Here is a 55526-nt window from a genome sequence, read left to right on the forward strand (position 1 = left end):
AAAGCATCGCCGCCCACGCAATAGTCAGAGTAGGAGCCGGGCATGAAGTTCGACACGTCGATCACCGAATAATCCAGCTTCTCCAGAAGCCCCTCTTCGGCGGCACGTGCAGCACTGCCGGTGCCGGACACCACGATATCAAAGCTGACCTGACCCGTGTTCACCTGAAGGCGCACATCAGACATGCCGCCATAGGTCTCTTGCTTCACGTCAAAGCCCATGGCCGCCGCCGCAGGCTCAAACAGAGCGTTGGATTGCGCCTCTTGGTACGAGCCGCCCCACGATGCGATGGTCACCGTCTTGTCTGCGGCCAGCGCGGTGCTGGCCATCAGGCTGGCAGCAAAGCCCATTGCGAGTGTTTTTTTCATATCTCAGATCTCCTCCAGTGTTGATGGTGCCCCCCGGATCGAAGCGCACTCTTTCGCCGATGTCTCGTCCCGGAACACAGCGGCGCTCTGTGCCTCCGGGTATAGGTGTCAGCCGTGTGCCGGCGTAGACGCCCGCTCGTATTGGCGCCGATCGCGCCAACGATACCACGCCACCGCCGCGGGCAAGAACCAAGGCCGCCCGGCGTAAAGCGGGCGGGTGGGAAAGGGCAGATCGTCAAACGCGGTGCGCCCCTCGGCAAGGCCGAGAACCTTCTGGCCCATGCGCATCCCAAGATAGCTGGCCATCGACACGCCCGACCCGCAATAGCCCATGGCGTAATGCATGCCGTCATGAGTGCCGGTATGGGCCAATTCGTCGAATGTGTAGGCCACAGTCCCGGACCAGCTGTGCGAGATACGCGTCCCGCGCAGGGCCGGAAAGATCCGGCACATGTCCTCGTAAAGACGCGGGCCCGAGACGCGCGCGTCGGTTTCCGTGGCCGAGACGCGGCCACCAAAGAGGATGCGTTTGCGGTCCGGCGAGGGGCGATAATAATAGACCACTTTGCAGGTGTCGCTGGCCACGCGGTCTTTCGGGAAAAGGCGGTCCATAAGGTCCGCAGCAAGCTCTTCTGTGGCAATCACATAGCTGCCAATGGGGATAACCCTGCGGCGCATCCAAGGCGTGAGCGCCGTCGTATATCCGTTGGTGGCGATCACCACGTCGCGCGCCCGCACGATGCCCGCCGCCGTGGTCAGCGTGTAGCCATCCGCGCCGCGCGTGATCTGCGTCACCGCCGATTGGCCGCGCACCGTGGCACCCGCCGCCTCCGCCGTCTCCAGAAGGCCGCGATGATAGCGCGCGGGATCAACCGAGGCGTGGGCCTCAAACACCACACCGCCATGATAGACCGGACTTCCCAACTCGCTCAGCTGATCGGTGCGCGGCACGGCGTGCACGTCAATCCCCTCAGAGCGGCGCATCTTTTCGGCGTCGCGGGCAATCTCTTCATAGGCGCTTGGCATATGGGCCGCATGAAACCGCCCGCCGCGATTAAAGGCGCAGTCCAGCCCCTCGCCGGTGATCCGGTCTTCAATCCATTGCAGCGCAGCTGCCCCCTCCCCCCGGATCGCTTGCGCCCGTTCCGCACCATATTTCGCGGTCAGCTTGTCCAGGGATGGTTTGATCGAGGTGCTGATCTGTCCACCATTGCGGGTGGAGCAGCCATAGCCCGGATCGCCTGCCTCCAACACCAGCGTGCTGCGCCCGCCCCGCGCGGTCTCAATCGCGGCGTTGAGGCCTGTGTAGCCCGAGCCGACGATCGCCACATCCACGTTCCGGGGCAGCGGCATTTGGGCGGCGTCGCGAGGCGCGAGGCCGTCCAGCCAGAAAGACGTGCCCTTCCAGTCCGGCGTCCAAATCTGCGCGTCCGCACGTGCCAAAGCCTGCGCCATAGTCCTGATCCCCCAACCCTCAGAAGTTGACGTTAGGAAAGCCAGTTGAATTAAGCAACTTAATATGGATAATACCTTTATTAGATTTACTTATACAAAAATCCAGAGGCCCCATGCGGATCAAACTGCGCCACCTTGAAGTTTTCACAGCGCTTTTCGAGGCGGGGTCAGTGAGCCGCGCGGCAGAACGGCTCAGCCTGTCGCAACCAGCCGTGTCCATCGCGCTCAGCCATATGGAGGGTGAGCTTGGCTTTCGCCTGTTCCACCGGGATCGAGGGTTTTTCGCCCCCACCAGCGAGGCGCTCTTGCTGCATGTCGAGGTGCTGCAAAGCCTCGCTGCGATCGCGCGGGTGGATCAACGCGCCGCCGAAATACGCTCGGGTGCGGCGGGCAGTATCGTGGTCGGCACCAACGGGGCGATGGCTCTGAATTTCTTGCCCCGCATCATTGCGGAGTTTCAGCGCGATTTCCCCGGCACCCATGTGGAGTTGCGCGTGCATAGCTCGCGGCGGATCGCGTCATGGGTCAGCAACGGGCAGGTTGATATCGGCTTGATGGACGCGCCCGTGCCCGTCGGGGGGCTGAGCACGGAAGTGTTTGCGATGGAGTGCATGTGCGTTCTGCCCAAGGCGGACCCGCTGGCCTCCAAAACGGTGATCGCGCCCGCCGATCTCGACCAGCGCCCGGTAATTGCAATCATGGGTGACCATCCCGTGGACCGGCAGCTGGGCCAAGCGATGGCGGATGCGGGGGCGGTGCTTAACCACGTGGGATCAGCCAATTTCTACGCGATTGCGCGCAACATGGTGGCGGCGGGCGCGGGGCTTGCGCTGATTGATCCCGTCAATGCAAAAGCCGCGTTGAAAGATGGGGTGGTCGCACGGCCCTTCGCGCCCAGCGTGCTGCATGAGCAGGCGATGGTGACCGCACGGGGCGTGCCGATGGGCATTGCTGCGGGCAGGTTTCAGGACCGCCTGCGCGATGCTTTGAGCAAGTATGCAAGACGTCACTAGACCGCCAGACCTGCGCCCAGCCCCTCAAGGATCGCCTCCTCCACAGTGCGCGGGCTGAGGCAATCGCCGATCATATACATCTCGACCGGCCAGTCGACCAACGCATCGGCAAGCGCGGTTTGCGACACATGGCCGAGAGACATCACAACCGTATCGACACCCTCTAAGATCATGGCCTCGTCGCTGAGCGTGTGCAGCGGCGCGCAAAGATGGAGCAAATCGGTCATAGACTGACTGTGACCCAAGCGGCGTGCAATGCAAGGGTGGAGACGAAAAAGGCCCCGCAACCTGCGCTGCGGGGCCTTATTGCGGCGTGGAGACAATCAGGCGGCTTGCGCGGCCTTGATGCTTTCCTCAAGGATATCAAGACCTTCGGCAAACACTTCGTCCGGGATAGTGATCGGCGCAAGGAAGCGGATCACGTTGCCATAGACACCGCATGACAGCAGCACGAGCCCGCGCTTGAGACCCTCGGCGCGGATGCGGTTGACCATATCGGAGTTGGGCGCGTCGCCGGAGGGGGTGTTGAACTCCGCCGCGACCATGAAGCCCGGTCCGCGCACATCGACCATCTCGGGCGTGTGGGCGCGGATCTGCTCCAGCCGCTGGCGCAGACGAGAGCCAAGCTCATTGGCGCGGTTGCAAAGGTCCTCTTCCTCGATCACATCCAGCACGGCGTTGGCCGCAGCGATCCCCAGAGGATTGCCGCCATATGTGCCGCCCAGACCGCCTGGCATGGCCGCATCCATCAGATCGGCGCGCCCTGTGAGGGCGGCAAGCGGCAGACCACCGGCCAGGCCCTTGGCCATCGTGGTGATATCCGCGCAGACGTCATAGCCTTCCATCGCAAAAAGATGCCCGGTGCGCGCAAAGCCTGTCTGCACCTCATCCGCGATCAGAACGATCCCATGCGCATCACACAGCTTGCGCAACCCGCGCATCAGCTCCACAGGTGCGGGATAGAAGCCACCCTCGCCCTGCACGGGCTCAATGATGATGGCGGCCACGCGGTCGGGGTCCAGATCGGCCTTGAAGAGCTTCTCCAGCGCGCCCATCGCATGATCGGGCGTCGTGCCATGCAATTCCACCGGGAAGGGCACGTGGTAGACATCCGGCATCATCGCGCCGAAACCCTTTTTATAGGGCGCGACCTTGCCGGTCAGGGACATGCCCATGAAGGTCCGGCCATGGAACGCGCCGCCGAAGGCAATGACAGCAGGGCGGCCCGTGGCCACGCGCGCGACCTTGATCGCGTTCTCCACGGCCTCGGCGCCGGTTGTGACAAACACGGTTTTTTTCTCGAAATCGCCGGGAACCTTCTCGTTCAGACGCTCGGCCAGACGGATGTAATTCTCGTAAGGCATCACCTGATGGCAAGTGTGGGTGAAGCGCGTTGCCTGCTCTGCCACGGCGGCCATCACCTTGGGGTGGCAATGGCCGGTGTTGACCACAGCAATACCGGCGGCAAAATCGATATAGCGATTGCCCTCCACGTCCCACACTTCGGCGTTCTTGGCGTGGTCCACATAGATCTGGGTCATCATGCCAACACCTTGGCTGATAGCGTGGGTGCGGCGTTCTGCGATTTCGGCGTTCAACATATCGGTAATCCTTGTGCGGCAAGCAGGCCGGGGTTTGCTATCCCAGCATACGCCGGAATGCCGAACCTAAAAAGACGATTTCTTGCACAGGGCAAGTTGTTGAAATATCAAGATACTGAACATAAACGTTCAAAGGATTGAACATGGCGAACAAAGATGACGATGACCTGGGCCTGCGCCTGCGCGCTGTGCGCGAGCGGGCAGGCCTGTCGCAACGCGCCCTCGCAAAGCGCTCAGGCGTCCCCAACTCCACGATCTCGCTGATCGAGGCCGGCAAGGTGAACCCGTCGGTGGGGGCGCTCAAACGCATCCTCGAAGGGGTGCCCGTGGGCATGTCGGATTTCTTCGCCTTCTCGCCCGAGCCTGAGCGCAAAGTATTCTACGCCGCGGAGGAACTGACCGAGATCGGGAAGACGGGGCTATCGCTCAAGCAAGTCGGCAACAGCCTTGTGGGCCGCGCGATGATGATTCTCAAGGAGACCTATCAGCCCGGTGCAGACACCGGCCGCGTGATGTATGGCCATGAGGCCGAAGAGGGCGGTATCGTTGTCTCGGGCCGGGTCGAGGTCTGGGTGGGCGACGCGCGCAAAGTGCTTGGCCCCGGCGATGCGTATTATTTCGACAGCCGCCAGCCGCACAGGTTTCGCCAGGTCGGCCCGGAGCCCTGCGAGGTGATCAGCGCCTGCACGCCGCCCACATTTTAGCGCTTGGGTTTAAGAGCGCCGAAAGTAAGCGCTGCGAAAGATTTTTCTGGTGTGGTGTGGTGGGATGTTTTAAATAATCCCGAAAATAGATTTCGGAAAAGGTGAATTTTATGTCCCCACACGCCGCTCTGACCCCCAATACCTATGACGCAGAACCCATCCCCGAAGCGGCCCGCGCCGCCGTTGAGGCAATGCTGCAATCGGGCGACCTTTTCCGTTACACAGCCCCTCAGGACGCGCCTGTGGCCCTTCTGGAGCGGGAATTCGCCGCGATGATGGGCACGCGCTATGCACTGGCGGTCTCCAGCTGCTCGGCGGCTTTGTTCTTGTCGATCAAGGCTTTGGGCCTGCCGCGCGATGCGCGTGTGATGATCCCCGGCTTCACCTTCGCCGCCGTGCCATCATCAATCGTTCATGCCGATTGCATTCCTGTTTTGTGCGAGGTGGGCGAGAATTACCGCATTGATCTGGCAGATTTTGAAGCCAAGCTCGACGATGTGCAGGCGGTGATTATCAGCCACATGCGCGGTCATACCTCGGATATGGACGCTATTATGGCGCTTTGCGAGGCGCGCGGCCTGCCGGTGATCGAGGATGCGGCCCATTCCCTCGGGACCGAATGGCACGGACGCAAGATCGGCACAATCGGCAAGGTCGGCTGTTTCAGCTTTCAATCCTACAAGCTGGTCAATGCCGGTGAGGGCGGGATTTTGATCACTGATGACGCGGATCTGGTGGCGCGCGCGGTGATCATGTCGGGCGCATATGAGCATAACTGGGCCAAGCATATGAGCGGCGCGGATGTGGCGCTTGAGGCAGCCTTTGCCACGCATCAGAACATGCTACCCCTCTATAATTTGCGCCTGAACAACCTCAGCGCGGCGATCATCCGCCCCCAATTGGCCGAGGTGCCACGGCGCGTGGCCGATGGGCGTGCGAACCATGATTACGTGGCCGGGTTGCTCAACGAATGCCCTTGGCTCGATGTGCCTGCGTCCCTCCCCGGTGAGCTGCGCGCGCCCGATTCCATTCAGTTCAACCTTGTGGGCATGAGCGACGCCGACACGCGCGCCTTTGCGGATGCAGCGGCAGAGCGTGGCGTCAAGGTGCAGGTCTTCGGGCTGAGCCAAGACAACGCACGCGCGTTCTGGAACTGGAACTTCCTGCCGGGCGGCATCCCGGAGCTTCCCAAAACGCGCGCGATGCTGCGCATGGCCTGCGACACCCGCCTGCCCGCGCGCCTCAAGCGCGCTGAGCTGGACGTGATTGCGGGGGCCATTCTGGACGCGATCACCGACGTGACCGGACCCAAGCGCGTTTATGGGACCTGAACTGGCCTGACCTGATCAGAGGACCGTGAGGTCCGCCGCTATGAAGGGATGCCGGTCAATCGCCGGGTCCACGATGGCGCTTTGCAGGATGGGTTTGAGCGTGGCCGCCACCTCGGCGGGCATGTCTTGCAAGATGCCTTTGCGCGCCTTGAGGCTGATCGTGCGGCTGAGCGGCGCGCCGGGCAATGGCAGCACATCAATCTGATCGGCAAAACGGCGCGCCCGGCGCAAAGCCAGCGGCGTAAGAATGCTCCACCCTGTGCCTTGGCCAACCAAGGCAAGGATTGCGTGATAGCTGTCAATCTCGAACCGGAAGGGGATCGAGAGGTTTTGCCGCGCCAGATGTGCCGTGAGCATCCGGCCCATATAATGCCGCTGCGTATATTGGATAAGCGGCAGGGTCTTGAGCTGCGTCAGCAGGTCTGAATTGGGGTCAATCTGCCCTTTGGGAGCGGCCACGACAAAGCCCTCGCGCAAAAGAGGGTGCACTTCGGTCCAATCCGCCTCCCCGCCCAGCTCGGCTGCGACAATGACATCGAGCGCGCGGGCGTCCAGCAAATCATAGAGCGTGTGGCTCGCCCCGGTTTCCAGAAGGAACTGGCAGGTCTTGAGACGCCCAGCCATGTGGGTCAGCAATTGGGGCGTCACGTCAGCCTCAAAATCCTCGATCATGCCGAGGCGGAAGCGGGTGAGCACCGACAGGTCCTGCATCGCCATCTCAGCGCGGGCCTGAGCCGCCTCGTTGAGAATGGTCTGCGCGCGGCGGTGCATGATCTCGCCCGCGCGGGTCAGGCGGATGGGGCGGGCACTGCGCTCCAGCAATGTCGCGCCAATAGCGGTCTCCAGATTGGTCAATTGCTGACTGATCGTAGAGGGGCTGGCCCCAAGGCGGCGGGCGGCGGCACTGATCGAGCGTTCATCGGCGGCGGCCATGAACACCTCGATCCCCCACAGGGTGATCCGGCCCGGACTGTCGACCATGGCCTACTTGCCCAGTGTGGACAATTTGCGCTGAAGCTCCGCCAGTTGGGCCTTGATCTCGTCGAGGTTTTCATCGGCGGGCTTCGGTTTTTCAGCCGGCTCGTCGTCGGCTTTCGTGGGCATAATGCCGGGAATGCTGCCCGTCATCGCCTTCATGAACGCCTCTTGTTGCGCGCGCATCGCCTCCATGCCCGGCATGGCCGACATCGGATTGGCCTTTGTCATGTTGTCCAGCATTTTGGATTGCCCATCGCGCAGCATCTCGAAGCTGGCGGCGAGAAATTCGGGTACCACGGACGTGGCTTGGGTCGTGTAGCTGCGCACCAGATCGTTGAGCACATTGGTCGGCAGCACGCTTTCACCACGGCTTTCATGCTCGGCGATGATTTGCAAAAGGTATTGCCGCGTAAGGTCATCGCCGGATTTCAGATCAATGATCTGTACCTCGCGGCCATCGCGGATGAACTGGCTGATATCTTCCAGCGTGACGTAATCGGAGGTCTCGGTATTATACAGACGCCGGCTCGCATAGCGCTTGATCAGCAACGGTTTTATGGGGTCAGCCACGGAGGTCCCTCCTCGGAAATGCAGCGGTGCAGCAAACCCTAGCTGCATGTGCGCCAAAAAGAAAGGGCGCGCGGATGCCATGGCTTGGCGGGCGCAAGGACGAAAAAAGGCGAGCCGCAATGGCTCGCCTTCCGCAGTCTCACGCAGCGCTATCGGGAGGGACAGGCGGTGCTAACTGATCTGCTTATTTCACGCCTGCTTTTTTCGCGGCGGCGGTCAGGTCGTCTGTGGCTTTCTTGACGGCTTTGGATGCGTCTTCTTGCATGTCTTTGCCAGCGGCCATCATCAGCTCAACTGTTTCCATCTGCACTTTTTTCGCCACTTCGGCGAAGGCGGCCATGTTCTCGGCGGCGACTTCGGCGTTGGCGGATGCAAAATCTGTCATCGCTTTGGCGTAATCGGCGGGATCGGCTTTCGCTTTGGCCATGTCCGACATTTTTGCCAATGTGGTTTTGGCCCAGACGCTGGAAATTTCTGCGGATTTCTCAGCAGCGGACAGAGCAACGCCGGAGAGCTTTTCGTTCAGAGCAGCATGGCTCTTGAAAGCGTCTTCCATGGATTTGGTGTCGACGGGGAATGCGCCCATGATGTCTTTCATGACGGCGTTCATATCTTGTGCTTTAGCCATTTTCTTTGCCCTTCCGGATCTGAGCGGGTTGGTCCGCTGTTTCTGCAACTGCAAACAATATGTATGCCGCAGTGCAGAAAATCAAGTCATTTATGCTGCACTGCGGCATAAGCCCAAATCTGGCTTGGAATCAGGTGCTTGCCTTGACCCGCACATAAGATCCGGGCGCAGGCTCAAGGGATTTATACTCCGAATCGCCTGGAATACGCGCCGGAACCATCTTGCCCGAGCGTTTGCGCAACCATACCTCCCAGCGCGGCCACCAGCTTCCGTCGTGCCGCGCAGCACCCTCAAGCCACGCATCTGCGCTGCCCGCTAGATCGGCATTGGTATAGTGGCCGTATTTCTTCTTGGAGGGTGGGTTGACGATGCCCGCGATATGGCCCGATTCCGAGAGGATAAACGTCCGGTCCTTCGCCCCCATCTTTTGCACACCGCGAAAACAATCCTTCCACGCCGCAATATGGTCGGTCTGACAGGTCACCGCCAAGAGCGGCACATCCACATCCGAGAGCTTCAGACACGTGTCCAAAAGCTCAAACCCATCTTCGGCAAAGGCGTTTTGCTGGCAAAGGCCGCGCAAATACTGCGTCGTCATGCGCCCCGGAAGGTTTGCGCCATCGCCGTTCCAATAGAGCAGATCGAAGGCAGGTGGTGCCTCGCCCAGCATATAGCTGCGGATGGCGGGCGAATAGATCAGGTCTTTGGAGCGCAGATAGCTCATCGTGCGGCCCATGATGAAGGAGCGCAGAATGCCCTGCTCGGCCACTTCGGCCTCAATCCCGTCGATGAAATCATTTTGCAGGAAGGGCGTGAACTCTCCCTGCTCGGAAAAATCTGTGAGCGCAGTGAAGAGTGTCGCGGACTTCACGCTCTTGTCGCCACGCGCCTTCATCAGGGCGAGCGTCAGACAAAGCGTCGTGCCCGCGATGCAATAGCCCACGGCGTTGACCTGCTTCTGGCCCGTGATTGCCTTGGTCACCTCAAACGCCTTGAGGTAACCATCTATGATGTAATCTTCCATCCCGACATCTGCATGGGATTTGTCGGGGTTGACCCAAGACACCACAAAGAGCGTATAGCCCTGCTCGGTGATCCACTTGATCATGCTGTTTTGCGCCGTGAGGTCGAGAATGTAGAATTTGTTGATCCAGGGCGGAAACATCACGATGGGGATCGCGTGGACCTCATCGGTGGCCGGGGCGTATTGGATCAGCTCCATCATCTCGTTGCGAAAGACGACATCGCCCGGCGTCGTGGCGATGTTGCCGCCCAGCTCAAACGCCGCCTCATCCGCAAGGCGCACGATCATCTCGCCGTTATTCGCCTCCAGATCCGAGATCAGGTTCTCCAGACCCTTCACCAGCGATTCGCCCTCAGTCTCCACCGCGCGCTCCAACGCATCGGGGTTCGTGCCCAGAAAGTTGGTCGGCGACATCATATCGACGATCTGTTGCGAGAAAAACGCAAGGCGGCGCTTGTCCTTGGCGTTCAGCCCCTCGACCTCATCCGCCGCGGCCCGGATCGCTTCGGCGTTCAGAAAATACTGCTCTTTGACATAGCTGAAATATGGGTTGGTCTCCCAAAGCGGGTTGGAGAACCGTTTGTCGGGCAGTGCGTTCTTGGCCTCAATCGGTGCCTCAGCATGCGATCCGGTCAGCAGCATTTGTTGCGCTTCCATGAAGTGGCGCACCGATTTGCCCCAATACTCAAGCTGCGTTTCGTAAATCTTGCCGGGGTTCTCCAGCGCCTCGTTCCAATACGAAAGGGCTGCCTTGGCAAAAAGGTCCTGCCCCGGCCCGTTCAGGGTGGGGTTGGCGGGGTTATTCTTGGCGGCAAGAGCCTGGATCAGCCGCTGGGATAGCTCTTCAACACGCGCCAGATTGGCGTTCATCTTTTCCAAATTTTCTGGCGCATCATCGTGTTGCGTTGCCATTTTATTGTTTTCCCAATACGTTTTCTGCTATGCAGCATAAAGTCGTGTCGTCGGGAGGGACAGTGCGGCGATAAAGCCGGGCAAATGCCCCAAGGAGACGACAATGCGCTATATGGCCACTTACGACCTGATGGAAAGCCTCCGCAACGCCAATCAATGGATGGGCGCAACCGCCCTCTCCTTTGCATCATACCCGATTTTCAGCCTAACACCCAACCCCGCATTTCAGATGATGGCCGCATGGGGCGAAGTGACGGAGCGCACGTTCCAGCGCATGTCAGCCAAGCCCGATTGGGGCATCCGCACCTTCACCTGCGAAGATGGCCGCGACCATCTGGTAAGCATTGATAAAGTGGTGGAGCGTCCCTTTGGCGATCTCATCCATTTCTCGGTACCGGGCCGCAAGCCCATGAAGCGACGGATTCTCTTGGTAGCGCCCATGTCCGGACACTATGCCACGCTGCTGCGCTCGACTGTCAAAAGCCTGTTGGTACATTGCGAGGTCTATGTGACCGACTGGCACAATGCACGCGACATTCCCGTAAGCGCGGGAAAGTTCGACGTTGAGGATTACACCCTTTATCTGATGGAATTCATGCGCGCGATGGGGCCGGACACCCATGTGATCGCCGTCTGTCAGCCCGCCCCACTGGCGCTGGCCGCAACCGCCTATCTGGCAGAGCTTGAGCCAGAGGCACAACCACGCTCGCTTACCCTCATTGGTGGGCCTGTTGATCCTGACGCCGCGCCCACGGATGTGACTGACTTTGGCCGCCGCGTGACGATGGGACAGCTCGAAGAGACGATGATTCAGCGCGTGGGCTTCAAATATCCCGGCGTGGGTCGCTTGGTCTACCCCGGCCTTTTGCAGCTCAGCTCCTTCATCTCGATGAATTCTGAGATGCACACAAAAGCGTTCATGGATCAGATCGGACGCGTCGCGCGCGGCGAAGCGAGCGATAATGACCGTCACAACCGGTTCTACGACGAATACCTCTCCGTGATGGACATGCCTGCCGAGTTCTACCTCTCCACGGTTGAGCGTATTTTCAAAGGGCGCGAAGTCGCGAAGAACGAATTTGTCGTGAACGGCCATCAGGTTGATATGGGCAAGATCACCAGTGTCGCGGTGAAAACCGTCGAAGGCTCAAAGGATGACATCTCGGCGCCGGGCCAGTGTATTGCGGCGCTTGATCTTTGCACGGGCCTCCCCGATTCCAAAAAGGCGAGCCATGTTGAGGATGGCGCGGGCCATTACGGCATCTTCGCCGGGCGCAGCTGGCGCGAAAATATCCGCCCTCTGGTTCTGGATTTCATGGACGCCAATAGCGGCCCGATATCCGCCAAGAAGGCGAGCAGGAAAAAGCCCGCAAACAAGAACGCAGCTTGATATAATCTTGCAGATATGCACCTAGGCGGCTCGGGAAACTCCGAGCCGCTTTGCGTTATTGCAGCATGAGCGGCTGTTTGAGCCAGATGCGCAAAGCCTCGGTCGTGGCGTCTGGTTGCTCCAGCATCGGTAGATGACCCGCCGCTTCGATCACGCTGAGCTGTGCGTAGGGAATCAGATCAGCCAGAAACGAGTTGCGCTTGATCGGTGCAGGACCGCCATGTTCGCCGCAGAGCACCAAGGCGGGCGTCTTGCAGCGGCGCAGAACCGCCTGATAATCGCGCCTGCGTTGTTGCGCCCGCACCTGCCGGAGCAAAGTGTCAGAGCCCAGATGATCGGCCATATCGGTCACCAATGCGATGATTTCCGCGCGCATCGGGCCGGGGGCAAGATGCTCGGCCGGCAACATGCCTTGCGCAAAACCCTCCACACTGCCCGAGCGAAGCTTGATAATCAGCGGCTCCAGATCCGCCGCGCTGTGCGGGGTCTCGGCAAAGGCATTCGTGTTCATCAACGCGATCCGCCCCACCCGGTCGGGCGCGCGGCGCAGGATTTCCATCGCCACAATCCCCCCGAGCGCATGTCCAACCAGCGCGAAGCGGCGCGGCAGCACATCCAGCAAGCCCGAGGCGATCTCCTCCACCCGCTCGCCTTGGGTGATTGGCGCGATCGTGACGGCGTGATGCGGGCTGAACGCCGCAAGCTGCGGGCCAAACACCCGCGCATCACACATGATGCCCGGCACAAATACCAATGGCTCGTTCATCGCGGCTTTTCCTTCATAACTGCCCGGCGCCACCTTGGCACAGCGCCCCCTCGGGTCAACCGCTCATGGGTAGGCGATGCCCCGGAAAGGCGGAAAATCGGCATATCTTGCGCGCCGCTCCGCCTGTTTTTCAGACGGCTCGGCCCCAGCCACCAACAGCTTGCCCTTGGGCGCGATATAGCTGGAGATCGTGCGCTGAGGACGCACGCGCCATGTCAGGTTCAACGCCGCGAGCTTGGGGAAAAACCACATCTCGGAATAGGGCAGATGGTCATGGATCCACCACGCCAGATCGCGCCAATCGCGCCCCTCGGCATAGCGGTCTGCGAACCACGGGATAGCGATGGACGCGCAAGCACCCTGTACTTCGGGGCCACCCATATCCCAGATATGGTGGCCGTAATTGGCCTCGTTGCGCGCGCAGTTCAGGCCGTTTTCGTTGCCAAACCGGTTGAGGTCTGGGCTGCGATAGGCCGACCGTATGGCGATCCGGCCAAAGGTCTCTTCCAACGGATCAAGCAGGTTTTCACAAAGGCCTCTGCCATTTTTGATTGCTATATCAGGGTTTTCAGGAACGTTTTGAAGGCAATGTATGTTGCCAATCTCGGAATAAAGAAAATCGCGCATGAAGAAGTGTTTGGACAGCCGGACCCGCCCAAGATCTTCGAGCGATCTCATGCTAGCTGGTCGCTTCACGATGCTGCCCCTTTAGTCATTTTTTAATCAACCTTGACATATAGGTGATTGTTTCAGCTATGTTTTTGAAAGCTCCAGAGCCTCTGTCACAGCCGCTTCAATCAACTTAAGGCAGCCCTCATCGGAGAAACGATGGTCCGCCCCGTCAACCAGAGTAAGCCGCATGTCCGCCCCCTCAGAGTGTTCCAAAAGCCGCAAGGCTACCGACTTATCCACATCTGCATCTGCGGTGCCTTGTAGAAATCGAACAGGAAAGGGCAATTGCAGCGGGCTGCGCAGAACCAGGTGATCCCGCCCGTCTTCAATGAGCCGCCGCGTGATAATATAGGGCTCATCATAATCGCTGGGCAGGCTGACCTGCCCGTCCGCCTCAAGGGCTGCACGTTGGGCCACGTCAAAGCCCGCCCACATGCTATCTTCGGTGAAATCAGGGGCCGCCGCGATGGTCACAAGCCCTGCCAACCGTTCAGGCTGTGCGCGCGCCAGCAAGAGGGCGATCCAGCCGCCCATGGAGGACCCCACCAGAAGCTGCGGCCCCTCCAACATATCCAAGACCGCGCCCGCATCCGCGGCCCAATCTCCGATACAACCATCCGTGAAAGCCTCCGAGGACGCGCCGTGCCCGGAATAGTCAAACCGGACAAAACCGCGCCCGGTGCGCCGCGCCCAAGTCTCAAGTGCGACGGCCTTTGTTCCATTCATGTCGGACTTGAAACCGCCCAAAAACATAACGCCGGGCGATGTGCCCGGCGTCTGGTGATAGGCAATCTGCCTACCCGTCTGGGTTTCAAGAAAACTGATCTCGCTCATGCCCTGCCCCTAAATCCCTACGCGCATTACCCTCCCGTAATGCGCGCCGATTGGCAAGACAGCCGGATCAACCACCCACGTAGGTGTTGGACGGACGATAAAAGACCTTTTGATTGTGCAGACGGCCCAGAAGGTTGTGGATCTTGCGCACCCGGCGCTCCGGCTCGATCTCGTTTGTCGGCGCTTCCGCTTGAATAAGCTGGCTGCTCAGTTCCGCTTTGGTTTGGCGCAACGCGGCCTCGATCAGGTCCATGTCCTCGATCGAAAGCTCAATATTTGAATTAAACTTAGGCATATCATCGCTCCTTTTACCCGGTCCGCAGTGAACCGCTCTGATGGGTAGTCCTAGCCTACCCGTTCGCGCTTTCCAAGATAAAAATCGTTGTGCGTCAAATAGTTACATATGCGTTCGCATACAAATGCACACAATGGACCGCATGCAATTGCACACGGTAAGGCAGTTATCGGTCCGTGACGGCTTGACTTGCACCGCCCGCGCAGCCAAACAGAGCGCTCACCCGCAACCGGGCGCACCTGTAGGCGCCAAACCGACGAGGAGCGCCACAAATGGCCCAAATCTCTCTCACCTTTCCCGATGGCAATGCGCGCAGTTTCGCGCCCGGCGTGACCCCTTTTGAGGTTGCCGCCGACATCTCCAAGTCTTTGAGCAAGAAAGCTATTTCCGCCACAGTGGACGGCCAGCACTGGGACCTACAATGGCCCATCAAAGCCGACGCACAGATCGCCATCCACACCATGGCCGACGAAGAGCAGGCCAATGAGCTTGTGCGCCACGATCTGGCCCATGTGATGGCCCGCGCGGTGCAGGAAATCTGGCCCGATGTGAAGGTCACAATCGGCCCCGTGATCAAGGACGGTTGGTATTACGATTTCGACCGCGCAGAGGCGTTTTCTCCCGAGGACCTCGCCACCATCGAGAAGAAAATGCGCGAGATTATCAACCTGCGCGACCCCGTGCGCACCGAAATCTGGGACCGTGCGCGCGCAGTGAAGCATTATGAGGACGCGGGCGAGCCCTTCAAAGTGGAGCTGATCGAGGCGATTCCCGGCGATGAGCCGCTGCGCATGTATTGGCATGGCGAGTGGCAGGATCTCTGCCGTGGTCCGCACCTGCAACATACCGGACAGCTGCCTGCGGACGCGTTCAAGCTGATGAGCATCGCGGGGGCCTATTGGCGCGGTGACAGCAGCCGCCAAATGCTACAACGCATCTATGGCGTGGCGTTTACCTCCAAGGAAAAGTTCAAGGCACATATGAATATGCTGGAGGAGGCCGCGAAACGCGATCACCGCAAGCTGGGCCGCGAGATGGACCTCTTTCACATGCAAGAAGAGGCGCGCGGCCAGATTTTCTGGCACCCCAATGGCTGGACCATCTACACGCTTTTGCAGGATTACGTGCGCCGCAAGCAACGCGCGGGCGGCTATGTCGAGGTGAACACGCCACAAGTGGTGGACCGCCAGCTCTGGGTCGATTCGGGGCATTGGGAGAAGTACCAAGAGAACATGTTCATCGTTGAGGTCGACGAAGATCACGCCCGCGAAAAGGCTGTGAACGCGCTCAAACCCATGAACTGCCCCTGCCATGTGCAGATTTTCAACCAAGGTTTGAAGTCCTATCGCGACCTGCCCCTGCGCATGGCCGAGTTTGGGTCGTGCAACCGCTATGAGCCATCGGGCGCGCTCCACGGGATCATGCGTGTGCGCGGGTTTACCCAAGACGATGGGCATATCTTCTGCCGCGAGGATCAGATTGAGGCGGAGACGGCTGAGTTCATCCGCTTCCTGTCGGAGGTCTACAAGGACCTTGGGTTTGAAAACTTCAACGTGAAATTCTCGGACCGGCCTGAAAAACGCTCGGGCAGTGATGAGGTATGGGACAAGGCCGAGGCGGCGCTCCTGAGTGCCACGCGCGCGGCAGGGATCGAGCCTGAGCTTAATCCCGGTGAGGGCGCGTTTTATGGCCCCAAGCTGGAGTTTGTCCTAACCGACGCGATTGGGCGCGATTGGCAATGCGGCACGCATCAGGTGGATTTCGTCCTGCCTGAGCGTCTGGACGCCAACTATATCGCCGAGGATGGCGCGAAGCACCGCCCCGTGATGCTGCACCGTGCCACGCTTGGGTCATTTGAGCGGTTCATCGGCATCTTGATCGAGGAACACGCGGGCAAGCTGCCGTTCTGGCTGGCCCCGCGCCAGGTTGTCGTCGCCTCCATCATATCGGACGCAGATGATTACGTGAACGAGGTGGTCGCCACCTTGCGTGCCCAAGGCATCCGGGCCGAAGCCGATATCCGCAACGAGAAGATCAACTATAAGGTCCGCGAACACTCGGTTGGCAAAGTGCCCGTGATCCTCGCCTGCGGGATGCGCGAAGTGGAGGACCGCACCGTGTCTGTGCGCCGCCTTGGCGAAAAACAAACCTCAATGGCCAGCCTTGAGGATGTAACAATTGAGCTCGCGCGTTCATCAACACCGCCCGATCTTTTGTAACATTTGCCCGGTTTGCGGCGGAGAAGTGCGCAGGATTGCGTGCAGACCCCTCACAAACCGGGAAATTCCCCCATGTTTTCAATGGCGCAGTCTCAGCACCTCATAACGCGGCCTTGACACACGCGTGTCTAACAGTCCTGTGATTGGCGTTCTACTACCTTTCCCCGCTAAGGTTCCCTCATCGCCACAAAAGGCTGGTCGGGACATCTATAGCCCCACAGTCAAAATAGCAGGCGATCTGAAACAAGAACCCAACGGGAGAAACCCAATATGTCGAATATCATGAAAACCGTCGCAATCGCCGGCGCCGTCACAGCCGCTCTGGCCGCTCAAACCACCACAGCCCAAGCCATGGATCAGGAAAAGTGCTACGGTATCTCGCTTGCTGGCGAAAACGACTGCAAAGCAGGAGCTGGCACCACATGTGCGGGCTCCTCGACCGTCGATTATCAGGGCAACGCCTGGAAGCTTGTTGACGCGGGCACCTGCGTGACCATGTCCAAAGATGGCGACCGCATGGGCTCGCTTGAGCCACTGGACCGTGACCTGCCGTCCTAAATTATGATAAGGGGTGCGCAGGGGTCTCCTTGCGCACCCTTTTTATTTAATCCCGGAGCCTGCCATGTTGGACGCCCGCCACTTTTCCGCCCTGCCCCCCGGCCCGGGCGTTGGATACAAACCCCAACATTATTCGGCCATAATGGACAACCCTGCCCCGGTAGAGTGGCTGGAAATCCATGCCGAGAATTACATGAGCGATGGTGGTCGCTCGATAGCACAGCTACGCCACCTCTCCGAGCGCTTCGCGATCTCGGTGCACGGGGTTGGCCTGAGCATTGGCGGCGAAGGCCCGCTTGACCCCGACCACCTTGCCCGGCTCAAAACGCTCTGCGACTGGGTGAACCCCGCAAGCTTTTCAGAACACCTGGCGTGGTCCAGCCATGATAACGCCTATTTGAATGACCTTTTGCCCCTCCCCTACACCGCCGAAACCCTCACACGCGTGGCGGATCACATCGACGCGCTGCAAGAGGCGATTGGCCGCCCGATGCTCTTGGAGAACCCATCGAGCTATCTCGCGTTTGAGGAAAGCACGTTGGAGGAGACAACATTTCTGGCCGAGCTTTCTGCGCGGACCGGATGCGGCTTGCTGCTTGATGTGAACAACGTCTTTATTTCCGCCACCAATCTCAGGCTCGATCCACGCGCCTATATTGATGCCTTTCCCCTTGATAAGGTGGGGGAAATCCATCTTGGCGGGCATCACGAGGATGACGCAGACCACGGCGCACCACTTTTGATCGACAGCCATGGGTGTGAGGTCGCCGACCCTGTCTGGGCACTGCTTGAATATACGCTCGAACGCTCCGGCCCGCGCCCTTTGCTGATTGAATGGGATGCCGATGTGCCCGAATGGCCCGTCCTTGCCGCTGAGGCGCAGCGCGCCGCAAAAGCGTTGGCGCAGGTCCCGGCGTGAGCGTCACCCAATCCGCCTTTCGCGCGGCCCTTCTGGACAATACCAAAGCCGTGCCCGAAGGCCTCACCGACGGTCAGGGCCGCCCCGCGGGCCCGCGTTTTTCTGTCTACCGCAACAATGTGGCCGTCAGCCTGACCGAGGCGCTGGAGGTCAGCTTTCCAGCAATCCGCAAACTGATCGGGGATGAGAATTTTCGTGGGCTGATGGGCATCTTCTTGCGCCAGCATCCGCCAACCGCCCCGATGATCAGCCAATATGGCGACGCCCTGCCCGGCTTTATCGAGGGTTTCTCGCAGCTCAACCATCTGGGATACCTCCCCGATGTCGCACGGCTGGAACAGGCTTTGCGCGAATCCTATCATTCGGCAGATGCGGACCCGATTGACCCCGCACTTTTGCAAAGCCTTGCACCGGATGCCCTGATGGGTGCGCATCTTACGCTTGCGCCCGCACTTCACCTTATCCGCTCAGAGTGGCCCGTGCATCAGATCTGGGCTTATAATATGGAGGATGGCGCGCCCAAGCCCACGGGCGGCGCGCAAGACGTCCTCGTGACGCGTCCTCAGTTTGATCCCGTCGCCGCCCCCCTGCCCTCGGGCGGGGCTGCGTTCATCGCCGCACTGGCCGAGGGCCAAACCTTTGGCACCGCTTTTGAGGCCGCCAGCGAGGCCCCTGATTTCGACCTGACCCCAACCCTCTCGGCCCTGATCACAGGCCGTGCCATCATCCAGATCACCCCCGGAGACATATAATGAATACGCTGATTTCCCTGCATAACTCCGTCTTCGGGAGACTTCATCAAGCGGATGGCGCGCTCAGCCTGCTGGCGCGTTTCCTGTTTGCCGCGATCTTTCTCATATACTTTTGGGTGTCGGGTCTGACCAAGCTTGGCGACGGATTTTTCGGGCTCTTCAGCCCATCGCTCGGGGCCTATGCGCAGATCTTCCCGCGCGCGATGGAAGCGGCTGGCTATGACGCGAGCCAGCTTACCTTCTTCCACACGATCGTCGTTCTGGCTGGCACATGGGCTGAGTTCATCTTGCCCATTCTGATCATCATCGGGCTTTTCACACGCCTTGCCGCGCTTGGCATGGTCGGCTTTATTGCTGTGCAGACAGCCACCGATCTCATCGGCCACGGTGTGGCGTCCGAGGCGGCAACGGTCGGCGCGTGGTTCGACAAAGCACCGGATTCGATGATCATGGACCAGCGCGTGCTCTGGGTCTTCCTCCTCCTCGTGCTGGTGGTCAAAGGCGCAGGCGCGCTGTCGCTTGATCGCATCCTGAAAGAGCGCGTGGCGACCAAGGACTAGCCCGTGCGTGACTAGGCCGTGAGTGCTGCCTGCACGTCCTTGCCCCACCCCAGATAAAGCGTGCCACCCGCATCGATAAGTGGACGCTTCATCAGCGCCGGATGTGCCGCAATGAGGTCCAACGGCGCGCCGGCGCGCTCCGCCTCGCTGAGGCCCCGCCACGTGGTTGACCGCGTATTCAGCAAATCGTCGCCGAATTGAGCATAGGCCCGCGCAAGAACATCTGCGGGCACGCCATCGGCGCGGACATCGCGCAGCTCCGCGCTCGGCAATGCTTTCAATGCCTTACGGCAGGTGTCGCAGTTTTTCAGACCATAAAGAACCATCAAAACATCCTTCCTCGCGCCCCCTGCACCGCACAAGGCGGCACAAGCTTTCACTTGATTTTTACACACTCCATGCAATCTTTAATAGTGCAGGCTGGGTGTGCAACTCAAGCGCGGCTCCGCCCACGCGCAAACCTAAAACTGCATGACCGGCAATTGGACCGGGACGAAGACAAGAAGGAGAAGCGGCATGCCCAGTGGCACCGTGAAGTGGTTCAATACAACCAAAGGGTACGGATTTATCGCACCCGACCAAGGCGGCAGTGATGTGTTCGTGCATATCTCGGCCGTAGAACGCTCGGGGCTGACCGGCCTCGCGGATAACCAGAAGGTCAGCTACGAGCTTCAGGAAGGCCGTGATGGGCGGGAGATGGCGTCGGATCTGACGCTGCTCTGACAGGGCTCTTTGACGTCGCACGATTGCGGCGCAAGGGTAGGAAGTTTTTCCGGGTCGCAAAACATCGCGGCGCCGGTGGAATGGATTTTACGCATTTTTTCTGGGAAACCCTGCCTCGGTCATGCTTGTGGCGGATACAAAAAGGGCGTGCCCTTTGGCACGCCCTGAAGTCTTTGAAGCGCTGCGCGTTATGAGCAGCCTTTGGTCCCAACGGGGCAATGGGCCCGCGCAGAATAGTGCTTGTGAACTTTTTTCTTGGGCGTGGGATGCTGCATCACCTGTTGATAGGTCTGATGCTGGTTCGGCACGCCGCAGCAGATCACACCCGAGATTGTCACAGGCTGTAGCCCGGTGGGGCAGAAATTCTCATGCGACGGCACGTCATAGATCTTTGCATCACCTGCCGCTGCGGGTGTTGTGCTCAGCATCGCCAAGGCGATCCCGGTGGAAATGGTCGTCAAAATGCGCATTGCGTCCCTCATTATATTGTTACTGTGCCACCAATCATTGACAGATATGCTAAACAAGCCTGCGGACCTGTCAATTTCTTATCCTCTGCGCGCTGTGCAAACCCTTCCCCTGCCGCGTCTACACCGCGATACTCAGCGCAATTTCGTCAGCGTTTTGGCCAACATCACCGACGCCGGGACCGCCAGCACAAACCCTGCGCCCGCCGCGATCAAAAGGTTGGATACGGTATCATATCCCATCACCAGCGCCGCGATGATCGCCGTGCCCGCAAGGGTCGATCCGATGAAAAGATGCAACGTGAATGTGAGCCAGAACATATGTGCCTCCTGTGGTTCGACACACAGCTATCAGGCCCGAGGCGAAGCGGCTTTGATTTAGGTCAGATTGCAGCGAGGAAGCACGTTAGGATAACACACCGCGCCCGAACCGAGGGGTGGGTGCAAAGCGCCCACCCCGTGGGGGCGGTTCGGGCGCTGCCAAATCAGAGATTTGGCACTTGGTAAGATCGCTACAATAACGGTCCAAGAAAAAGACCAGCGCAAAATTCAAAGATGCCGTTAGGAGGCATCCCTAAATCTCGATATCTAATGCTTCTGGCACACTTTTCTTAATCATGGCTACTAAGGCATCCAACCGCTCCCACGCCTTTGATGCCAAGTCATTGGCTTCCAGCGACAACGTAATCAGTTGATCATACTCTTCTTGTGTGACAGTTTCGCAAGGCTTAAATCCTGTTCTCAAAACCCCACCAATCAGTTCTGGCACGGTATGCTGCGCGACAAACAGACCTAATACTTCAAGATCCGCGACAAAGGCTGAGAGCTTTTCATTGAGCTCTTTATGCTGGAATTCTAATTTTCCTGTTTCATGCCGGCGTCGCAAATTGTTGACCTGAGAGTATAGATTCGCGTCAACAAATTGGAACAAATCCGTATCTTTGAGCAAGTATCTAAATTCGTTTGAGTGAAGCCTAATAAAATCTCTTGCCACCCTAATATCATTTGGACTTGATACTCTAAGTTGAACTTCTTCACTGAATTTAAACTCGGTAAAAACCCAGACCACTAAAAGGGTAGAAAAAGCAAAAATAGCCTCGGGATTTGATAAAACCTCTTTTAAATCAGAAGGCCATAACAACCAACATAGCGCAGCTATGGCCGCCGCTCCCGACCCTATTCTGGCCAAAGTTTGCCGAATTCTAGCCATCCACGTTCACCTATACATAACATACAGCCCAAGTGCGGCCGCAATTGGCTACGCCAATCACTTACCCGCACCCGCCCTAAAAATCGAACAGCTTAGCTGTCCATCTTCAGCGCACTAATAAACGCCTCCTGCGGGATATCCACTTTGCCAAACTGGCGCATTTTCTTCTTCCCGGCCTTCTGCTTATCCAGCAGTTTGCGCTTGCGGGTCGCGTCCCCGCCATAGCATTTCGCCGTCACGTCTTTGCGCATCGCCGACAATGTCTCGCGTGCAATGACTTTCCCGCCGATTGCCGCCTGAATGGGGATCTTGAACATGTGGCGCGGGATGAGGTCTTTGAGCTTTTCGACCATCGCCCGCCCGCGCAGCTCGGCCCGGTCGCGGTGCACCATCATCGACAGCGCGTCCACCGGCTCATCATTCACCAGAACAGACATTTTCACGAGGTGATCCTCGCGGTAGCCCACCATCTGATAATCGAACGATGCATAGCCCTTGGTCACCGATTTCAGCCGGTCGTAGAAATCAAACACCACCTCGTTGAGCGGCAGATCATAGACCACCATCGCGCGGCTGCCTGCATAGGTCAGATCCTCTTGAATCCCGCGCCGGTCCTGGCAGAGCTTCAACACATCGCCCAGATACTCATCTGGCACCAGGATCGTCGCCCTGATCCGCGGCTCCTCCAGATGGTCCACCGTGCTCATGTCGGGCATGTCGGCGGGGTTATGGAGCGGCTCCATCGTGCCGTCTTTCAGGTAGATATGATAGATGACCGAGGGCGCGGTCGTGATGAGTTCGATATCGTATTCACGCTCGATCCGGTCGCGGATCACTTCAAGGTGCAAAAGACCCAAGAAACCACACCGAAAGCCAAACCCGAGCGCCGCAGATGTTTCCATCTCCGAGCTGAAGGACGCATCATTGAGCGCGAGTTTCTCAATCGCGTCGCGCAGGTCCTCGAATTGCGAGCTGTCCACCGGGAAAAGCCCACAGAACACCACCGGCACCGAAGGCTGGAACCCCGGCAGGGGCGCTTCGCAGGAGCGTTTGTCATGTGTGATCGTATCGCCCACCTTGGTGTCGCGCACCTGCTTTATCGAGGCTGTGATGAAGCCGATCTCGCCGGGGCCAAGCTCGTCGATCACCGTCATCGCAGGGCGGAAGACGCCGATACGGTCCACCTGATGGACGGACCCGTTTTGCATCATCCGCACCCGGTCGCCCTTTTTCAGAACGCCGTCCATGATCCGCACAAGGACAATCACGCCGAGATAGGAATCGTACCAGCTATCAACCAGCATCGCCTTGAGCGGCGCGTCGCGATCCCCCTTGGGGGCGGGCAGGTTGGCGATGATCGATTCCAGCGTCTCGGTGATGCCTTCCCCGGTCTTGGCGCTCACCCGGATGGCACCGCTTGCGTCAATGCCGATCACATCCTCGATCTGCTCGGCCACGCGGTCACATTCGCTGGCGGGCAGGTCAATCTTGTTCAGCACCGGCACGATCTCATGATCCGCATCAATCGCATGATATACATTGGCCAGCGTCTGCGCCTCCACGCCTTGCGTGCTGTCGACCACCAGAAGAGAGCCCTCAACCGCGCGCATCGAGCGGCTAACCTCATAGGCGAAATCCACATGGCCGGGCGTGTCGATCAGGTTGAGCACATACTCCTCGCCATTATGGGCGGTATAGTTGATGCGCACCGTCTGGGCCTTGATCGTGATGCCACGCTCACGCTCAATGTCCATACTGTCCAGCATTTGCTCCTTCATGTCCCGTTCCGCGACCGTGTTGGTCTGCTGGATCAGGCGATCGGCAAGCGTGGATTTACCGTGGTCAATATGCGCCACGATGGAGAAGTTCCGGATATGTGCGAGGTCTGTCATGGGCTTGGATATGATGCGCTTTGGGGGGTTGGTCAAGCGCGATAGAGTGCCGGGACGCATGGCCGCGGGATGGCCCTTTCGGTGTGGCCACACACATGTTCTGAATTGAAAAACCTCCACGGCTGGGGCACTATTGGCAAAATGGCGCGGGCAAGGGGGATATCACCCCATCAAAAGACCCGTCGATATGAGGCAAGAGCGATGAAAAACCTTCTGATTGCGGGATTGATCCTGACGCTGGCGGGCTGCGGTGGCGGCGACCGTTTCAAAATGACTGACCGGGGCGCGTCCTCGAACACATCCTCCATTCCGCGCTCTGCGCCGCGGGCCACAGGGCCGATCAGCACGGCCTGCCTCACCTCGGATCGCAAGGCACGCAGCCGCCCACTCTGCCGCTGCATTCAGGCCGTGGCCGATCAGACGCTGACCAGCTCGCAGCAACGCCGCGCCGTGAAGTTCTACTCCGACCCGCATCTAGCGCAGCAAATCCGGCAATCGGACCGCAACAGCGACGAAGTGTTCTGGGACGCGTATGTGGAATACGGCAGACGCGCCAGCGCCACCTGCAGCTAAGCGCGCAACCTACGGGGTAGCGGCGGTGAGGCCATCAAGGCTGTTGGTGGCACACCAATTAGATTGAGAAACAGCGGCTTGGCGGTCTGCTCGACAGCGCGTGTAGAGTGATATGCCGTGCTGCAAGGCAGCGCGAACGTTTTCGCACCCGCCTGAAGCGCGCTCCGGCACGGCAAGACAACAAAACGACCACGCAGGATCGCGTATATCAGTCGTGAGATCTAGCGCGCCTCGCAAAATCGCAAAACACCCATCAGTGCCGCAGACGCCGCCTTAGCTTCCGTCACTCGCGCCATGATCAGAGCCGTGGTCCATCGAATGGCCACCTTGGCGCTCAAGATCCACTGGCACTTCGATCTTGATCTCGCCCGCCTGCTCGAAGGTCAGCGTGATCTCCACCATGTCATCCTGCGCCAGAGGCCCGGTCAGCCCCATCAGCATCACATGCTTGCCCCCGCGCTCCAACATCAACGTCTCTCCCGCCGGAAGGACAAAACCCTCCTCGACATGTATCATCCGCATCACGCCATTCGCGTCTTCTTCATGAGTGTGAAGCTCCACCTTCTCCGCCGCAGGCGAGGCGGCTGCGATGAGACGGTCTTCCTCCGCACCAGTATTCATAACATGCATGAACGCAGCGCCAGTCACGGCACCCGGCGACGCGCTGCGCGCATAGGCATCCATCACTTTGATATCTGCAGCAAAGGCTGGCACGGCGATAAAAGCGGCCAAGAGGCCAGCCATAAGGTTACGTGTAGAAATCATTGGGGGGCTCCTCATCTGCCAAATTCTCTGGGACTTATATGGGATGGCAGGGCCTCATTGCCCAGCCCCAAAACGTAAAACAGCCCCGCCGAGAAACCGGCAGGGCTGCTAATCTGTCCCGTAAGGGCCGGATGATCAGGCGTCGGCGCTCAGAGCAGCAGCATTACCGATCTTGGATATCGCTTTTTTGACCTTCAGCGCGTTAGCCGACAGCTCCGTATCCTTGGATTTTGCGAGAAACGCATCAAGGCCACCACGGTGATCCACAGTGCGCAAGGCCGCCGCAGTGATCCGCAGCTTCACACCACGCCCCAAAGCTTCCGATTGCAGCGTCACATCGTTCAGGTTCGGCAGATACCGACGCTTGGTTTTATTGTTGGCGTGGCTCGAGTTGTTCCCGACCATCGGGCCAACTCCCGTAAGTTCACAGCGGCGCGACATGGCGTTATCCTCGTCTTTTCATGCAAGGCCTAAAAGGCCCGTCTAAAAACAAATGGGCACCGCCAAAGGCGCCGCCCCAAAATCCGTTGAGTGTGACTAGGCGGAATCGCTTGGCCCGTCAAGAGCCCGGCACGTCTTTTGCCCCTGTAAGACCAAAAGAGATTTGTGCCTTCGGCGAGGATATTTGAAGCAAGAAGATGATTGCCTCGCCTTTCATTCTTCTTGCCTAAAATAGGCTGGGGGCGGTGAAAGCTGGCACAGCTTTTGCCGGGGGCAGCGCCCCCTAATCCGCCTCATCCCCCAGAAAGCCGCCCGATTGTCGCGACCAGAGCCCGGCATAAACCCCGCCAAGCGCCAGCAATTCGTCATGCGTGCCATCCTCGACCACGCGGCCTTGATCCATCACCACGATACGGTCCATCTGCGCGATGGTGCTGAGACGGTGGGCGATGGCGATCACGGTCTTACCTTCCATAAGGCCAAAAAGCGTGTCTTGAATGGCGGCCTCTACTTCCGAGTCCAGAGCAGAGGTGGCCTCGTCCAGCACCAGAATGGGTGCGTCCTTGAGGATCACCCGCGCGATGGACACGCGTTGTCGCTGCCCCCCGCTCAGCTTCACGCCGCGTTCGCCCACTTGGGCGGCGTAACCCTTGCGGCCCTCGGGGTCTTGCAGATCAAGTATGAAGTCATGCGCTTCGGCCCGTTTGGCGGCTGCAATCATTTGCTCTTTCGTGGCGTCCATGCGCCCGTAGAGCAGGTTGGCGCGGATCGAGCGGTGCAGGAGCGAGCTGTCCTGGCTGACCATTCCGATGGCTTGACGCAGCGAGGTTTGTGTGACACCTCCCACATCCTGCCCGTCGATCTCGATCACGCCTTTTTCCGCGTCGCGGAACCGCAAAAGCAGGTTCACGAGGCTCGACTTGCCCGCGCCTGAGCGGCCCACAAGGCCCACACGCTGGCCCGCCTTGATGCTCAGATCCACCCCGTTCAGGCCGCCATGGCCTTTGCCATAATGATGTGTCACGCCCTTGAAGGCGATGGCTGCTTCGCGCACCTGCAATTGCACTGCGCCGGGCGCGTCCACCACCCCGTGCGGCACAGAGACCGAGCGCAGCCCTTCGCGGATCACGCCTGCATGCTCAAACAGCCGGATGATCACCCACATGATCCACCCCGACATCCCGTTGAGCCGGATGGTCAGCGCCGTGGCCGCCGCCACCTCGCCCACGCTCACGCGGCCTTCGGTCCAGAGCCATATCGCCGGCACCAGCATGCCGAGGATCAGGATGCCGTTGATGATGTTCAGCCCAAAGCTCAGCTCCGTCATCAGCCGCAGGAACCTCTGGAACCGCAGGCGCAGGCGTTTGAACGCAGACAGGACATAGCGCTCCTCCGTGCCCTCATCGGCGAAGAGTTTGATCGTCTCGATGTTGGAATAAGCATCAACGATCCGCGCCGTGGTGGTGGAGCGCGCATCGGACCATTTCTCCGATGCCTCCCCCACCCGCCGCGCGATATAGCGCACGTAAAGCCCATAGATCACCGCCCACGCGATCAGCGGCAGCGCGAGCAAAGGCTCGACACTGGCCAGGATCAGCGACGCGCCCACCACATAGGTGATCGAATACCAGACCCCTTCAAAGGCCATATACGTGGCGTCTTGCACCGCATCGCCCAGCTGCATCACCCGGTTGGTCAGCCTGCCAGCAAAATCGTTCTGAAAGAACGCCGAAGATTGCCCCAGAAGGTGTCTGTGCGCGCGCCAGCGGACTTGTTCTTGCAGGTTTGAGGCCAGCATCTGCTCCAGCAGGAGGTGATTAAGCAGAAACGCAAAAGGGCGCAGCGTGAGGATGAAAATCCCTACCAGGATCAACTCAGCCCCATGATTGGCCATCAGCGTCTCAGGCGTGTTGGCCCCCAGAAGGTCAATCACCCGGCCCGTGTAGAAAATCAGCCCGGTCTCGATCATCGCAACGAGGATGCCGCTACAGGCAAGTGCCACCATCCATTTGCGGAATGGGCCATAATGGGATTTGAGATAAGCCCAAAGTGTCGCTGGAGGCGTCTCGCCCGAGGTCGGTGCGAATGGGTCAATCAGATCTTCGAACTTTTTATACATCACAAATTATACATCATGGGCGCCTTTGGAAAAGCGGTTCAATTGGCCCCAACTCGCTTAGAATGGCGCGCAGAGCGGCCTGCGAAATGTCTTTGGGACAAGGAATATGCGTAGCGCGCGGGCACGAGATGCAGCCCTTAAGCTTGGTAGCGCAGGCGGCGCGGGGTGTCACCTTATTGATTGGCGGCGTCTATAGCTCTTGTATGGAAAGGCACTGCGGGGTGGCAGCTTGGTTTTGATCCTTTTCAGTTGTGGGCGTATTGCGGTAAAGCTGGACTAAAACCAAATGTGCTATTCACAACATTTTTGGAGTAATAATGATGGCAAATTGCTTTCGTTGCGCGTAATGCACATTTCATTACAAAGGGAATGTGGAAATGAAAAAACCATCGAAAATGTCTACGGCGGACCTGAATGCGATGTCGCTGAGCGAGCTCAGATCGCTAGAGAAGAAAGTTGCCAAGGCAATTGGCAAATTTGAGCAGCGCGAGAAAAAGAAAGCGCTGGCGGAATTGAAAGAGCATGCCAAGAAGCTGGGCTTTTCGCTGAACGAATTGACCGGTGGCACGATGCCCGCGAAAGCTCCGAAGAAACCAACCCAGAAAGCCGCGCCGAAATACGCCAACCCCGCAGATACCTCCCAAACATGGACAGGCCGTGGACGTCGCCCGGCTTGGGTTATTGCCGCGCTTGAGGCTGGAAAATCGCTGGATGATATGGCGATTTGAGGGCCCAAGGATTAGGCGTGACGTTCTGAAATTGTTGGGGAAACGTCACTGAGGTAGCTTCAGAAAATGTCACAGGGTGGTTGGTCGCATCAGGCGAAGAGATGATCTGATCATGCATCCTGTCGAAAAACGGTTCGCCGGCTTCACGCCTCTTGGGGTATCCACACCCCGGATCGCGGCGCAAAGGTGATCTCAGACGAATGTGGCTTTGAAGATATCGCGCGTGGCGAAAAGCTGGTCGGGAAAGCAGCGTATAAGGCGGATTATTATCGCTTGCGCGAAGCCTTCCCCGACCAGCTTTGCGAGGTCGAGAACGTAACGGTCAGTTAATGCCGGAACTGGGCAATAGTAGAGTTTTGCAATACAGGCAGACATACTGAAGTCCTGCGTTCAAGCCTTGGGGATTTCGCATCAACCGGAAAGCGGGCCGAAGTCCGCCCTTGTTCGGTTATGAAAGTTAAGGACGCAATAGTGATTAAGGTCGCGACTATTACGACAACGCCCTAATTGTACGGCAATTTGGGTTGGTGCATTAAACTGATTTGCCAGCGCTCATTAGATTAGATCAGCGAAACCGCCCGCACCGAGTTAAAGCTCAGCCCTTACCAATCTCCCGCAGCAGCGCCTCTGCCGCCACGTTCGGGATCATTTCGCCCGCCGCCACCTGCGCGCCCAACCGTTTCATCGCGGCGCGCGCGGGGCCCGTGTCCAATTGCGCCAGAAGTGCGCGGCGCACTTCCTCGCCGAACCAGTATTCGGCCTGTGCTGCGCGGCGCCCGTCAAAATGTCCATGCGTGCGCCGCCAGTCGATCAGGGCACACATCTCGTCCCATGCCGTCTTGAGCCCGGTTTCCTCCAAGGCTGACACCATCAGCGCCTTGGGGAACCCCTCGGGGTCCTGCGGGCGTTTGCGCAAAAGCCTGAGCGCGCCTGCGTAATCCGCGCAGGTGCGTGTGGCCGCTGCTTTCAGATCGCCATCCGCCTTGTTCACGAGAATGATATCGGCAATCTCCATGATGCCGCGCTTGACGCCTTGAAGCTCGTCACCGCCCGCAGGGGCCAGAAGCAGCAGGAAGAGATCCGACATCTCCGCCACCACCGTCTCGGATTGTCCGACGCCCACCGTCTCGATCAGCACCGCGTCAAAACCCGCCGCCTCGCACAGCGCCACCGCCTCGCGCGTACGCCGCGCCACACCGCCCAGATGGGTCTGGCTGGGCGAGGGGCGGATGAAGGCCGCAGGGTTGCGGCTCAAAAGTTCCATCCGCGTTTTGTCGCCAAGGATCGAGCCACCCGAACGGGTGGAGCTGGGATCAACCGCCAGAACCGCCACACGCTGATCCATCTGGGTCAGCATGGTGCCAAACCCTTCGATAAACGTGGATTTTCCGACACCCGGCGTGCCGGACAGACCGATGCGCAAGGCCTGCCGTCCATTCCCCTTCAGACGCTCCAGCAATTGGGAAGCGGCGGCGCGATGATCGGCCCGGCTGCTCTCGACCAAGGTGATGCCCCGGCTCAGCGCACGCCGATCCCCTTTGACAATTCCCGCTTCGAGTTGTGCAATGTCCATGGGGCGCCCCAGTTGGCAAAAGGTTGCGCACCTTGATGCCTTTTGAGGCGGGCTAAGTCCAGCCCGACGGAAGGGTTTTGAAAAAGGGGGGCGCAGGATGCGCAGGACGATACTCATCGCAGCACTTCTGGGCCTCATGGCCTTCGCCCCAAACGCCCGCGCCGAAGGCGACACGGCGGCTGTATTCGACGTGCGGCTTTTGGGCCTCAAGATGGGGCGGATGACGCTGGCCGGGCGCATCGCGGATGGTGCCTATGTGGTGCGCTCAGAATTTGCGACGACGGGCGTGGGCTCCATCGCGCGGGTCTCATTTGACCTTGCGGCGCGCGGCGGGCTGGCCCAGCGCCTCTTCCGCCCCATCAGCTATTCCGAGCGGATTGACACGGGCCGCCGCCAATCCTCGGCCGAATTGCGCTATTCAGGCGGGGTGCCCCGTGTGGTGGGCGGCACGCTCGCGGCCAAGGAAAACCTGCTCGATCCAAGCACCCAGGGCGGCACGCTCGATCCGCTGAGCGCACTTTTTGCGGCCTTGCATGACCGGGCCGATGTGGCGCTTTGCGATGTGGATGTGGTCCTTTTCGACGGCGCGCGCCGGTCGCGCCTCGCTATGACCAATCGTAGCCAAGACGGCACGACGGTCACATGCTCCGGTGCCTATACCCGGCTCGATGGCTTTTCCGCGCGCGAGCTTGAGCGACAGACCGTCTATCCATTCTCGGTCACCTTTGCGCCCAACGGCACGCGGATGCAGGCGCAACGTGTCACGGTGCGCTCCAGCTATGGCACCGCCGAGCTTTTGCGCCGATAAGCAGCCCCCATGGCCCAAACACTCCCCATCCACGCCGCCCTGCCCGCGCTTCTGGCCGCGCTCAGCGCCAAGGGCCGCGCCGTGCTGCAAGCCCCCCCCGGCGCGGGCAAGACGACCGTGGTGCCGCTGGCCCTGCTGGAGCACGGCATATCGGGCCGTATCGTGATGCTGGAGCCGCGCCGCCTTGCCGCCCGCGCCGCCGCTGAGCGGATGGCCGAGACACTGGGCGAGCCTGTGGGCCAGACTGTGGGCTACCGCGTGCGCGGCGAGGCCAAAGTGAGTGCCGCCACCCGTATTGAGGTGGTCACGACAGGCATCCTTACGCGCCGCATACAGTCCGATCCAGGGCTGGAGGGGATAGGCGCGGTTCTCTTTGATGAATTTCACGAGCGCAGCCTCGACAGCGATCTCGGTCTTGCCCTCTGCCTTGAGATCCGCGCCGCCCTGCGCCCGGATCTGCACCTCTTGGTAATGTCTGCCACGTTGGACGCGGCACCCGTTGCAGCCCTCATGGACGACGCCCCCGTGATCACATCGGAGGGTCGCACCTATCCCGTCACCACGGTCCATCTGGATCGCCCGCGCCCAAAGGCGCAAAGGCGCGAGGCGGCACTGGCCGATCTCACCTGCCGCGCGTTGGACGAAACCACAGGCGGCGTGCTCGTCTTTTTGCCCGGCGCGGGCCAGATCACCCGGCTGGCCGCCCTCCTAAAAGACCGCATGCCGGGGGGCACCCATATCCGCCCCCTCTTCGGCGCTATGGAATTTGCAGCCCAGCGCGCGGCCATGGCCCCCGCGCCGTCTGGCCGCAAGGTGGTGCTCGCAACCTCCATCGCGGAGACGTCCCTCACGATCGAAGATATCCGAGCCGTGGTCGATGGCGGCCTCGCCCGGCGCGCGCGCATGACGGGCGCGGGCATGTCGCGGCTGGTGACGGAGCCTGTGAGCCGGGCCGAGGCCACGCAGCGGCAGGGGCGCGCGGGCCGCGTGGCCCCCGGCACGTGCTATCGCCTGTGGACCCGCGCCGAGGAAGGCGCGCTTCCGGCCTTCCCACCCGCCGAGATCGAGACGGCGGATCTGGCCCCGCTCGCGCTCGAGCTGGCCCTTTGGGGCGCGCGCCCGGAGGCGATGCCCTTTCTCACGCAGCCGCCGCAGGGCCCCTATGCCGAGGCCAAGGCGCTGCTGGAGATGCTAGGAGCGTTGGATGCGCGTGGGCAGATCACAGACCATGGTCGCGCTTTGGCGGGTCTGCCGCTGCACCCTCGGCTGGCCCATATGCTGGCCCTCGCAGGGCCGGACGGGGCGCTTCTTGCGGCGCTCCTCGCCGAGCGTGATCCGCTGCCGCACAGTGCGCCCTCGGACCTCGCGCTGCGCCTGAAAGCGCTGCGGCGGCCCAAGGCCGATCACCCATATACCCCCAACCGCGCCACGCTCCAACGCATCACGGCAGAGGCCAAACGCCTGAGCAGCAGTGCGAAGACCACACGCACAGGGCCTAAACCCGCGCCCCTCTCGGACGCCGCCATGGCCGCCCTCGCCTATCCCGACCGTATCAGCCTGCGCCGCCCCGGCGACGATCCGCGCTATCTTCTGTCGGGTGGCAAAGGCGCACATCTGGCCTCTGACGATACCCTCGCAAACACCCGCCTGCTGGTCGCCACGGAGCTTGACGGCAACCCCCGCGAGGCCCGCATCCGGCAGGCCATCCCCCTGCCCGAGACCGATCTGCGTGCGCTTTTTGGAGACAAGATCGCGTGGCATGATATCTGCGACTGGTCCGCACGCGACCGCCGCATCCGCGCGCGCAGCCAAGAGCGTTTCGGCGCGATCACCCTGCAAGACCGCCACTGGAAAGACGCGCCCGACGCGGCCCATAGACGCGCCATGCTGGACGGTATCCGCAGCCTCGGCCTCAGTTGGAGCGCGCCTGCCCGCCTCTTTGCCGCCCGCGTGCGTCTCCTGCGCGCGCAACATCCGGACCTGCCCGATCTGTCCGACGCAGCCCTGATGGAGAGCGCCGCCGACTGGCTGCTGCCGTATCTGGGCGGGCTGCGCTCGGCGGAGGATTGGAAACGGTTTGATATGACGAACGCGCTGCGCGCCCGGCTCGATTATGACCAGATGCGGCGCGTCGATGTGGGCGCGCCTGCGTATTTCACCACGCCGCTGGGCCGCAAGATCCCCATCGACTACGCAACAGAGCCGCCCGAAATCCAGCTGCGCCTGCAAGAGATGTTCGGCCAGACCCGCCACCCGGATGTGGGCGGCACGCCACTGCGCGTCACGCTTTTGTCGCCCGCCGGGCGGCCTGTGCAGACCACACTCGATATTCCGGGGTTCTGGAACAGCTCCTACAGCGATGTGCGCAAGGATATGCGCGGGCGCTATCCGCGCCATCCGTGGCCCGAAAACCCGCGTGAGGCCGACCCGACCCTGCGGGCCAAACCGCGCAAGTAACGCGGCCCGGCTTTAAAGCGTTTCGCCTTAAACTTGAGGCACTCAATTGAGGCAAAACGCGCGGAACGCTCAAATGATGTGCGCATTTTATAAAAACCAGTGATTCAGGTTTTCGCGAAACGCTTTAATCCCACCAAGGCCCATGATGTTTGCCAGGCCTGTCGCGCCGCTCAAACCCATGCCGCCCGAAGAAATCACGCTGCGCCTGAATGATGTTCGCCGTACCGCACCCCTGTCGCATCGTGTCATACCAACTGAGCGCCGCCGCCATCGCAGGCACCGCATGGCCTTGGGTCACGGCCCCCGCCACCACGGCCCGAAGCGCGGGTATCGTCTGCCCCAGACGCGCCGCCATGGCGGGCGCAAGGATCAGCTGACCGCCCGGAAGCTCGCCGCGAAACGCCTCCGAGATATCATCGAGCAGCGCCGAGCGGATGATACACCCCGCGCGCCAAATCTCTGCAATTCTTGCGAAATCGAGTTGCCAGTCATATTCCTCAGACGCCGCCGAGAGAATACGGAACCCCTGCGCATAGCTTAAGATACGCGCCGCCAAAAATGCCTCTGAAAGCTGCGCTTCCGTCAGGCCAAGCGCGCCTCTGTCGCCGCCCAAAACCTCTTGCGCCACGGCGCGCACGGACAGCTCAGACGACCAACTGCGCGCGCCCACAGCGGCCTCGATCATATTGGCTGATTGGCCCAACCGCACGGCCTCCACCACGCTCCAGCGGCCTGTGCCTTTCTGGCCTGCCGCATCGCGGATCACGTCCACTATGGGGCCTCCCGTGATGACGTCATCATAGCCCAGCGCACGCCCTGTGATCTCCACCAGATAGGAGCGGAGCGGCCCCTCATTCCAGCGGGTGAACATCGCACCTATTTCTTTGGGGCTGCGTCCTGCGCCATTGCGCTCAAGCCCGTAAACCTCTGCAATCGCTTGCATATCGGCGTATTCGATGCCGTTGTGAACGGTCTTGACGAAATGCCCGGCGCCATCGGAGCCAAGGTGATCGACGCACGCGTCGCCCTCATAGCGCGCCGCGATCGCGGTCAAAACGGGCTCCAGCTGCGCCCAGCTATGCGGGCTGCCGCCCACCATCATAGAAGGGCCGTGCCGCGCGCCTGCCTCACCGCCAGATACGCCCATGCCGACGAAATGCAGCCCCTGCGCCTCAAGCGCTGCTGCGCGCCGCCGTGTGTCGTGAAAATTGGCATTGCCGCCGTCAATCACCGTGTCGCCCTCAGCGAGCAAGGGCGCGACCGTCTCCAGCATCGCATCCATCGGCGCGCCGGAGGGGATCATGAACAAGATGACACGCGGGGTTTTAAGCGCTGCGACAAACGCTTCCAGCGCCTCGAACCCTTGGAGCTTTTGGGTCAACGCCCCCGCCTCAGCCAGAAACGGCGCCACCCAGCCTGCCTCGCGATTGGTCACGGCCACGTCAAAGCCTTGCTCGGCCATGTTGAGCGCCAAGGCGCTGCCCATCGTGCCAAGCCCGTATACGCCGATCTGCGCCTTGCCCAAACGGCCATCCTCCCCGCTATGTGAGCCGTAGCCTAAGGCGCATCGCGCCGTTTGCAAAGCGTGTGTCGGCGGAATGTCCCGCAGGGATTGGAACGTGCTGTTCTCAGAGGCCCAGACACCAGCGCATAACCGCCTTTTGCGCATGCAGACGGTTCTCAGCCTCATCAAAGACAACCGAGTTGGGTCCGTCCATAACCGCGCTTGTCGCTTCCTCCTCGCGGTGCGCGGGCAAGCAATGCATGAAGAGCGCATCCGGTTTGGCCGAGGCCATCAGCGCCTCGTTCACCTGATAGGGGCGCAGCATGTTGTGACGCCGTTCCTTGGCCGATTGACTGTCATGCATGCTGACCCAGGTATCCGTCACGACCAGATCCGCACCCTCGACCGCCTTGTGAGGATCACGCTCAATCTTGATCGCGCTGCCGGCCTTGCGCGCAAGACCGATGAACTCTTCCTCCGGGTCGAGCTGTTTGGGGCCGGTGAAAGTGAGGTCGAACCCAAATTGCCCCGCTGCATGCAGAAAGGACGCGCAGACATTGTTGCCATCCCCGGACCAGACCACCTTCTTGCCTTTGATCGGACCGCGATGTTCCTCAAACGTCAGGATATCGGCCATGATCTGACAAGGATGCGTGCGATCGGTGAGACCGTTGATCACGGGCACATCGGCATATTCGGACATCTCAATCAGCACGGATTCGTCAAAGGTGCGGATCATGATGAGATCCACATAGCGGCTGAGCACGCGGGCCGTGTCGGCAATCGTCTCGCCATGCCCAAGCTGCATATCGGTGCCCGACAGCAACATCGTCTGCCCGCCCATCTGCCGCACCCCCACATCAAAGCTGACGCGGGTGCGGGTGGAGGGCTTCTCGAAGATCAACGCGACCATCTGGCCCTCAAGCGCACGGTCATCATCGGGCGCGCCGCGCGCGCGGCCTTGGCGCGCAGATTTCATGGCAGCAGCAGTGTCGATGATGCCGCGCAAGGCCGTGGGATCGGTTTTGTGGATGTCGAGAAAATGGTTCATGGCGATATGCCTTTTGCAAGCGATGGCGCGGGGGCTGTCTGCCCCCGGACCCCCGAGGATATTTCTAGCAAGAAGATGAGAGGGCGCGGGCCACAGTGTCCAGACGGTTCAGCGCCTCGGCAATTTCATCCGCGTCGATGGTCAGCGGGGGCAAGAGGCGCACCACATTGTCTGCGGCGGGCACGGTGCACAGGTGTGCATCATAAGCCGCACTCACCACATCGGTGTTGGGCAGTTTGCATTTGAGGCCCAGCATGAAGCCGCTGCCGCGCACGGCCTCGAACACATCCGGATGCGTGGCCACCAGACCTTCAAGCCCTTGGCGAAACAGGCCCGCGCGGGCGCGCACATCCGCGAGGAAAGCAGGATCGGCAATGTGGCGCATCACGGCGTTGCCCACGGCACAGGCCAGCGGGTTGCCACCATATGTCGAGCCATGTGTTCCGGCGGTCATGGCGCTGGCCGCGTTTTCAGTCGCGAGAACAGCGCCCAGAGGGAAGCCCCCGCCGATGCCTTTGGCGACCATCATAATGTCTGGCTCCACCCCCGCCCATTCATGCGCAAAGAGCCGCCCCGTACGGCCCATGCCACATTGCACCTCATCGAGGATCAGCAGGATGCCGTGGCTGTCGCACAGATCGCGCAAGCCCTTGAGGCACGGGTCAGGCAGTGGGCGGATGCCGCCCTCGCCTTGAACGGGCTCGATCAGGATGGCGGCGGTCGTGTCTGTGATCGCGGCGTTCAACGCGTCGTGATCGCCCCAAGGCAGGTGTTTGAAACCCGGCAGAAGCGGCCCGAACCCGTGGGTCATCTTCTCAGAGCCTGCGGCGGCGATCCCTGCGGCGGAGCGGCCATGGAACGCGCCCTCAAAGGCGATGATGTCCGTGCGCTCCGGCTGCCCTTTGTCGAAGAAATGCCGCCGGGCCATTTTGACGGCCAATTCGCAGGCCTCGGTGCCGGAATTGGTGAAGAACACCGTGTCGGCGAAACTCACCTCCGTCAGGCGGTCGGCCAGCTCTTGTTGCGCGGGGATTTTATAGAGGTTGGACGTGTGCCAAAGCGCGCCCGCCTGCTCGGTCAGCGCCTCGACAAGTGCGGAATGGGCGTGGCCCAGCGCGTTCACCGCGATCCCTGCGCCCAGATCGAGAAAGCGACGGCCATCCTGCTCAAAGAGCCAGCTTCCGGCGCCGCGCACGAAGGTGAGCGGCGCGCGATTATAGGTGGGCAGGATGGAGGGGATCATGGCGGCTCTCACTTCGGGATCAAGGGCATTGACCTGCCCGAGCGGCGCTAGCCTGTCAACGAAAATGTCCCTCCGCAGGCGGGGCCCGTAGGCTCAGGCCTTGAGCCGTGTGCCCCGCGTGAACATCCAAAACGCCAAGGTGCAAACCGCCAGTGTTGTTGCAATCGCGATCACGGCACCGAGTGCGGGCGGGCTGTCGGAGACGCCGATCACGGCAAAGCGCAGCCCGTCGATCAGATAAAACATCGGGTTGAAATGGGTAATATACCACAGCACGGGCGGCAGCGCCTCGACCGAGTAGAACGTGCCCGACAGAAACGCGAGCGGGGTCACAACGAAATTGGTGACAGCCGCCATTTGGTCGAACTTGTTGGCATAGATGCCTGCCAAGATCCCCAACGCCCCCAGAAGGGCCGCGCCAAGCACCACATAGCCCAGCGCCATGAGAGGGTATTGCGGCAAGATCCCCAGGCTCAGCCAGAGCCCCGCCGAGAGGCCCAAAGCCACCACAAGCCCACGCCCAATGGCCCCGGCAAGATAGCCCAGAACCAGCTCCAGCGGCGACAAGGGCGGCATGAGCGTATCGACGATATTGCCCTGTACCTTACCGATCACGATGGACGAGGAAGTGTTGGCAAAGGCGTTCTGGATCACCGTCATCATCAGGATGCCCGGTGCGATGAAGGTGGTGAAATCCACACCCATCACATCGCCCCGGCGTGGCCCGATGGCGATGGTGAAAATTATCAGGAACAGCCCCGCCGTCACCAAAGGGGCCAGAAGGGTTTGCGTCCAGACCGACAAAAACCGCTGCCATTCGCGGATGCAGAGAGTGTAGAGCCCCAGCCAATTGACGGCCCCGAACCGCCGCGTGCCCATTTGCGAGATGTCGTGCATATGTGTGGCCTTTGCTTCAGTGATTCGAAGCCTTGTAACTCAGGCTTGAGTGATTAGAATAGGTCCTGACTGAAATTGACAGGGTGGCACGCGGGTCGGGCCACCTTTTTGGATTGGAATGACGGATGTCCTGGAGTGATGAGCGCGTAGAGCTTCTCAAGAAAATGTGGGGCGAAGGTCAGTCGGCCAGCCAGATCGCCAAAGAATTGGGCGGGGTGACGCGCAATGCCGTGATCGGCAAAGTGCACCGCTTGGGCCTGTCGAACCGCAATGGCGGGGGAGGCAGCAGCACAGCCTCAGCAAGCACCGAGGCGAAGGCCAAGCCCGCGCCCAAAGCGGCCAAGCCCGCCAAGCCCAAAGCAGCGCCCAAGGCCGAGGCCGCTCCTGCCGCCTCAGAGGCACCCGTACCTGTTCCGGCGCCCGTCACGCGGATCAAACCGATCATTCCAGCGGGGCAACCTTTGCCGCCGCAGCCCTCCACCAACGAGATCGATCCCAAAGCGCTCGCCAAGGTGACGGAGGTTGAGAAGAAGGCTAAGCGTCTGAATCTGATGGAGCTGACCTCGCGGACATGCAAATGGCCTGTCGGTGATCCAGCGACGGATGATTTTTGGTTCTGCGGCCTGCCTACACAGGCTGGAAAACCATATTGTGAGGCGCATGTGGGCGTGGCGTTCCAACCCATGAGCGCGCGGCGCGACCGGCGGCGATAACCCCGCCAGGTTAACAACCGGGCAAGGTCAGTCAAAGAGCTTGAAGAGCTCTCTGACGACCGTATCCTCCACCTCTTTGCGGATCGCGTCCTCGACGGATTCGCCCTCTTGGCGGGTCACGCCAAGTTCCTTTTCGACAAAGCGGTCCACTTCCCTGTCCACCTCGTCCTTGACCTGTTGCTCAAGCTTTTCCGCCTCTTCCTTGAAATTGAGGTCCAAAGCGCCTTCAAGATCAGGCCAGATGCGCGGATCAGCCCATGGCCCGCGGATTTTCACCGGAATGGCGAGCCCCCTACGGCTTTCGCCCTGAAGCAGGACGGGCGTAAAGACATAATCAATATCCTGCGCGCCAAGCCCGATGCGCCCCTTGCCGGTGGCGGTGGCCAAAGGCAGTGACATACTGAGATCGTCACCCAGCATATTGCCACCCGCAATCGCAAAACTCGCACTCATCGCATCGAACACCGTGGTGCCACCTGTGCCATCGCCCGACCGCATGAGCTTGTCCAGATCAAAGCCCGAGATAACGCCCCGGCCCGTGCTGAGGCTGAGATTGCCTTGGAGGCTTTTCATGATCTGATCTATCGAACCGCCAACACCCAGAAAATCAAGGCTGGCAGCCCCCGTGGTGGCAAAGCGGGTGATCCCGGCGGCATCCGTCAAAAGCCGCTCCATGTCCATGCCTGTAGCGCTGAGATCCCCGCCGACGGAGAGGCCCGCGCGGTTGTTGGCCACAAACTGCCCCGTGATGCGCCCGCCATAGCCCTGAAGCTCTTGAAACTGGAACACACCGCGCGCACGGTCCAACGTGACAAGGATGCGCGTGGCGCCAAATTGCAGCGTGCCAAGGTCGAGGCTATCGGCGCTCAGCGACATCTCCGCATCGACAAGTCCCAGCGCGCTGGCGTCAATCGGGGTCTTGGACCAACCGTCGCTTACCGCTGTGCCGCCGCCGCCCGAGGCCTCGGCGCTGGAGCCGCTTTCGAGCGACGAAAGGTCCAGCGCCCCTGCGTTGAGCTGCGCCGTGATGCGCGGGCGGTCCCCGGCCAAATTGATATCTATGGCTCCGGTCAGGCGGTTCTGGTCCAGCGTCACGCCAAGGTCGCGCAGGGCGATGCGATCGCCACCCGTTACGGTGATCTGCGTTTGCGCATCAATGGACTGCCCGAAGCCGCGCGGGATATCCGCAGCCGCCACGCCAAGGCTTGCGAAGAAGGCCTTTGTATCGCTCAGCTTTGCGATGAGCCGCCCGTCAAGCTGCGGCGCCGAGCTGCCGCGCCCGACAAATTCTACTGTGCCACCATTGGTACTGATGGTGGCCGACAGGCCCGAGACACCACCCTCGATCATCGTCCCCACCTTCTCGATGCTGCCGTCTATTGAGACCGCGCTGCCCTTGGGGCGCAAAGTCGCCTCAAACGTCGCCTCGCCCTCGTAATCGGGCCAGCGCAGGTCAAGATCCATGCCCGATTGCTCTGTCCGCGTCCCCGCTGCGCGATCCACGAAAATGAGTGAGGCCTCACGGATAACGGCACGGTCCAGCGTCAGGGCAAGCCGCTCGTTGGTCGCAGAGACCGCGCCCTCCGACTGCCCCGAAGGCGCTACGCCCTCCACGCCGATCTCCCAGTTCACACGCCCATCGGCACCGCGTTCGAGGTAGATCGCAGGCTCCACCACCTCCAGCCCCGTGATACGGATATCCCCGCGCAAGAGCGCCAGCGGGTCCACACCCACTTTGAGGCTTTGCGCCGCCAACATCGCAGGCCCATCGGACCACTCCGCCCCGGCGATGGTGGTGGGGCCGGTGCTGATCCCGAGGACGGGATAGAAGCTGATCTCGGTGTCGCCGGTCATTGTCACATCGCGGCCCGTGATGCTGCTGATTTGATCAGCGGCGATGCGGGCAATCCTGTCCCCTGGCAAGAAGAACAGCGCGCCGACCATGATCAAGACAATCACGAGGGCGAAACCGATGAGTTTGGCGAGAAATTTCATGCGTAGCTTGCCTTTCGACGTTTGAGACTAGTGTAAGCGCGCAGGGCCCGCGCGCAACATGCGTTTGGCCTTTTCGGGCGCCGCGCGGGGCGTTATAGGAGCGCAATGAGCACAAATCCCCCTGAGCTACGCCCCGATCTCGCCCGCGCCTCATTGCAAACGCAGGTGGGTGCATCCGGTTCCCTGCGGCGCAAGGGGCAGCCTTTGATCGGCATGGTCAGCCTCGGCTGTCCCAAGGCGCTGGTGGATAGCGAGCGTATCCTGACGCGGCTGCGCGCCGAAGGCTATGGGATTTCGCCCGATTATGCGGGTGCGGATGCGGTGATTGTCAACACATGCGGATTTCTCGATAGCGCCAAGGCCGAAAGCCTTGAGGCCATTGGCGAGGCGATTGAGGAAAACGGTCGGGTGATCGTTACTGGCTGCCTTGGGGCGGATGCGGACTACATCACCGGCGCGCATCCCCGCGTTCTGGCCGTCACCGGCCCGCACCAATATGAGCAGGTGCTCGATGCGGTCCATGCCGCCGTCCCACCCAGCCCTGATCCCTTCATTGATCTGCTGCCCGCATCGGGCGTGCGCCTGACCCCTCGGCACTATTCTTATCTCAAGGTTTCCGAGGGTTGTAATCACAAGTGCAAGTTCTGCATCATCCCTGATATGCGCGGCAAACTGGCTTCGCGCCCGGCCCATGCGGTGATGCGTGAGGCCGAGAAGCTGGTCGAGAGCGGCGTGCGGGAGCTGTTGGTGATTTCGCAGGATACCTCTGCCTACGGGGTCGATATCCGCCATGCCGAGGCCAAAGGGCACCGAGCCCATATCACGGACCTCGCGGGCGATCTGGGGTCGCTCGGCGCATGGGTGCGGCTGCATTATGTTTATCCGTACCCGCATGTCCGGCAGCTTATTCCGCTTATGGCCGAGGGGCTTGTGCTGCCTTATCTGGACATCCCGTTCCAACATGCGCATCCGGACGTGCTGCGCCGCATGGCACGGCCTGCGGCGGCGGCCAAAACCCTTGATGAGATTGCGGCCTGGCGTGAAGTCTGCCCGGATATCACCCTGCGCAGCACGTTTATCGTGGGCTATCCCGGCGAGACGGAGGCGGAGTTCCAGACGCTTCTGGATTGGATGGACGAGGCGCAGCTCGACCGCGTGGGCTGTTTTCAGTATGAGAACGTGGATGGCGCGCGCTCCAACGCGTTGCCGGATCACGTGCCAGCGGAGGTCAAGCAAGAGCGCTGGGATCGCTTTATGGAAAAGGCACAATCCATTTCTGTGGATAAGCTCTCAGCCAAGGTTGGCTCTGTGCAAGACGTTCTCATCGACGATATTGACGAAGATGGCATTGCCACCTGTCGCACCAAGGCCGATGCGCCCGAAATCGACGGCAACCTCTTTATCGACGAAGGCACCGAGGGGCTTGCCGTGGGTGATCTGGTCCGCGTGACGGTGGACGAGGCAGGCGAATACGACCTATGGGGCGCGCGCCTTACCTGAGATTGATCGCCTAATTCACCGAAGTTAAAATCTTTTTCCACCCTATCGCCTTTGGGGTGCCATATCTTCGTGCTCGCCGCTTCCGCGTGTTTCTTCTTTGGGATCAGCACCGCCGTGACGGCGGGCGTGGCGCTTTAGGCCGATTGCCCGGATTTGAGCGTCTCGAAAAGATCGCCATTGCGGCAATAGCTTGGCGCGTGATCAACGGTGTGCTCCTGCGCTGCCAACCATTTCTCACAAGCCCCCGGTGCGGTGCATCCGGTGCAGCTCAAAACCGCATCGCCAAGCGTACTGACCTGAAGCTGTGCCCGCAGGATCATCTCCTCCAAATCGACACCGACGGTATCGGCCATGCGATCAACAAGATCAGCGTGACGGCGAAGTTGGGTCGTATGTGGCATTAGGGGACTCCTTAGCTGGATCACATCTGGGGCGTGGCGCGTTTAACTGTATTCAATTGAACGCGACACGCTCTAAAGTGCATCCCAACCTAGAGGCGTGAGCGACCCATGCCTTGATCCAGATCAAACCGGGAAAGCGGCGAGATAGGCGTGCACGCAGTCCTGCACATGGCGGAACCTGTCACCGCCCAGGTGCTTACCCCCATACCAGCGGGTGACGATGATCAGATGATCCATGCGCCCCTCCCGCTCCAGCATGCGCAGGATCACCATACCCGCACCCGCCTCGCCGTCATCGCCCTTGAGTGGCGCGCCCTCCGACGGAAGCACCGCCCATGTATTATGCGTGGCCTTGGCGAATTTCTTGTCTTTTTTGAGGGATTTAAGGGCTGCCTCCACTGCCACGCGCGATGTGGCAGGACCTCCCGATACCGCGTATTTCGATCCGCGATCAGTGATCACACCGGTCAACTGGTTCAGGCGCAGGGGCATCAGTGCGCGCGCAGATCAGAGCCCGGCATTGACGCGGCGCACCGTTTCGATCCGCTGCGCGTTGGGCGGGTGCGTGCCCAGAAACCGATCACCAGGATCGGCGGCGCGATCAAAATAGGCGACGCCACGTACCGGGTCATAGCCAGCCTTATGGGTGATCACCGCGCCCAGCGCATCCGCCTCAAGCTCAAACTCTTTGGAATAGGTGCGCGCGCCCACGGACGCGCCCATGTTGATAGCCTGATCCACGGCCAGTTGCCCGCCGCCTGCAATCGCCGCGAGGCCGCCCATCAAAATCGCGCCAGCCGCCGCACTTTGCTGCTTGCGCGCGAGGTGTCCGCGAATGTGGTGCGCCGCCTCGTGGCCCAGAACAAAAGCGATCTCGTCACGGTTCTGCATCTCGGCAATAAGCGCCACGTTAAAGCCGATAATGGGCCGCCCGTCCCGGTCCAGTGTCTGAAATGCGTTGGCGGGCTGATTCGGGCGATCATCTACGACGATTTTGAAATCACAGTTGAGCCCTTGGGTGCGGGCCATGCATTCACGCTCGGCCACGGGCTCGACCCCTGCGACGACCGCTTGAAATTGCGAAATGGAGGCAGAGGAAAGCTGCGTGGGCTTTGGCGCCGCTTGGGCGGCAGGGCGGGGCTGGCTCGGGGGCTGGGTCGTGGTGACGCAGCCCGCAAGCGAGAGCGCACAGGCCAGCGCGATCAAAGGGGAGCGAAGGGGGGCAAAAGAGCGCATGACGCAGCCTCATTGGAACCTACCAAGATATGCTAACCCGTCTTGCGGGTAAGGGCCAGACGCATCGCGCATGGCTTGCAAAGAGCTGCCAATCGGCTAGGGTTTGGCTCATGTTTTCCATTGAGCATGAATTTGATGCGACAGTTGTGACCCTTGTGGATGAGGGCGCTGAGCCGTTGCAGGAAGACGTCGTGATCAACGCGTTCTCAGAATGTATCACGGTAGAGCAATTTGATGCGCGCACAGGACGCGTGCAGAAGATTACGCTGTCGATTGGGCAGATGCGTGATCTGGCAGCCGCACTCGATCTGCCCGAGGGGGTCTATGCGCGGGTCGCCCCCGGCTAAGGTTGCTTTGGTCGATCCCTCTAGGGTCTTTGCGCGGTCTTTAAGCCACCCATCTTCAAGCCCCCAACTTCGCGGTGCACGGCCCTTGACCCTTGCAGCGTTCATGCAGACATAGAAGGCCAGCGCAGCATCCCGGAGGCCCTATGCCCGATCCCAATCCCGCCGTCCTTGATTTCCTCGCCACACGCCGCTCGCGCCCGGCCAAGACGCTGAGCCTGCCTGTGCCGGACCGGGCCGCGCTGAAGCCGATGCTGGAGATGGCCGCGCGCAGCCCCGATCATGGAAAGCTGGAGCCGTGGCGGTTTATCGTGCTGGAGCGTGCCGCGTTGGAGCGGTTGGGCGCTTTGGTGGCACCTTGCGGAGCCGCGTTGGGGCGCACGCCCGAGGATATCGAGAAGGCAGATAGGCAATATTCGCAGGCGCATCTGGCCGTGGCGGTGATCGCGGTAGAACGCGCCTCAGAGAAGATCCCCGCAATCGAGCAGACCTATTCCGCCGGGGCCGTGTGTCTGGCACTTTTGAATGCGGCGCTGGCCAGCGGTTGGGGCGCAAATTGGCTCAGCGGCTGGCCCAGCCATGACCGCGGCTTCGTGGAAGCCGGGCTTGACCTCGCGCCGCATGAGCGTGTCGCGGGAATGATCCATATCGGCACGCAAACCGCCCAGCCGCCCGAGCGTCCACGCCCAGACATGGACGCGATCACAACATGGCTCTCCGCATGATCTTCACCTCGTTTTTCAAGGCCTTGGCGCAGATGACCGACCCGCGCTTTCGCCGGGTTTTGGTGATGGGTGTTGGGCTGACGATCGCGCTCTTGGTGGCGGCCACAGCGGGCGTGCTGGGCCTGATTGGTTGGCTCACGGGCGAGACGAGTACCCTGCCCCTGATCGGGGAGGTGACATGGGTCAACGACGTGCTGGGCTGGGGCGGGCTGGCCTTGATGCTGGTGCTGTCGGTCTTTTTGATGGTGCCCGTGGCCTCAGCGATCATATCGCTTTTCTTGGAGGATGTGGCGCAAGCGGTGGAGGATAGGCACTATCCCGGCTTGCCGCCCGCACCGAGCGTTCCCTGGAGCGAAGCGCTCCGCGATACGGTGGGCTTCCTCGGCATCTTGATCGCAGCCAATATCGCGGCCTTGCTGCTCTATGTTCTGCTGCCCTTCGCCGCGATTGTGATCTTCTGGGGCCTCAACGGCTATCTTCTGGGCCGCGAGTATTTTCAGTTGGCCGCGATGCGCCGGATCGGGCGGGCAAATGCCAAGGCGCTGGCCAAGCGCAACCGTGGCAAAATCTGGCTCGCCGGGGTGCTGATGGCAATGCCGCTTTCTATTCCGCTCGTAAATCTCGTGATCCCCATTTTAGGGGCCGCGACGTTTACTCACCTGTTCCATTCGGTTCAAACGGGCCGGGGCCAAAACGCGCATAAAGATCAATATCATCAAGGCTGATCACGCCGCCAAGGATGATCCACGCAAGGATCGCCCAAAGCACGCAGGATATGCCCGTTGTGATCCACGCCTTTTTCTTCAGATCATGCCGCTGCGGTGAGCCATGATGCGTGCCGGGCACGGTGGTCCCAGCCTCACCTTGGGTCTGAAGCTTGATCGGGATCGCGATGAGATATGTCATCGACCAGATGATTGCATAAAGAACGATGCCAGAGACGGGACCCATCAGACTTGCTCCAACTCGACAAGGCACCCGTTGAAATCCTTGGGATGCAGGAAAAGAACAGGCTTGCCATGGGCCCCGATCTTGGGCTCACCGCCGCCCAGAACGCGCGCGCCCTCGCTCAGCAGATGGTCGCGCGCGGCGAGGATATCGTCCACCTCGTAGCAGACATGGTGGATGCCGCCCGAGGGGTTTTTGTCCAAAAACCCTTGGATGGGAGAGGCCTCGCCCAGCGGGTAGAGCAATTCGATCTTGGTATTGGGCAGTTCGATGAAAATCACGGTCACGCCATGGTCCGGCTCATCCTGCGGCGCGCCCACATTTGCACCCAAAGCGCTGCGGTATTGGTTCGCCGCCGCCTCTAGGTCTGGCACGGCGATGGCAACGTGGTTCAGGCGTCCGATCATGGCTGTCTCCTTCATATCTGTGTCACGTTATGGGGCGACAGGGGGGCCAAGACAAGGACAGGGGGTGCGCGCCAAACAATTCGTTTCAAATTTAGTCGTGCGCGTTAACCGCTCGTTAGCCAACGAGACGTAACGATTGGGACCTATGTAGCGACAGGAGACAGACATGGACGATCTTGCCGGATTTGCCCCGACACTCAGCCCCACTGCGGCGCGCCCCCTTTTGGGCATGACGATTCTGGTGGTCGAGGATAGCCTTTATGCGTGCGATGCGATGCGGCTGATGTGCCTTCATAGCGGGGCGCGTATCCGGCGGGCCGATTGTCTGCGCTCCGCGCGGCGTCACCTTCAGGTCTATCGCCCCTCTGCGGTGGTGATTGACGTGGGCCTGCCCGATGGCTCAGGTGTGGAGCTTATCCGCGAATTGGCCAATGCGCGGCCCCGTGTCATCTCCATTCTGGCCACCAGCGGCGAAGATACAGCCCGTGTGGCCGCTCTGGCGGCGGGGGCCGATGGTTTCCTGCCCAAGCCTGTTCTCAATCTCGGGACGTTTCAACAGGCCGTTCTGGCCACCCTGCCCGAGGATCGCCGCCCGTCCGGGCCGCGCGTGGTTCGTGATGAGTTGATCTCGCCCGACCCGATGGCCTACCGCGACGACATGATTCACGTCTCAAACCTGCTCGATGCCTCCCCGGACAAGCGCGTGGTGCGCTATCTCGCGCAATTCATCTGCGGCGTTGCACGCTCAGCCGAAGACGCGCAACTCGCCGCCGCCGCCACCGCACTCAGCGAGGCCGGCAGTGACGGATCAGGGCTCGACACGCGGCTGGCACGGGTTGCGGGCCTCGTGCAGGAGCGGCTGAATGATCGCGCTGTGATGTAGGCGCGCACCCTTTCGCGAATAGGTGCAATCGCGCGGCCCCCTGCCTATATTGCGTTTGGGTGGGTGAGAGGAGCGGTGCGGTGTTTGACCCTGAGCGCGCGGAAAAGCGGTTTGGCTGCGGCTTGGCACCCGGCATTGCGGGGCCAGCAAGCGCGGCCGAGATCATGGAGCGCCTGCGCGCGCCCGACGAGGCGGCAGCGGCCTTTCCCATCCCCACCTTTTCCCAAGTGCTGCCCCGCCTGCGGGGTCTACAACTGGCACGTCAGGCCCGTAGGACCACCGCCACGGACACGGCGCGCGCCGAGACGCTTGAGAGCTACCGGGCGCTCCGCAAAGCGCTCCGCCTTGATGCCACGCGCTGGGGCGGGCATGTGCTTTTGCGCCGCGCACTGACCCGCGACGGATTGCGCGAACGGCTCACCGCCTTCTGGGCCGATCATTTCACCGCGCGCGGCGATGGGCAGCTTTGGGGGCTTGTGCAGCTGCCATACGTGGAGGAGGCCGTGCGCCCCCACGTGACGGGCCGTTTCGGGGACATGCTGCGCGCCGTGATGACCCAGCCGTTGATGCTCAGCTATCTCGATCAGCATCGCTCCGCCGGGGCAAACAGCCCCATCGGGCAGGCGCGTGGGCGCGGGCTGAACGAGAACCTCGCGCGCGAAATGCTGGAGCTGCATACGCTGGGCGCAGATGGTCCGTATACTCAGGCTGATGTGACCGAGCTTGCCAAGCTGCTGACCGGCCTCACCTTTCATATGGAGCGCGGGTTCGAGTTTCGGCCCAATCTGGCAGAGCCGGGGGCAGAGACGGTGCTTGGCATAAGCTATGGCGGTGAAACCGCGCGGCTGGCCGATATCTATGCCGCGCTTGACGCACTTGCCGCACACCCGGCAACGGCTGCGCATGTTGCGCGCAAACTGGCCGTGCATTTTATCTCGGACAGGCCAGATGCGGCGTTGGTGGATGCTTTGAGTGGTGTATTTCAATCGACGGATGGCGATCTGGCCGCGCTGACCGAAGCGCTGCTCACCCACCCGGCCGCGTGGCAGCCCGAGGCACGTAACGTGAAACGCCCGGTCGATTTCATCGGCAGCGCGCTGCGCGCCCTCGATCTGGTGCCGCGCCACATCCCCCTCACTGCCCCGCGCAAGATGGACGCCCTTTTTACCGCACCCATGACGCTTATGGGCCAGCCGCCGGGCCAGCCCCCCGGCCCCGATGGCTTTGCGGAGGACGATCTCGACTGGATCACACCACAGCGTCTGGCCGCGCGGATCAGCTGGGCCATGACAGCGCCCTTCCAGATCCGCCGCGCCCTGCCCCGGCCCGAGGAGTTTGCCCGCGCGGCCCTTGGCATAGATATCCCCGCCCCCGTCCGCTCCGCCGCCTTGGGGGCCGAGACGCGCGCCGAGGGGATCGGCCTTATCCTCGCGTCCCCAGCATTTCAGAGGGTCTGAGCCATGCCCAAACTTACCCGCCGCCACATGCTCGCCCTTGGATGCTCCGCCGCCGCAAGCCCCCTGATGACGCCCGTCACCTTCGCGAGCACACCGGGAGAGAACCGCCTTGTGGTGATCATCCTGCGCGGGGCGATGGACGGCCTTGATGCGGTGCGTCCCATAGGTGATCCCGGCCTTGCCACCTTACGGGGCGGTATGGGAAAAGACGCTGATCTTGATGGCTTTTTCGGCCTGCACCCTGCACTCAGCCCGCTCCTCCCGCTCTGGACCAAGGGCCAATTGAGCGCCGTGCATGCCGTCTCCACCCCCTACCGCGACAGGCGCAGCCATTTCGACGGGCAGGATCTTTTGGAGGCGGGCATGGGGATGGACGCGCTGGGGCAAACCCGCGATGGCTGGCTAAACCGCTTGCTCAGCCTGATGCCCGGCGCCGAGGCCGAGACGGCCTATGCGATTGGCCGCGCAGACATGTTGCTCACGCGCGGCGCGTCCCCGGTGGCCAATTGGGCCCCCGATGCGGCCCTCACGCTCAGCCCGCAGGCCAAGATGTTGCTGGAGCGCGTGCTGCATGACGACCCGCTCTTTCGCATCGCGGCGCTGGAGGCAATTTCGCTGTCCCAAGCGGGTCTGCCCGAAGGCGAGGAGATCACCGAGGGCGATATGATGAACGCGATGGCGCAAAGCAGCCGCCGCGCGCAGCGCGCAGCCGCCCCCACGGAGATCGCCCGTTTCGCGGCCTCCCGGCTTCGCGGCGACACGCGGATCGCGGCCTTCTCGCTAGCCGGGTTTGACACTCATGCGCGACAGGATCGCAACCTGCCCCGCGCGCTGGAGCGGCTGACCGAGGCGGTGCTTACCCTCCAAGAGACCCTCGGCACGGTCTGGGAAAAAACCGCGATTGTCGCGGTGACGGAGTTTGGCCGCACCGCGCGGCTCAACGGCTCGGGCGGGACGGATCACGGCACGGCGGGCGCGATGATCCTTGCAGGTGGTGCGCTGAATGGCGGGCGCGTTATCACCGATTGGCCGGGCCTGAGCGAGGCGGATCTCTACCAACGCCGCGATCTGCGGCCCACGCGAGACCTGCGCGCGCATCTTGCTTGGATACTACGCCCGATGTTTGACGTATCCGAGGCCGATCTCACCCGCACCGTGTTCCCGGGCCTTGATATGGGGGCGGACCCTCGGATTATCTTTTGAAAATCCGCTTTTATTCTCAGCCCTGCCCTGCCTATCATCACCCAGCATACTGAGGATATCGTAATGACAGATCCCCGCCCCGTTGGCCCCCTCCTCCCCAGGTGGACGCCGCCACCCGCGCCGACCGGGGCCATGATGGACGGGCGCTATGTCCGGCTGGAGCGGCTGGATGCGGACACCCATGCCGCCCTGCTGTTTCGGGCCTTTGATGGGCATGACTGGGTTTGGGATTACATGCCTGCCGGGCCGTTTGCCTCCTCGGCGCAGTTTCACCGCTGGATGAAGGAGGTCACGGGTTCGCAGGATTTCGTGTTTCATGCGATATTCGACAAGGAAAGCGGCGCTTTCAGCGGCTTTGCCTCTTACCTGCGCATACAACCTGCGGCGGGCTCCATCGAGGTGGGCTGGATCGCCATGGCCCCCGGCTTGCAGCGGACGCGGGCCGCGACCGAGGCGATGTATCTGATGATGAAATGGGCTTTTGAGGCGGGATACAGGCGGTATGAGTGGAAATGCGATGCGCTCAACCGGCCCTCGCGGCGCGCGGCGCAGCGGCTTGGGCTGACCTATGAGGGGGTGTTTCGGCAGGCCACCGTGGTCAAGGGGCGCAACCGCGACACGGCGTGGTTTGCGGCGATTGACGGCGAATGGCCCGCGCTGGACGAGGCGTTTCGGCTCTGGCTTGATCCGTCGAATTTCGGGCCGGACGGGCAGCAGCGCGAGCGGCTGAGCGATCTCACCCGCCTTGTGCGCGGCGGGGAAGATCCTCTTCTTTCAACGCGTTAGTCTTTCGGGATGACGCGCAGATTCAGGTCCATCAGCTGATCCGCTGCAGGCTCTGACGGTGCGTTCATCATCAGATCCTCGGCGCGCTGGTTCATCGGGAACATGATGACCTCGCGGATATTCGCCTCATCGGCCAGAAGCATCACGATCCGGTCGATCCCGGCGGCGCAGCCCCCATGCGGCGGCGCGCCGTATTGGAACGCGTTGACCATCCCGCCGAAGCGTTTTTCGACCTCGTCCTTGCCGTATCCGGCAATCTCGAAGGCTTTGAACATGATCTCGGGGCGGTGGTTCCGAATGGCACCTGACACAAGCTCATAGCCGTTGCACGCCAGATCATATTGATATCCCAGCACTTTCAGTGGATCTCCCTCAAGCGCCTCCATCCCGCCTTGCGGCATGGAAAACGGGTTATGCTCAAAATCAATCCGGCCTGTTTCCTCGTCACGCTCGTAAATCGGGAAGTCCACGATCCACGCAAAGGCAAAGCGGTTCTCGTCGGTCAGGCCAAGCTCATTGCCAATCTCCACGCGCGCCTTGCCCGCGACGGTCTCAAACGCTTTGGGCTTGCCACCAAGGAAGAACGCCGCGTCGCCCACGCCAAGGCCAAGCTGTTGGCGGATGGCTTCCGTGCGCTCTGAGCCGATGTTTTTGGCGAGGGGGCCTGCGGCTTCCATCCCTTCGCCCTGATCGCGCCAGAAAATATACCCCATCCCCGGCAGCCCTTCTTTTTGCGCAAAGGCGTTCATGCGGTCGCAGAACTTGCGCGACCCTCCGCCCGGCGCTGGGATGGCGCGGATTTCCGTCCCCTCCTGCTCCAGCAATTTAGCAAAGATCGCAAAGCCGGAGCCTGCGAAATGCTCGGAGACGACCTGCATCTTGATCGGGTTGCGCAGGTCGGGCTTGTCGGTGCCATACCAGAGGGCTGCGTCGGCGTAGGAAATCTCCGGCCACTCCTGATCGACTGTGCGCCCGCCGCCGAACTCCTCGAAAATGCCGGTGAGCACCGGCTGGATCGTGTCGAACACGTCTTGTTGCTCGACAAAGGACATCTCAAGATCAAGCTGGTAGAAATCCGTGGGCGAGCGGTCGGCGCGGGGGTCTTCGTCGCGGAAACACGGCGCGATCTGGAAATATTTGTCAAAGCCCGAGACCATGATCAGCTGTTTGAACTGCTGCGGGGCCTGCGGCAGGGCGTAGAATTTGCCGGGATGCAACCGCGAGGGCACCAGAAAATCGCGCGCGCCTTCGGGGCTGGAGGCGGTGATGATCGGCGTCTGGTATTCCCGGAACGCTTGGTCCCACATGCGGCGACGCATGGAGGCGACCACGTCCGAGCGCAGCGTCATGTTGCGCTGCATCACCTCGCGGCGCAGGTCGAGATAGCGATATTTGAGGCGCGTTTCCTCAGGATATTCCTGATCGCCAAACACGATCAAAGGCAGCTCCTTGGCGGAACCCAGAACCTCAACCGCGCGAACAAACACCTCGATCTCGCCGGTGGGAATTTTTCCGTTCACGAGAGACGCATCGCGCGCCTTCACCTCACCATCAATGCGGATGCACCATTCGGAACGGAGCTTTTCCACATCGCCAAACGCCGCGCTATCAGGATCGCAGAGCAGTTGCGTCATACCGTAATGATCGCGCAGATCGACGAAGAGAACCCCGCCATGGTCGCGGATCCGGTGGACCCAACCCGACAGGCGGACCGTCTCGCCCACGTTGGATTTGCTCAAGGCCGCGCAGGTATGGCTGCGATATGCGTGCATCGTTTTCCCCTTTTTGCGTCCTTCGGGGACACGGAATTCGGTAGGGGCCGATACACATTGCCCGACGCGTAAAGTCAAGGGGCGCTCAGGCAGGCGCAGGCGCGAGGGCCGCCGCAAACCGCGCTTTCCAGAGGGCTTCTTCATATTCCGCCGCGGCCGTGCTGTCATAGACCACGCCGCCGCCCACGTTGAGCGTGGCGCGCCCTTGCTCCAGCAAAAGCGTGCGAATGGCCACGTTGAACTCGGCCCGCCCGTCGGGAGCGGCCCAGCCGATGGTGCCGCAGTAGATCTCACGTGGGGCAGGCTCCAGCTCGGCCAGGATCTGCATCGCGCGGAGCTTGGGTGCGCCGGTGATGGAGCCGCAGGGGAAGAGAGCCTGGAAGATATCCGTGAGGCTTGCGCCCGGCATCAGCGCGCCAGTGATGCGCGAGGTCATCTGGTGCAGCGTCTCATAGGTCTCGACGGTGAACAGATCGGGCACCTTCACGCTACCCGGCTGGCACACGCGCGAGATATCATTGCGCAGAAGGTCCACGATCATCAGGTTCTCGGCGCGGTTTTTCTCATCTGCCGAGAGAAACGCGCGGCGGCGTGCATCCTCGGCGGGATCGGCGCTGCGCGGTTGGGTGCCTTTCATCGGGCGGGTCTCGATACCGCCCTGCCCATCGGTGCGGAAAAAAAGCTCGGGCGAGCGGGACAGAAGGGCGGGGCCATCCCCTTCGACCAACGCGCCAAAGCGCACAGGCTGCACGGCGGCAAGAGCGGCGTAGAGCGCGGACGCGGTGCCCGTGGCCGTCATATGGAGTGGGAAGGTCAGGTTCGCCTGATAGATATCGCCCGCACAGATCAGCTTGTGCGCGACCTCAAACGCCTCGGCGTAGCGCGCGGCATTCCATTCTGGCGTGATCTTGCCCAAAGAGGCGGGGCCAGTGGCCAAAGCGGGTGCCTCCACGGGCGCCTCGTAAGCCCCAAACCGCATCAGCGGCAGGCGACGGCGCGCAGGCATCAAAGGCGCGAGGCGCGGCTCCAGAGCATAGCCAAGCTCATAGCTCGCAAACCCCGCAAGCCATAGCCCCTCGGCTCGCGCGGCCTCCAAATCGGCAAAGGCGGCAGGCACATCGGCAGGCTCCCACGCCTCGATAATCCGCGTGGGCGCGGCAAAGCTGCGGGGGCCGCCACCGGGGCCATGATCAAAGCGAATCTGCAACCGCGCGCTCCTTCTCAAGCTTGCGCCGCTTAGGTAGTGCGCGGGGGCACAGAAAAACAGGGAAAATTCGCATGAGCCTCCGCCCTGCCCCCTTGCGCGTGCGGCCCTTGAGGATATAACCGCCTCCAATTTGCGCCCATCTGCGCGCGCGCTGCCCCAGGGACCCTGACATGCCGAAGCGAAACGATATTTCCTCCATCATGATCATCGGGGCGGGCCCCATCATCATCGGACAGGCCTGTGAGTTTGACTATTCCGGCGCACAAGCCTGCAAGGCGCTGCGCGAAGAGGGATACCGGGTCATTCTGGTAAATTCCAACCCAGCAACCATTATGACAGATCCCGGCCTCGCCGATGCCACCTATATCGAGCCGATCACACCCGAGATCGTGGCCAAGATTATCGAGAAAGAGCGCCCCGATGCCTTGCTGCCCACGATGGGCGGGCAGACCGGGCTGAACACAGCGCTCGCGGTGGCCGATATGGGCGTTTTGGAGAAATTCGGCGTGGAGCTTATCGGGGCCAACCGCAAGGCCATCGAGATGGCAGAGGACCGCAAGCTTTTCCGTGAAGCGATGGACCGTCTGGGCATTGAGAACCCCAAAGCAACCATCGCCAACACGATGGAAGAATGCATGGCCGCGATTGATTACGTGGGCCTGCCTGCGATCATCCGGCCTGCCTTTACACTGGGCGGCACGGGCGGCGGCGTGGCTTACAACCGCGACGACTATGAGCATTTTTGCAAAACGGGGCTTGATGCTTCGCCCGTCAGCCAGATCCTGATCGACGAGTCGCTCTTGGGCTGGAAAGAGTTTGAAATGGAGGTGGTCCGCGACACCGCCGACAACGCGATCATCGTCTGTGCGATTGAAAACGTCGACCCGATGGGCGTGCATACCGGCGACAGCATCACAGTGGCTCCGGCCCTGACGCTCACCGACAAAGAATATCAGATCATGCGCAATCAAAGCATCGCCGTGCTGCGCGAGATCGGCGTCGAGACGGGCGGATCGAACGTGCAATGGGCGATCAACCCCGCCGACGGGCGCATGGTGGTGATCGAGATGAACCCGCGGGTCTCACGCTCCTCGGCGCTGGCGTCCAAGGCCACGGGTTTCCCGATTGCCAAGATCGCGGCGAAGCTCGCCGTGGGCTATACGCTGGACGAGTTGGACAACGATATCACGCGCGTGACGCCTGCGTCCTTTGAGCCGACAATCGACTATGTCGTCACCAAAATCCCGCGCTTCGCGTTCGAGAAATTCCCCGGCTCCGAGCCACATCTCACCACGGCCATGAAATCCGTGGGCGAGGCGATGGCGATTGGCCGGACGATCCACGAGTCTCTGCAAAAGGCGCTTGCGTCGATGGAGACAGACCTCACGGGGTTTGACGAGATCGAGATTGAAGGCATAGACACCTTCCCGTTTAATGGGGTTGCTGTCCTGAGCGAAGACGGATTTCGCGAAATCAGCACCGAATATGAAACGTGGCTCGCAAAAAACAGGCCAGCAATTAATCGTGCACTTGCGCAACAAACTCCCGACCGAATTCGCGTGATCGCGCAGGCAATGCGATACGGCTTCGGCTATGACGACATCCACGCGGTCACCATGTTCGATCCGTGGTTCCTCGCCCGCATCCGCGAGATTGTGGAGGCCGAGGAGGTGGTCCGCGCAAGCGGCCTGCCGAGCGACGAGGCCGGGCTGCGCCGTCTCAAGATGATGGGCTTCACCGATGCGCGTCTGGCCAAGCTGACCGGCCAGTCAGAGACTGACGTGCGCCGCGCCCGCCGCGCCGCAGGTGTGACAGCCGTGTTCAAACGGATCGACACATGCGCCGCCGAGTTCGAGGCGCAAACGCCCTATATGTACTCCACCTACGAGGCCCCGATGATGGGCGATGTCGAGTGCGAGGCACGGCCCTCAGACCGCAAGAAAGTCGTG

At 61.1% G+C, this 55526-nt stretch carries 58 protein-coding genes (2 of these 58 only partly in view); 25 read left to right on the forward strand and 33 right to left on the reverse strand.

Annotated features, from left to right (window positions below; genetic code table 11):
- Positions 1-368, reverse strand: partial view of an ABC transporter substrate-binding protein gene (locus KUD11_RS00305; RefSeq protein ID WP_109387622.1) — the beginning only. It extends 673 nt beyond the left edge of the window; only the first 368 of its 1041 coding nucleotides appear in the window; its start codon is at positions 366-368; its stop codon lies off the left edge, out of view.
- 108 nt (positions 369-476) lie between these two features.
- Entirely contained in the window at positions 477-1823 is a 1347-nt protein-coding gene (locus KUD11_RS00310; protein ID WP_224380118.1) for an NAD(P)/FAD-dependent oxidoreductase, read from the reverse strand.
- Between the two features lie 113 nt (positions 1824-1936).
- On the opposite strand from KUD11_RS00310, the gene KUD11_RS00315 reads away from it, so the two are divergent.
- Positions 1937-2836: a LysR family transcriptional regulator gene (locus tag KUD11_RS00315; protein WP_109387620.1), complete on the forward strand. Its 900-nt coding sequence runs from the start codon at positions 1937-1939 to the stop codon at positions 2834-2836.
- On the opposite strand, the gene KUD11_RS00320 is transcribed toward KUD11_RS00315, so the two are convergent.
- A complete protein-coding gene (locus KUD11_RS00320; RefSeq protein ID WP_109387618.1) occupies positions 2833-3063 on the reverse strand; it encodes a hypothetical protein in 231 nt (76 codons plus the stop codon). The two genes, KUD11_RS00315 and KUD11_RS00320, sit on opposite strands and share 4 nt — an antisense overlap.
- A 96-nt stretch (positions 3064-3159) precedes the next feature.
- Positions 3160-4437: a 4-aminobutyrate--2-oxoglutarate transaminase gene (locus tag KUD11_RS00325; RefSeq protein WP_109387616.1), complete on the reverse strand. Its 1278-nt coding sequence runs from the start codon at positions 4435-4437 to the stop codon at positions 3160-3162.
- A gap of 143 nt (positions 4438-4580) precedes the next feature.
- Between KUD11_RS00325 and KUD11_RS00330 the strand changes: the two genes are divergently transcribed.
- Positions 4581-5141 carry a cupin domain-containing protein gene (locus tag KUD11_RS00330; RefSeq protein WP_109387614.1) on the forward strand — a complete coding sequence of 187 codons (561 nt, stop codon included), beginning with the start codon at positions 4581-4583 and terminating at the stop codon, positions 5139-5141.
- A 110-nt stretch (positions 5142-5251) separates the two neighbouring features.
- Positions 5252-6472: a DegT/DnrJ/EryC1/StrS family aminotransferase gene (locus tag KUD11_RS00335; protein ID WP_109387612.1), complete on the forward strand. Its 1221-nt coding sequence runs from the start codon at positions 5252-5254 to the stop codon at positions 6470-6472.
- A gap of 15 nt (positions 6473-6487) precedes the next feature.
- Here KUD11_RS00335 and KUD11_RS00340 read toward each other — a convergent pair whose 3' ends face one another.
- The 4 genes from KUD11_RS00340 to KUD11_RS00355 form a co-directional block, all read right to left on the reverse strand.
- A complete protein-coding gene (locus KUD11_RS00340) occupies positions 6488-7453 on the reverse strand; it encodes a LysR family transcriptional regulator (protein ID WP_109387610.1) in 966 nt (321 codons plus the stop codon).
- A gap of 3 nt (positions 7454-7456) precedes the next feature.
- The gene (phaR, locus tag KUD11_RS00345; RefSeq protein ID WP_109388436.1) at positions 7457-8020 is read right to left on the reverse strand and encodes a polyhydroxyalkanoate synthesis repressor PhaR; all 564 of its coding nucleotides are present in this window, start codon (positions 8018-8020) and stop codon (positions 7457-7459) included.
- Positions 8021-8204: 184 nt separating this feature from the next.
- Entirely contained in the window at positions 8205-8648 is a 444-nt protein-coding gene (locus KUD11_RS00350) for a phasin, PhaP (protein WP_109387608.1), read from the reverse strand.
- Between the two features lie 130 nt (positions 8649-8778).
- Positions 8779-10584: a PHA/PHB synthase family protein gene (locus tag KUD11_RS00355; protein WP_109387606.1), complete on the reverse strand. Its 1806-nt coding sequence runs from the start codon at positions 10582-10584 to the stop codon at positions 8779-8781.
- A gap of 103 nt (positions 10585-10687) precedes the next feature.
- On the opposite strand from KUD11_RS00355, the gene phaZ reads away from it, so the two are divergent.
- Positions 10688-11974: a polyhydroxyalkanoate depolymerase gene (gene phaZ, locus KUD11_RS00360; protein ID WP_109387604.1), complete on the forward strand. Its 1287-nt coding sequence runs from the start codon at positions 10688-10690 to the stop codon at positions 11972-11974.
- A 55-nt stretch (positions 11975-12029) separates the two neighbouring features.
- On the opposite strand, the gene KUD11_RS00365 is transcribed toward phaZ, so the two are convergent.
- The 4 genes from KUD11_RS00365 to KUD11_RS00380 form a co-directional block, all read right to left on the reverse strand.
- Positions 12030-12740, reverse strand: coding sequence for an alpha/beta fold hydrolase (locus KUD11_RS00365; RefSeq protein ID WP_109387602.1), 711 nt, complete (start codon positions 12738-12740; stop codon positions 12030-12032).
- A gap of 63 nt (positions 12741-12803) precedes the next feature.
- Complete coding sequence (locus KUD11_RS00370; protein WP_109387600.1) at positions 12804-13418, reverse strand: hypothetical protein; 615 nt, start codon at positions 13416-13418, stop codon at positions 12804-12806.
- A gap of 75 nt (positions 13419-13493) precedes the next feature.
- Complete coding sequence (locus KUD11_RS00375; protein ID WP_109387598.1) at positions 13494-14246, reverse strand: alpha/beta fold hydrolase; 753 nt, start codon at positions 14244-14246, stop codon at positions 13494-13496.
- A 67-nt stretch (positions 14247-14313) separates the two neighbouring features.
- Positions 14314-14541, reverse strand: a complete 228-nt coding sequence (locus KUD11_RS00380) for a hypothetical protein (protein WP_109387596.1) — start codon at positions 14539-14541, stop codon at positions 14314-14316.
- Positions 14542-14813: 272 nt separating this feature from the next.
- Between KUD11_RS00380 and thrS the strand changes: the two genes are divergently transcribed.
- From thrS to KUD11_RS00405, 5 genes are all read left to right on the forward strand, one after another.
- The gene (gene thrS / locus KUD11_RS00385; RefSeq protein ID WP_109387594.1) at positions 14814-16760 is read left to right on the forward strand and encodes a threonine--tRNA ligase; all 1947 of its coding nucleotides are present in this window, start codon (positions 14814-14816) and stop codon (positions 16758-16760) included.
- A gap of 270 nt (positions 16761-17030) precedes the next feature.
- Positions 17031-17318: a BufA1 family periplasmic bufferin-type metallophore gene (locus KUD11_RS00390; protein WP_109387592.1), complete on the forward strand. Its 288-nt coding sequence runs from the start codon at positions 17031-17033 to the stop codon at positions 17316-17318.
- A gap of 64 nt (positions 17319-17382) precedes the next feature.
- Complete coding sequence (gene bufB / locus KUD11_RS00395; protein ID WP_109387590.1) at positions 17383-18237, forward strand: MNIO family bufferin maturase; 855 nt, start codon at positions 17383-17385, stop codon at positions 18235-18237.
- Positions 18234-18989: an HvfC/BufC N-terminal domain-containing protein gene (locus KUD11_RS00400; protein WP_109387589.1), complete on the forward strand. Its 756-nt coding sequence runs from the start codon at positions 18234-18236 to the stop codon at positions 18987-18989. The genes bufB and KUD11_RS00400 overlap by 4 nt, the downstream gene beginning before the upstream one ends.
- A complete protein-coding gene (locus KUD11_RS00405; protein ID WP_109387587.1) occupies positions 18989-19549 on the forward strand; it encodes a DoxX family membrane protein in 561 nt (186 codons plus the stop codon). The genes KUD11_RS00400 and KUD11_RS00405 overlap by 1 nt, the downstream gene beginning before the upstream one ends.
- Positions 19550-19560: 11 nt before the next feature.
- Here the strand turns inward: KUD11_RS00405 and KUD11_RS00410 are convergent, their stop codons facing one another.
- Positions 19561-19875: an arsenate reductase family protein gene (locus tag KUD11_RS00410; protein WP_109387585.1), complete on the reverse strand. Its 315-nt coding sequence runs from the start codon at positions 19873-19875 to the stop codon at positions 19561-19563.
- A 190-nt stretch (positions 19876-20065) separates the two neighbouring features.
- On the opposite strand from KUD11_RS00410, the gene KUD11_RS00415 reads away from it, so the two are divergent.
- Positions 20066-20272 (forward strand): cold-shock protein, encoded by a 207-nt coding sequence (locus KUD11_RS00415; protein ID WP_109387583.1) that lies wholly within the window; start codon positions 20066-20068, stop codon positions 20270-20272.
- Between the two features lie 188 nt (positions 20273-20460).
- On the opposite strand, the gene KUD11_RS00420 is transcribed toward KUD11_RS00415, so the two are convergent.
- From KUD11_RS00420 to lepA, 4 genes are all read right to left on the reverse strand, one after another.
- Positions 20461-20742 (reverse strand): hypothetical protein, encoded by a 282-nt coding sequence (locus KUD11_RS00420; protein WP_181375334.1) that lies wholly within the window; start codon positions 20740-20742, stop codon positions 20461-20463.
- A gap of 132 nt (positions 20743-20874) precedes the next feature.
- The gene (locus tag KUD11_RS00425) at positions 20875-21060 is read right to left on the reverse strand and encodes a CTP synthetase (RefSeq protein WP_109387581.1); all 186 of its coding nucleotides are present in this window, start codon (positions 21058-21060) and stop codon (positions 20875-20877) included.
- A gap of 253 nt (positions 21061-21313) precedes the next feature.
- Positions 21314-21949, reverse strand: coding sequence for a hypothetical protein (locus tag KUD11_RS00430; RefSeq protein ID WP_146190874.1), 636 nt, complete (start codon positions 21947-21949; stop codon positions 21314-21316).
- A gap of 92 nt (positions 21950-22041) precedes the next feature.
- Complete coding sequence (lepA, locus tag KUD11_RS00435; protein ID WP_109387577.1) at positions 22042-23841, reverse strand: translation elongation factor 4; 1800 nt, start codon at positions 23839-23841, stop codon at positions 22042-22044.
- A 201-nt stretch (positions 23842-24042) separates the two neighbouring features.
- On the opposite strand from lepA, the gene KUD11_RS00440 reads away from it, so the two are divergent.
- On the forward strand, positions 24043-24414 hold the full coding sequence (locus KUD11_RS00440; RefSeq protein ID WP_109387575.1) for a hypothetical protein: 372 nt from the start codon (positions 24043-24045) through the stop codon (positions 24412-24414).
- A gap of 273 nt (positions 24415-24687) precedes the next feature.
- Here KUD11_RS00440 and KUD11_RS00445 read toward each other — a convergent pair whose 3' ends face one another.
- From KUD11_RS00445 to KUD11_RS00455, 3 genes are all read right to left on the reverse strand, one after another.
- On the reverse strand, positions 24688-25179 hold the full coding sequence (locus KUD11_RS00445; protein ID WP_109387573.1) for a copper chaperone PCu(A)C: 492 nt from the start codon (positions 25177-25179) through the stop codon (positions 24688-24690).
- 135 nt (positions 25180-25314) lie between these two features.
- Positions 25315-25620, reverse strand: a complete 306-nt coding sequence (gene rpmB / locus KUD11_RS00450; protein WP_109387571.1) for a 50S ribosomal protein L28 — start codon at positions 25618-25620, stop codon at positions 25315-25317.
- 283 nt (positions 25621-25903) lie between these two features.
- Positions 25904-27739 (reverse strand): ABC transporter ATP-binding protein, encoded by a 1836-nt coding sequence (locus tag KUD11_RS00455; RefSeq protein ID WP_109387569.1) that lies wholly within the window; start codon positions 27737-27739, stop codon positions 25904-25906.
- Positions 27740-28116: 377 nt separating this feature from the next.
- On the opposite strand from KUD11_RS00455, the gene KUD11_RS00460 reads away from it, so the two are divergent.
- Both KUD11_RS00460 and KUD11_RS00465 read left to right on the forward strand, forming a co-directional pair.
- A complete protein-coding gene (locus tag KUD11_RS00460) occupies positions 28117-28467 on the forward strand; it encodes an H-NS histone family protein (protein ID WP_224380119.1) in 351 nt (116 codons plus the stop codon).
- A gap of 186 nt (positions 28468-28653) precedes the next feature.
- Complete coding sequence (locus KUD11_RS00465) at positions 28654-28797, forward strand: nuclear transport factor 2 family protein (RefSeq protein ID WP_181375333.1); 144 nt, start codon at positions 28654-28656, stop codon at positions 28795-28797.
- A gap of 265 nt (positions 28798-29062) precedes the next feature.
- Here KUD11_RS00465 and meaB read toward each other — a convergent pair whose 3' ends face one another.
- Positions 29063-30040, reverse strand: a complete 978-nt coding sequence (gene meaB / locus KUD11_RS00470; protein ID WP_109387567.1) for a methylmalonyl Co-A mutase-associated GTPase MeaB — start codon at positions 30038-30040, stop codon at positions 29063-29065.
- A gap of 97 nt (positions 30041-30137) precedes the next feature.
- Between meaB and KUD11_RS00475 the strand changes: the two genes are divergently transcribed.
- Together KUD11_RS00475 and hrpB are read left to right on the forward strand one after the other, a co-directional pair.
- Positions 30138-30848, forward strand: a complete 711-nt coding sequence (locus KUD11_RS00475) for a DUF3108 domain-containing protein (protein ID WP_109387565.1) — start codon at positions 30138-30140, stop codon at positions 30846-30848.
- Positions 30849-30857: 9 nt separating this feature from the next.
- Complete coding sequence (gene hrpB, locus KUD11_RS00480; RefSeq protein WP_109387563.1) at positions 30858-33305, forward strand: ATP-dependent helicase HrpB; 2448 nt, start codon at positions 30858-30860, stop codon at positions 33303-33305.
- 124 nt (positions 33306-33429) lie between these two features.
- On the opposite strand, the gene gndA is transcribed toward hrpB, so the two are convergent.
- The 4 genes from gndA to KUD11_RS00500 form a co-directional block, all read right to left on the reverse strand.
- Positions 33430-34830, reverse strand: coding sequence for an NADP-dependent phosphogluconate dehydrogenase (gndA, locus tag KUD11_RS00485; protein ID WP_224380120.1), 1401 nt, complete (start codon positions 34828-34830; stop codon positions 33430-33432).
- 103 nt (positions 34831-34933) lie between these two features.
- Positions 34934-35860, reverse strand: coding sequence for an ornithine carbamoyltransferase (gene argF / locus KUD11_RS00490; protein WP_109387559.1), 927 nt, complete (start codon positions 35858-35860; stop codon positions 34934-34936).
- A gap of 64 nt (positions 35861-35924) precedes the next feature.
- Positions 35925-37103 (reverse strand): aspartate aminotransferase family protein, encoded by a 1179-nt coding sequence (locus KUD11_RS00495; RefSeq protein WP_109387557.1) that lies wholly within the window; start codon positions 37101-37103, stop codon positions 35925-35927.
- 93 nt (positions 37104-37196) lie between these two features.
- A complete protein-coding gene (locus KUD11_RS00500; RefSeq protein WP_109387555.1) occupies positions 37197-38000 on the reverse strand; it encodes an ABC transporter permease in 804 nt (267 codons plus the stop codon).
- Positions 38001-38125: 125 nt separating this feature from the next.
- On the opposite strand from KUD11_RS00500, the gene KUD11_RS00505 reads away from it, so the two are divergent.
- The gene (locus tag KUD11_RS00505) at positions 38126-38713 is read left to right on the forward strand and encodes a GcrA family cell cycle regulator (RefSeq protein ID WP_109387553.1); all 588 of its coding nucleotides are present in this window, start codon (positions 38126-38128) and stop codon (positions 38711-38713) included.
- Positions 38714-38740: 27 nt separating this feature from the next.
- Here the strand turns inward: KUD11_RS00505 and KUD11_RS00510 are convergent, their stop codons facing one another.
- On the reverse strand, positions 38741-40708 hold the full coding sequence (locus KUD11_RS00510; protein ID WP_109387551.1) for an AsmA family protein: 1968 nt from the start codon (positions 40706-40708) through the stop codon (positions 38741-38743).
- A gap of 105 nt (positions 40709-40813) precedes the next feature.
- Here KUD11_RS00510 and rimO point away from each other — a divergent pair, with 105 nt between their 5' ends.
- Positions 40814-42208, forward strand: a complete 1395-nt coding sequence (gene rimO / locus KUD11_RS00515) for a 30S ribosomal protein S12 methylthiotransferase RimO (RefSeq protein WP_109387549.1) — start codon at positions 40814-40816, stop codon at positions 42206-42208.
- Positions 42209-42342: 134 nt separating this feature from the next.
- Here the strand turns inward: rimO and KUD11_RS00520 are convergent, their stop codons facing one another.
- From KUD11_RS00520 to KUD11_RS00530, 3 genes are all read right to left on the reverse strand, one after another.
- Positions 42343-42609, reverse strand: coding sequence for a DUF6455 family protein (locus KUD11_RS00520; protein ID WP_109387547.1), 267 nt, complete (start codon positions 42607-42609; stop codon positions 42343-42345).
- Positions 42610-42732: 123 nt separating this feature from the next.
- Positions 42733-43101 carry a YigZ family protein gene (locus KUD11_RS00525; RefSeq protein WP_397545196.1) on the reverse strand — a complete coding sequence of 123 codons (369 nt, stop codon included), beginning with the start codon at positions 43099-43101 and terminating at the stop codon, positions 42733-42735.
- Positions 43102-43116: 15 nt separating this feature from the next.
- Positions 43117-43845, reverse strand: a complete 729-nt coding sequence (locus KUD11_RS00530; RefSeq protein WP_109387545.1) for a M48 family metallopeptidase — start codon at positions 43843-43845, stop codon at positions 43117-43119.
- A 110-nt stretch (positions 43846-43955) separates the two neighbouring features.
- On the opposite strand from KUD11_RS00530, the gene KUD11_RS00535 reads away from it, so the two are divergent.
- The 3 genes from KUD11_RS00535 to KUD11_RS00545 all read left to right on the forward strand — a co-directional run bounded on the left by KUD11_RS00535 (position 43956) and on the right by KUD11_RS00545 (position 45639).
- Positions 43956-44192 carry a hypothetical protein gene (locus tag KUD11_RS00535; protein ID WP_109387543.1) on the forward strand — a complete coding sequence of 79 codons (237 nt, stop codon included), beginning with the start codon at positions 43956-43958 and terminating at the stop codon, positions 44190-44192.
- A gap of 143 nt (positions 44193-44335) precedes the next feature.
- Complete coding sequence (locus KUD11_RS00540) at positions 44336-44914, forward strand: nitroreductase family protein (RefSeq protein WP_109387541.1); 579 nt, start codon at positions 44336-44338, stop codon at positions 44912-44914.
- Positions 44911-45639, forward strand: a complete 729-nt coding sequence (locus KUD11_RS00545; protein WP_109388428.1) for an EI24 domain-containing protein — start codon at positions 44911-44913, stop codon at positions 45637-45639. Before KUD11_RS00540 ends, KUD11_RS00545 begins: the two co-directional genes overlap by 4 nt.
- On the opposite strand, the gene KUD11_RS00550 is transcribed toward KUD11_RS00545, so the two are convergent.
- Complete coding sequence (locus KUD11_RS00550; protein ID WP_109387539.1) at positions 45566-45865, reverse strand: DUF1467 family protein; 300 nt, start codon at positions 45863-45865, stop codon at positions 45566-45568. The genes KUD11_RS00545 and KUD11_RS00550 overlap by 74 nt on opposite strands.
- Complete coding sequence (gene mce / locus KUD11_RS00555) at positions 45865-46269, reverse strand: methylmalonyl-CoA epimerase (RefSeq protein WP_109387537.1); 405 nt, start codon at positions 46267-46269, stop codon at positions 45865-45867. The genes KUD11_RS00550 and mce overlap by 1 nt, the downstream gene beginning before the upstream one ends.
- A gap of 166 nt (positions 46270-46435) precedes the next feature.
- On the opposite strand from mce, the gene KUD11_RS00560 reads away from it, so the two are divergent.
- The 4 genes from KUD11_RS00560 to KUD11_RS00575 all read left to right on the forward strand — a co-directional run bounded on the left by KUD11_RS00560 (position 46436) and on the right by KUD11_RS00575 (position 50598).
- Positions 46436-47152, forward strand: a complete 717-nt coding sequence (locus KUD11_RS00560; RefSeq protein ID WP_109387535.1) for a response regulator — start codon at positions 46436-46438, stop codon at positions 47150-47152.
- An 80-nt stretch (positions 47153-47232) separates the two neighbouring features.
- On the forward strand, positions 47233-48609 hold the full coding sequence (locus KUD11_RS00565) for a DUF1800 domain-containing protein (protein WP_109387533.1): 1377 nt from the start codon (positions 47233-47235) through the stop codon (positions 48607-48609).
- 3 nt (positions 48610-48612) lie between these two features.
- Complete coding sequence (locus KUD11_RS00570) at positions 48613-49812, forward strand: DUF1501 domain-containing protein (RefSeq protein WP_109387531.1); 1200 nt, start codon at positions 48613-48615, stop codon at positions 49810-49812.
- Positions 49813-49875: 63 nt separating this feature from the next.
- Entirely contained in the window at positions 49876-50598 is a 723-nt protein-coding gene (locus tag KUD11_RS00575; RefSeq protein ID WP_109387529.1) for a GNAT family N-acetyltransferase, read from the forward strand.
- On the opposite strand, the gene aspS is transcribed toward KUD11_RS00575, so the two are convergent.
- Together aspS and KUD11_RS00585 are read right to left on the reverse strand one after the other, a co-directional pair.
- Complete coding sequence (gene aspS / locus KUD11_RS00580; protein WP_109388426.1) at positions 50595-52370, reverse strand: aspartate--tRNA ligase; 1776 nt, start codon at positions 52368-52370, stop codon at positions 50595-50597. The two genes, KUD11_RS00575 and aspS, sit on opposite strands and share 4 nt — an antisense overlap.
- A gap of 85 nt (positions 52371-52455) precedes the next feature.
- On the reverse strand, positions 52456-53577 hold the full coding sequence (locus tag KUD11_RS00585; protein ID WP_109387527.1) for an aminodeoxychorismate synthase component I: 1122 nt from the start codon (positions 53575-53577) through the stop codon (positions 52456-52458).
- 170 nt (positions 53578-53747) lie between these two features.
- Here KUD11_RS00585 and carB point away from each other — a divergent pair, with 170 nt between their 5' ends.
- Positions 53748-55526 carry the 5' portion of a carbamoyl-phosphate synthase large subunit gene (carB, locus tag KUD11_RS00590; RefSeq protein ID WP_109387525.1) on the forward strand. The gene runs 1605 nt beyond the window's last position, so the window shows 1779 of its 3384 coding nt (coding positions 1-1779); the start codon lies at positions 53748-53750; its stop codon lies beyond the right edge, outside the window.

This window comes from Roseovarius carneus, assembly GCF_020141465.1.
GTDB lineage: Bacteria > Pseudomonadota > Alphaproteobacteria > Rhodobacterales > Rhodobacteraceae > Roseovarius > Roseovarius carneus.

Excerpts from the sequence above, each read along its gene's own strand:
- KUD11_RS00310 (WP_224380118.1), bottom strand. The coding sequence starts at position 1,823 with ATGGCGCAGGCTTTGGCACGTGCGGACGCGCAGATTTGGACGCCGGAC.
- KUD11_RS00315 (WP_109387620.1), top strand. The coding sequence starts at position 1,937 with ATGCGGATCAAACTGCGCCACCTTGAAGTTTTCACAGCGCTTTTCGAG.
- KUD11_RS00320 (WP_109387618.1), bottom strand. The coding sequence starts at position 3,063 with ATGACCGATTTGCTCCATCTTTGCGCGCCGCTGCACACGCTCAGCGAC.
- KUD11_RS00325 (WP_109387616.1), bottom strand. The coding sequence starts at position 4,437 with ATGTTGAACGCCGAAATCGCAGAACGCCGCACCCACGCTATCAGCCAA.
- KUD11_RS00330 (WP_109387614.1), top strand. The coding sequence starts at position 4,581 with ATGGCGAACAAAGATGACGATGACCTGGGCCTGCGCCTGCGCGCTGTG.
- KUD11_RS00335 (WP_109387612.1), top strand. The coding sequence starts at position 5,252 with ATGTCCCCACACGCCGCTCTGACCCCCAATACCTATGACGCAGAACCC.
- KUD11_RS00340 (WP_109387610.1), bottom strand. The coding sequence starts at position 7,453 with ATGGTCGACAGTCCGGGCCGGATCACCCTGTGGGGGATCGAGGTGTTC.
- KUD11_RS00350 (WP_109387608.1), bottom strand. The coding sequence starts at position 8,648 with ATGGCTAAAGCACAAGATATGAACGCCGTCATGAAAGACATCATGGGC.
- KUD11_RS00355 (WP_109387606.1), bottom strand. The coding sequence starts at position 10,584 with ATGGCAACGCAACACGATGATGCGCCAGAAAATTTGGAAAAGATGAAC.
- phaZ (WP_109387604.1), top strand. The coding sequence starts at position 10,688 with ATGCGCTATATGGCCACTTACGACCTGATGGAAAGCCTCCGCAACGCC.
- KUD11_RS00365 (WP_109387602.1), bottom strand. The coding sequence starts at position 12,740 with ATGAACGAGCCATTGGTATTTGTGCCGGGCATCATGTGTGATGCGCGG.
- KUD11_RS00370 (WP_109387600.1), bottom strand. The coding sequence starts at position 13,418 with ATGAGATCGCTCGAAGATCTTGGGCGGGTCCGGCTGTCCAAACACTTC.
- KUD11_RS00375 (WP_109387598.1), bottom strand. The coding sequence starts at position 14,246 with ATGAGCGAGATCAGTTTTCTTGAAACCCAGACGGGTAGGCAGATTGCC.
- KUD11_RS00380 (WP_109387596.1), bottom strand. The coding sequence starts at position 14,541 with ATGCCTAAGTTTAATTCAAATATTGAGCTTTCGATCGAGGACATGGAC.
- thrS (WP_109387594.1), top strand. The coding sequence starts at position 14,814 with ATGGCCCAAATCTCTCTCACCTTTCCCGATGGCAATGCGCGCAGTTTC.
- KUD11_RS00390 (WP_109387592.1), top strand. The coding sequence starts at position 17,031 with ATGTCGAATATCATGAAAACCGTCGCAATCGCCGGCGCCGTCACAGCC.
- bufB (WP_109387590.1), top strand. The coding sequence starts at position 17,383 with ATGTTGGACGCCCGCCACTTTTCCGCCCTGCCCCCCGGCCCGGGCGTT.
- KUD11_RS00405 (WP_109387587.1), top strand. The coding sequence starts at position 18,989 with ATGAATACGCTGATTTCCCTGCATAACTCCGTCTTCGGGAGACTTCAT.
- KUD11_RS00410 (WP_109387585.1), bottom strand. The coding sequence starts at position 19,875 with ATGGTTCTTTATGGTCTGAAAAACTGCGACACCTGCCGTAAGGCATTG.
- KUD11_RS00415 (WP_109387583.1), top strand. The coding sequence starts at position 20,066 with ATGCCCAGTGGCACCGTGAAGTGGTTCAATACAACCAAAGGGTACGGA.
- KUD11_RS00420 (WP_181375334.1), bottom strand. The coding sequence starts at position 20,742 with ATGCGCATTTTGACGACCATTTCCACCGGGATCGCCTTGGCGATGCTG.
- KUD11_RS00425 (WP_109387581.1), bottom strand. The coding sequence starts at position 21,060 with ATGTTCTGGCTCACATTCACGTTGCATCTTTTCATCGGATCGACCCTT.
- KUD11_RS00430 (WP_146190874.1), bottom strand. The coding sequence starts at position 21,949 with ATGGCTAGAATTCGGCAAACTTTGGCCAGAATAGGGTCGGGAGCGGCG.
- lepA (WP_109387577.1), bottom strand. The coding sequence starts at position 23,841 with ATGACAGACCTCGCACATATCCGGAACTTCTCCATCGTGGCGCATATT.
- KUD11_RS00440 (WP_109387575.1), top strand. The coding sequence starts at position 24,043 with ATGAAAAACCTTCTGATTGCGGGATTGATCCTGACGCTGGCGGGCTGC.
- KUD11_RS00445 (WP_109387573.1), bottom strand. The coding sequence starts at position 25,179 with ATGATTTCTACACGTAACCTTATGGCTGGCCTCTTGGCCGCTTTTATC.
- rpmB (WP_109387571.1), bottom strand. The coding sequence starts at position 25,620 with ATGTCGCGCCGCTGTGAACTTACGGGAGTTGGCCCGATGGTCGGGAAC.
- KUD11_RS00455 (WP_109387569.1), bottom strand. The coding sequence starts at position 27,739 with ATGTATAAAAAGTTCGAAGATCTGATTGACCCATTCGCACCGACCTCG.
- KUD11_RS00460 (WP_224380119.1), top strand. The coding sequence starts at position 28,117 with ATGAAAAAACCATCGAAAATGTCTACGGCGGACCTGAATGCGATGTCG.
- meaB (WP_109387567.1), bottom strand. The coding sequence starts at position 30,040 with ATGGACATTGCACAACTCGAAGCGGGAATTGTCAAAGGGGATCGGCGT.
- KUD11_RS00475 (WP_109387565.1), top strand. The coding sequence starts at position 30,138 with ATGCGCAGGACGATACTCATCGCAGCACTTCTGGGCCTCATGGCCTTC.
- hrpB (WP_109387563.1), top strand. The coding sequence starts at position 30,858 with ATGGCCCAAACACTCCCCATCCACGCCGCCCTGCCCGCGCTTCTGGCC.
- argF (WP_109387559.1), bottom strand. The coding sequence starts at position 35,860 with ATGAACCATTTTCTCGACATCCACAAAACCGATCCCACGGCCTTGCGC.
- KUD11_RS00495 (WP_109387557.1), bottom strand. The coding sequence starts at position 37,103 with ATGATCCCCTCCATCCTGCCCACCTATAATCGCGCGCCGCTCACCTTC.
- KUD11_RS00500 (WP_109387555.1), bottom strand. The coding sequence starts at position 38,000 with ATGCACGACATCTCGCAAATGGGCACGCGGCGGTTCGGGGCCGTCAAT.
- KUD11_RS00505 (WP_109387553.1), top strand. The coding sequence starts at position 38,126 with ATGTCCTGGAGTGATGAGCGCGTAGAGCTTCTCAAGAAAATGTGGGGC.
- KUD11_RS00510 (WP_109387551.1), bottom strand. The coding sequence starts at position 40,708 with ATGAAATTTCTCGCCAAACTCATCGGTTTCGCCCTCGTGATTGTCTTG.
- rimO (WP_109387549.1), top strand. The coding sequence starts at position 40,814 with ATGAGCACAAATCCCCCTGAGCTACGCCCCGATCTCGCCCGCGCCTCA.
- KUD11_RS00520 (WP_109387547.1), bottom strand. The coding sequence starts at position 42,609 with ATGCCACATACGACCCAACTTCGCCGTCACGCTGATCTTGTTGATCGC.
- KUD11_RS00525 (WP_397545196.1), bottom strand. The coding sequence starts at position 43,101 with ATGCCCCTGCGCCTGAACCAGTTGACCGGTGTGATCACTGATCGCGGA.
- KUD11_RS00530 (WP_109387545.1), bottom strand. The coding sequence starts at position 43,845 with ATGCGCTCTTTTGCCCCCCTTCGCTCCCCTTTGATCGCGCTGGCCTGT.
- KUD11_RS00535 (WP_109387543.1), top strand. The coding sequence starts at position 43,956 with ATGTTTTCCATTGAGCATGAATTTGATGCGACAGTTGTGACCCTTGTG.
- KUD11_RS00540 (WP_109387541.1), top strand. The coding sequence starts at position 44,336 with ATGCCCGATCCCAATCCCGCCGTCCTTGATTTCCTCGCCACACGCCGC.
- KUD11_RS00545 (WP_109388428.1), top strand. The coding sequence starts at position 44,911 with ATGATCTTCACCTCGTTTTTCAAGGCCTTGGCGCAGATGACCGACCCG.
- KUD11_RS00550 (WP_109387539.1), bottom strand. The coding sequence starts at position 45,865 with ATGGGTCCCGTCTCTGGCATCGTTCTTTATGCAATCATCTGGTCGATG.
- mce (WP_109387537.1), bottom strand. The coding sequence starts at position 46,269 with ATGATCGGACGCCTGAACCACGTTGCCATCGCCGTGCCAGACCTAGAG.
- KUD11_RS00560 (WP_109387535.1), top strand. The coding sequence starts at position 46,436 with ATGGACGATCTTGCCGGATTTGCCCCGACACTCAGCCCCACTGCGGCG.
- KUD11_RS00570 (WP_109387531.1), top strand. The coding sequence starts at position 48,613 with ATGCCCAAACTTACCCGCCGCCACATGCTCGCCCTTGGATGCTCCGCC.
- KUD11_RS00575 (WP_109387529.1), top strand. The coding sequence starts at position 49,876 with ATGACAGATCCCCGCCCCGTTGGCCCCCTCCTCCCCAGGTGGACGCCG.
- aspS (WP_109388426.1), bottom strand. The coding sequence starts at position 52,370 with ATGCACGCATATCGCAGCCATACCTGCGCGGCCTTGAGCAAATCCAAC.